Raw genomic sequence first — 57,671 nt, forward strand, 5'->3', positions numbered from 1 at the left:
GTTGGTTAGAATACCTGCCTGTCACGCAGGGGGTCGCGGGTTCGAGTCCCGTCCATTCCGCCATTACTTACAAGTTAAGTTTGGCAAAGAGTTAGAGTTGTTGATAGCTTAAATAGTTATCTCAGTATGGGTGTGTAGCTCAGTTGGGAGAGCGTCGCCCTTACAAGGCGAATGTCGGGAGTTCGAACCTCTCCACACCCACCACTTACTAAGCAGTGGTACTTATGAGTAATAAGTAAAGAGCTAGATTATGTTGGAGTGGTAGTTCAGTTGGTTAGAATACCTGCCTGTCACGCAGGGGGTCGCGGGTTCGAGTCCCGTCCATTCCGCCATTACTTACGAGTTAAGTTTGGTAAAGAGTTAAATTTACGAGCGGGTGTGTAGCTCAGTTGGGAGAGCGTCGCCCTTACAAGGCGAATGTCGGGAGTTCGAACCTCTCCACACCCACCAATTACCTATGTAAAAGGTACGTCTGATGAGACGTTAAAAGCAATTGTGTTGGAGTGGTAGTTCAGTTGGTTAGAATACCTGCCTGTCACGCAGGGGGTCGCGGGTTCGAGTCCCGTCCATTCCGCCATTACTTACAAGTTAAGTTTGGCAAAGAGTTAAATTTACGAGCGGGTGTGTAGCTCAGTTGGGAGAGCGTCGCCCTTACAAGGCGAATGTCGGGAGTTCGAACCTCTCCACACCCACCACTTACTAAGCAGTGGTACTTATGAGTAATAAGTAAAGAGCTAGATTGTGTTGGAGTGGTAGTTCAGTTGGTTAGAATACCTGCCTGTCACGCAGGGGGTCGCGGGTTCGAGTCCCGTCCATTCCGCCATTTTCCTCAGTTCTAATATTTAGTTATATTAACTCAGGAAAAGGTAATCACCTCACATTGTGAGGCTGTAGTGTATATTATTAGTCTTTATGCTAATAAAGCTCTTATACCTCGAAGTTGAACAACTTCCACATTATATTGATAAAATCATGATTGGGTGTGTAGCTCAGTTGGGAGAGCGTCGCCCTTACAAGGCGAATGTCGGGAGTTCGAACCTCTCCACACCCACCATATCGTTAATTATTCCCTATTTATTTTCCTACCTAATCAAAAATCTTATTCAGCTCAAAAATTTACCTTCCTTCGTATTTTTTATGGTAAATCCCTCAAAATTATTTTTTATATTGTAAGTTTATCTATTACTTATCATTATTTTTCCTTTTTAGCCTAATATTGTGTAAATATTGTATTGCGTAAGAAATACTTGCTGGTAATATCAGGCTATGTGCTTCTATACTTGAAGCGTATAAGTGACACAATGATAAAAAATAAAATTTCCAATAAAAATAACAATGGAGCTTATTTATGACTACTTCCTCAAAATTCATGTTTAGAGCAAGTCTTGTTGCGGTCTCTGTGGCAGCAGCGTCATCAGCTTATTCTGCAGGTTTTGCTTTAAATGATCACAGTGCTACAGCTTCAGGTAAGGCCTTAGGTGGTGTAGCGGCTTCTAATGAAGATATTTCTGCCAGCTTCTGGAACCCTGCGCTCTTTGTAAATGCTAAAGAGACAACAGTTTATGCATCGGGTGCTTATGTCATGCCAAGTATGGATGTGACGGATATTACAGCTAATAACGCTACTGTTGCCGGTGGGGGCGCTATAGCTGGCTCTTCAACAAACAGCGATTCTGTTAATAATACATTAGTACCTTCTTTCTATTTTGCTAAACCTTTGTCAGATAAAACTGTGGCAGGTATTTCATTAAATGTTCCGTTTGGCCTATCGGGCGATTATGGGAAAGACTGGGCCGGACGCTTTCATGCAACTGAAACGGCTGTACAGGATATTGCTTTGAGTTTTGCTCTAGCTCATCGTATGAATGATTGGATATCAGTTGGCGCAAGCGTTCAGGTCCACAGGGCAGATATTGTTTTAGAGTCTGGGGTTGGAACTACGGTCGCAGTTGCTGGTGGAGAAGGGATTGGCCGAATTGAAGCGGATGATACCAGTTATGGCTATAGTTTGGGTGTGGCATTAGAGCCGAGAAAAGGTACTCGACTTGGTTTAGGTTACCGTAGCGAAATCGATTTTGATTTTAAAGGCGATGTTAAATATACGGGAGTCTCTTCCGGTTTATCAGGTGCTAAAGGTTTAGTCGATGCAGGTGTAAGTGACTCCATTACTTTTCCCTCAGTACTGACATTGAGTGTTGAGCAAGATTTGTCACCAAAATTAGTATTAGGCCTTACTGCTATTAGAACGGGTTGGGGTTCAATGGATGGCATTAATATTGACTTCGATAGTACACAAGACAACTCGGTTCTTACTTTCGGTTTTGAAGATCAATGGATGTATTCTGCAGGTTTGACCTATGCCTATTCTGATAAGTTGACTTTACGGACTGGTGTAGCCATGGATTATACACCCGTAACCGATAAATATCGTTCCGCTCGTACGCCGGATGGTGATCGTAAATGGATCTCTGTTGGGGCTACTTATGACTTCAATGATATGACATCAGCTACCTTTGCCTTTACTCATGTAATGATTGAGGATGTGACAGTCAACCGTGATGGATCACAAAGTGAAGATGATGGTCGTGGCAAATTAAATGCCGATTATGAATCTTCTGCTAATGTTATCTCTTTAGCGATGAACATGGCGTTCTAAGTCATCCCTTCATAGTTATTGCACTTTTAAAAAGCCAGAATTCAATTTGAACTCTGGTTTTTTTGTGTCTGGCATTTGATGATATTTTGAGGAGGGCGTTGTTTTTATTACTTTTGATAAAGTGTCTTAATACACCATGCGCAGTTCTTTTGCTTTGGCGTTATCTCTTTCTGTCCAGTCTGACATAGGGGAAGGTTTGGCAAAGTAATAGCCTTGTAGTGTCTGGCAGCCTAGTGCAGCCAGTAGATTAGATTGTTCTTTGGTCTCGATACCTTCTGCAATCACTTTCATGCCAAGTGATTCTGCTAGTTGTATGGTGGATTTCACTATATCAACATGACGTTGATCGCCAGGCAAGGGAGAAACAAAACGACGGTCTATTTTGAGAATGTTAGCGGGAATGTCTACAAGCTGTCCCAGTGACGCCTGACCTGTGCCAAAGTCATCAATGGCAATTGAGTAGCCATATTGAGATAAGCTTCTTAAACGCTTGTGTATAAGCGGGTGAGTCATTACTGGGCTGGTTTCTGTAATCTCAAGTTCTAACATATCACTCAACCATGGGTTATCAGCAATCAATGCCATCAACAGAGCAAAAAATGAATCATTCATAAGTTCTTGCCCAGCCAGATTAAAGGCTATTGGAGTATGAATATGCTCTTTATGCCATTCTGTGAGAGTGCTTACGAGTTCGCGTACTAGGTTTTCGGCAAGTAGCGGAAGTAAGCCTAATTTTTCTGCGATTTTAATGAAAGTGGTAGGTGGAACAAATTGTCCATCACATTGCCATCTAGCGAGAGCCTCAAAGGAGCGGATTTGTCCATTTGGCGATACTTGTGGTTGTAGCCATAATACTATTTTTTTATTTTTAATGGCTGTACTCAACTTTAGGCCAAGCTTGTGTTCTTCAATGAGTTTTTGTTCGAGGCTGTGGTTGTAGTATGAGAATCTATCTGTACTTGTCGAATACTCTAATGCCATTTCACAGTGTTCTAATAGTTCTTCTGCCGTTTTACCGTCGGTATGGTAATAGGCTATACCAACTTGATAGTCCATATTTAATCTATTGCCATCAACTGTTATCTGGCTAGGTAGTACAGAATGTATGAGGGCAGATAGGTTTTTTTGAATTAAATAAGCTTGTCCTAATGGTACAAAACAGGAAAATTTTACGCCTCGTAAGCGACCAATAATGGCTTGTTCGGATAGCTTTTTTTGCAGTGTTTTTGAGAAATTGAGAATAACTTTGTTGGCGTTATCTTTACCGTATTGTTTATTTAGTAATTTAAACTGGCTGATACGGATAATGAACATAGCACCAGTTAAGTGATTGTCTTGCTCATCAATGCGTTGATTTACTTGTCTACAGAAGTGTCTATGGTTAGGTAAAAGTGTGAGTAAATCAAAGTGTGCTAAACGACTGTTAGTTTGTTGTGTGTTTTCAAGTTCTTGCTGTATTGCTTTTAATTGAGTCGTGTTTTGCAAATGAAGAACATAATAACCATGTTGGGTTAACGATGCTCTACGTATCTCAATGTGTATGTTTGTTTTTTGCTTTAGTGTGCATTCCGCTATGTTTGATTGCCAAAAAAAACGACCAGTTTCGCCAAGAGGAGATAGCCAATCAGTAATGGTTGAATCTGATATGTTTTTTTGTGGGGAATCTGTAAGTAACTCACGAACTAATTGATTGGCTTTGAGGATTTTGCCTCGTTGATCGCAAAGTAAAGTAGGCGTCCCTGTGTTCTCAAAAAATTCCTCATACATGGCGTAATTATCATTAAGTTTTTGATAAAGCAATCGCATGTGAGAGGTGTTGTTTTCGAGTGTTTGAATAATTCTTGAGACTGCGAAAGGTAAGCCAATGTTCAGTGTAACAAACGTGAGTAACTGAAAATAGAAAGAAGATGCGATGTCTATTTGGGCGTTATCACTAGTCACCAAGTAAAAAGGATAGATATTAATAATCATCGCTACTAAGGAGGCTTTAAAGCTGAAAAGCAAGCGAGTAATGAGTGGCAAAGAATATAGAGATACTAAAGCGTATTTTTCAGCATGAAATTCATCGCTGAACGCCAGTAGCAGAAAGCTTGTTGTGATTAGAGTGATAAGAAATAAAACTGCTGTAATCTTTGTGTGTTTTTTACTGAAGTAAAGTAGCCCTCCGAGAAGGCATAAATACACGCTATTGATTCCTAAAAAGGAGAGGTCTCTTGGGATAAATAACGAATGTATTTCTGACACTATAAAGATGCAGGTCGTCAGCGCGAGTAAAATTCGTAAAGCGTTTTGCTGGAGTGCTTTTTCATCGCCTCCTGCAGATTGCGCTGAATCAACCAAAAAATAATTTTTAAGAAAATTGATAAACATTAATAAACTTCATAATGCGAAAAAATAAGCCGCAGTTATTTGCGGCTTTCAATAGACAGTACCTAAAAATCAAGAATTTGACTATGCCAGTTTATAATTTAAATTAAAAAATCATGTGTTTATTTGTCGTAAATGATTGTCCCAATGTAAGGTTGTGTGTTTTTTGAGCTCTTTGCTGACGTTTTGTACAGGATTGCTTTTTAGTTGAGAGCCAATACCGCTTGTTAGTAAAAATTCATGGGCGTTGTCTGTAGCAACCAGACCGCAAACATCTCGGCAGTTTTCCACTCCTAAGAAGGTTTTTGAGCTCACATGCCAGTAGGCAACTAATCCACCTCTAGGTGTACTTATAGCAAGTATTTCACCTGAGCTATCGAAGCAAACGCTGCCACAGTACTGTTTAAATCGAACTCTCACTTCTTCTGGAATAGGCAGATATTCTAGTTCTAACTGATCAAGACGAGATAGGGCAACTAATGGTACTTGGTCCCACATTTCGCCTTGATATTGAAAACCTAATGCAACGATTCCTTGTTGGTTTACATCAAGGTGTCGGATGCTCAATTGGTGTAAATCATCGCTATTGGCAGACTGATTTAAAATGCTACCATCTTTTAGATTTAGATAAGTAACGTTTGGCTTCATGGTATCCAGATTTAAGATTTTTCGGTCTTCGTCTGGATGAGTCATCAATCCACCATTGGCAATCACTAATACTTGGTCATTTAAAAGAACGGACTCATGAGGGCCAATACCATTACTGTTAAAAGATTGAATCACCTGGCCACTTGGCCAATCGCGCACAAATATTTTACCTTGTCCGGATGGGTAGTGGTTTTCTTGAGTGATTAGGTGTTTGCCATCAGTGGTAAAAAGAGCGTGACCATAAAAATGATGTTCTTTAATAGGCTCGATTCTCGTTATTCTTTGATGAGTCGATACATTAAAGAAATCTATAAAAAAACCAGGCCTTCGGGCAACAATACCAACAATGCTTTGGCTAGGGTGGACAACCGGAGCGTGTGCTCTATCTAAAAGTTGAACATTCCATGCTATGTCGCCTTTTTCATCGAATAGACCAAAAAAATGTTCTTGTTTATTCAAAGAATATGCGGAGGCGTAAAGTTTCTTACCTGCATCCTGTTGGGTTAATGTTGCCCATGATGGTGCAGTAATGACTGCGCCACTCATCGCAAGGAAAGACCGTCTTGAAAGCATCTATGGTTAGTCTCCGTCTCTGCTATTAAAGCCTATCTGGAAGCCTAGTTGAGTAACCATACTGGCGAGATAAGACTGGCTATTAGATATCGATTTCACTAAAGGTTTCGCTAGAGCAATACGTTCTTCTTGTGTATGGTTTGCATGGAAAAAATCACTCGGTAATTGAAGTGCTAATTTAATATTCTGCGTTAGTTGTACTTCAAACTGTTCAGCTAGCTCAGGATTTTTCTGTTTGGCGATTTCATACAAAGACGGTGAGCCTGCATGATAAATCTCACGATATGACTGCAAATTCTTTTGGATGGCTCTTAAGGAAAGATCGCTTCGGTAAAATTCGGCAAGTTTTAGGTTTTCACGGCTGTTATAGCCTATCGGGGTTTCAAGCTTGGCGTCTTTAACCGCCGACATATGCTCGATCCATTGCTGTAAAAACAATTCTAGTGCGACTTTTTCTGGATCAAAGCCAGTGCCTTCTTCGTCAAATACCCAATCTTGCGCTGTTCCATTTTGCCATTGCTTTGCGACAGCGTCAGCACTTTCTAAGTGATGAGCTGTGACTTTTTCAAGCAAACGACAATGCTCGGCGGATTGTATTGGCTCGAAATCAGGGTGGTAAAGCAAACTTTCGATTGCCGTTAAGCCGCGTACCGCAATACTCGCTGATGTCCAGAATTTTGGTGCATCCATAACGGCAGGATCGCCTTGTGCTAGAGCTCTTAGTTGACGTTGAGTTACGCCTTTTTTGTCGGGCCAATACTCAAAAGCGTAGTAACGCATAAAGTAAGTGACGGGGCCAAAGTTTAGCCACTGAACCTGCTGCCAATCCAACGCATTGGTCTGAAAAGCGTCTTGCGCGTCATGAAGTGTTTCTTTAGAAGGAGAGGCGCAGAGCGCTTTTGTGTTCTGTTGTAATGTTTTTGATGATTTGGAATAGGATTCATAGCCTTGCTTGACCACGTTGGTAACAATGCCATTTAGTGGACCTTCCCATTGACCAGCAAACGTGAGCATGGGGGCGGAAGCGCTAATGGCTAGGGCGATTAGCTTAGGAAAATGTTTCATTAAAGCGACTCCAAAAAGTAAATGAGTTTTTTGCGTTGTTCTTTGTTTAGATTCTTATAAAATTCTTGGCTACGTTTAGCTTCTCCGCCATGCCAAAGAATGGCTTCTTCAATTGTTCGAGCACGACCATCATGTAAGAAGCCAACACGGCCTGAGATTTTTTCAGATAATCCAATGCCCCATAATGGCGCTGTTCGCCATTCGCTCGGGGATGCTGAAAAACTTGGAAATCCACTAGCGAGTTCTGGTCCCATATCGTGTAGCAGCATGTCTGTAAAGGGGTAAAAAGTGCGGTTATTTAATACTGCAAACTTTGAATTGTTGCCTGTCATCATTTTAGGAGTGTGGCAGCTGGCGCAGCTCCCATCTTCAAATAAACCTTTACCTTCCAAAAAAATGTTACTGGTTAGGTTACGCATTGCTGGAGGTGAAGACAATGATACAAAAAGATCGACCAATCTAGCTTGCTGTTTATCAACTTCTAAATTATCTAAATGTGGGCTGTTACCATTTGGGCTTTCCATGCAATCGCGTTGAAAAGCAGTGCAGTCACCTGACGGTGACGGATTAAGTGGCGTCGATAGTCCTAAATCGGTATTAAATGCAGACTGATTTTGCGCGCTAACACTTGCCACAGAGGCTTTATAGCCAAAACGACCAATGACCTTTTTTTCACCATTGAATATCCAGTTGACACGTCCACTAATGCCATCGTTATTTGTATCGTCAGGATCGGCGCCAGATATAATTATTTCGTCAGGAATGTTATCTAATAATCCCATTCCAACCAATGCTGGTGATACCAGCATGGTAAAGCCAGTGGTGTCTTCGAAGTTGCCATAATTAAGCTTGCTCCAATGAAGTTTGGGTTTTCTTAGTTGGACTTCTGTACCATCGTTTAGTGTTTCAGTGCGTGTACTGTAGGTGAGGTAATAATTGCCTTCAGGCGAAATACCTGGAGAACTTTGGCCTTGGAACTGATGCCCGTAGTGTTTGTCACCGATGAGAGGATAGATTTTATTGGTTTTGTTGTCGTAGGTGGGATAAGACCTTCCAAGTTTAATCAAAAAAGAAGGTACGGATGCGCCGTTGATGTTTGCTTCTGGAGCATGGCCGCGACCACCATTCAAATGGCAGTTGTTACATGAGCGAGTGTTGAATAGTGGGCCTAAGCCATCGCTAGCGGTAGTCGAAGAGGGGGCAGGCACCCATAATTTTTGAAAAACATTTTCGCCAATATGGAAGTCTAGTTTGTCTTCAACCTTAATGCCTTCAAGAGGTGTTGAATAATCACTGGCTACAGCTGTGTTCTGAAAACAAAAAAAGCTGGCGTAAACGCCAGCTACTAGAAAAATACCATTTCTTAAATTTGCTGTCATAAATAGACAAATACCATTAACTGACTAAATGACACATCTTCCTTGGTATCCCATTCATTAATTTTATAGGGTGACGGGATTGTTATGATCTCTATTGAAATACCGCACTTGGATTGTCTAAGCTGTCTGAACCTTCAAGTGCAATACCTTCAAGGTTTAGCTCATGAATGACTTCTTCAGTAGTACGAGTTTCATTAACTAATGAATCAACAAAGTTTTGTACTAGTTGATTGCCTTTAGTGTTATTCATGGCAATTAGAACGTCAAAGGTCTGGCCTTTTTTAGCGGCATCTACCATTGCCTGCGCAGCCGCTTCTGTTTCGTTTAGCTTCTGCTTCATTTCGATGTCTAACTGAGGGTTTTGTTTAGCGACAAGATCAGATAGCGATGCACCTTTAACCCAGCTGCCATCTACACGTTTATACTCACCTAGATAAGCATTTTTGATGCCTTTAGCATCGTAGTAATGTGACCAATGAGTATTGTCAGAGAAGCAGTCATGTTCTTCTTCTGGGTCGTGCAACATTAAGCCAAGTTTAGTTCTTTCACCACCTAATTCGCCGTATGCCAAACTTCCCATACCGGTAAGAATAGTAGAAAGGCCTTGTTCTGCTGATTGTTCTAATAATGCAACACGTGCAGCGCCACCTTGTTTCCAATTATTCGCCATTTCTTCTAAATCAGAAATAAGCAAATCAGTAGCCGCTACTAAATAGTCACGGCGACGATCGCAGTTACCATTTGTACAGTTATTTAAATCAAAATCTGTGGCAGGACGTTCGCCCGCACCTGGGTTTGTACCGTTTAGATCTTGACCCCATAGTAAAAACTCAATGGCGTGATAACCACTAGCGACATTTGCTTCTACGCCATCAGCTTCTTGAAGGCTGTCAGTAATAAGTTCTGGAGTAATATTGGTTGTATCTATTTTCACGCCGCCAATCATCAAACTTGTAGAAGCGATAACATTTGCAGCATAAAGAGGATTTAAATCGGATTCTGTGCCGTAGCTGTCTGCTGCAACGTAATCGATCAGGCCTTCGTCTAATGGCCAAGCGTTAACTTTACCTTCCCATTCATCCACAATTGGATTGCCAAAGCGATAGACTTCGCTTTGTTGATAAGGAACACGGGCTGCAATCCATGCAGCACGAGCGGCTTTCAAGTTTACTTCTGTAGGATTAGCTAAGAATGTCTCAATAGAGGAACGAAGTGTTTTTGCAGTTGTTAAAGAGTCACCATAAACAGCTTCGGCTATATCAGCATAATGAACGACAACTGAATCTGCTGTGATAGCGCTAGATTCTTTTTTTACGGTAGCTGGACCGCAGGCTGTAAGCATCGCACCTGTAACACAAATTGCGATGGGGGTTAACAATCGTTTCATGTCTGAAGCTCCAATATTATTTTGTTAAAGCATAATATTAGAAATGAAAACGATTATCAATGACTGTCTTTGCACATTTTTTACAGTAACTGCACGGAAGGTTTAATTTCCGCACTGATATTGAAAGGTATTACCTGCCGTTTTATGAAGATCATATTCGCAAGCTTTTTCTCTTAAAAGGCTTTGGCTCTCCCAAGAAACACTCATACTGATAGGTGATTTGTTCTTATAGCTAGGAATGAATCGATATGCTGCAACTACATCAATACTGCTATTAGCCCCTAACTGAATTGACTGCCCAATAAGTCGCTGACGAGTTTCAGTGTTGTATAAGGTGTAATCCGTAGTGTATTCCTGATCACCGTTAGCGTGAGAGAAATTTAACCAAATCTTGCGGTAGGTTTGTGGTTCAGAAGTTGGATTAGTAAAGCGTAATTTTGTATAGATAATTTGAGAACTAGATAGGCTCGTTTGTGCATTTTGGCTGACTTTAAGGTAAGAGGAGCTTGCTTCCTGCCAAGGCATATTAGTACCAAATGATGCATCAACAATCTGAATGCTTTCTTTTGCAAAATGTGTTTTTGCAAATTGAACTAGATCCTTTGCTGGCGCATACAGAGCTAAGGTGATGATGCCCAAAAGTGCAACTTTATGAATAGTATGAGTAGGGCTTAATAGCTTGATCATATCCACATCCTTAAAACATCTTTACTGTTTATTTATACAGTACTGTATATCCAGACAGTTATTTTGTACATAGTCTTTTTTAAAAATAGTTTGCATTTCTCAAAAAAATTCTTGGTTTTGATCTGTTTCATGTTTTTAAAAAATTTAATAAATAATGTTTGATTTTATTTAGTGCATTGAATTTTAAGGAAAAATTAATGATTCCCACAGCCTTCTTAACGGTTTCTGTGGACAAGATTTTTTTGCTTTTATTTGGCGAAAAACACACTCGATTCGATGGTAATAAATGACCCAGACACTATAATGCAGCCACAAATAAGTGATGAGGTTGGTTGTGGATAAGGTTGATGTGATCGTAATTGGTGCCGGAGCGTCTGGTTTAATGTGTGCGGCAACAGCAGGCTATCGAGGTAAAAAAGTGGTGGTGTTGGATCACGCGAATAAAGCTGGCAAAAAGATTCTTATGTCTGGTGGAGGTCGTTGCAACTTTACTAACATGGATGCTGCTCCTAAGCATTTTTTATCTGACAACCCGCACTTCTGTATTTCTGCGTTACGTCGTTTTTCGTCGCAAGACTTTGTTGATCTAGTAGATCGTCATGGTTTGGATTATGTAGAGAAAACCCCAGGGCAATTATTTTGTGAGCATTCCGCAAAAGACCTGCTAGATATATTGCTGACAGAGCTTGAATGGTCTGGGGCTGAGTTAAAGTTAAATACAAAAATTCATAATATTGATTTTCAACACGAACGGACCGTTGTTAAAACTAATCAAGGGGACTTTACTTGCGAATCCCTCGTGGTTGCTACTGGTGGTTTGTCGATTCCAACTATGGGTGCAACAGGCTTTGGTTACGACATCGCTAAACAGGTCGGACACAATATTCTACCAACTCGTGCTAGCTTAGTGCCTATTACGGTACAACCAGATCGTAAAGCACAGCTAGCTGAATTGTCAGGTATTGCGTGCGAGATCTCAGCAACAGCAAGTGGTGTGACTTTCCAAGAGCCAATGTTGTTTACCCATCGTGGCGTCAGTGGCCCATCTATTTTGCAAATAACCAATTTTTGGCAACCGGGCGAAGCACTTAATATTAATATCGCACCGACCTTATCGTTAGACGATTTACTTGATGTGCGCCAAAGCAGTCCGAAAAAAAGTTATGAAGGCTTTTTATCAAATTTATTACCAAAGCGATTAGTAGAGCTGGTCAAAATAGAATTCCCTTGGTTAACCGAGCGAAGTGCACAAACGTCTAACGAACAGATCGACAATCTGTTTCATTATCTTGCCAACTTTGACATCGCACCAAATGGAACCGAAGGCTATCGCACCGCAGAGGTAACCTTAGGCGGGGTAAATACCAACGAAGTCTCCTCGAAAACCTTCGAATCACAAAAGCAAAAAGGGCTTTATTTTATTGGTGAAGTGCTCGACGTAACAGGTTGGCTTGGTGGTTATAACTTCCAGTGGGCATGGGCGAGTGGTTACTGCGCTGGCCAATATGTTTGATTGGATCGTTGGAATTAAACCGTTAACTTTTCAGCCCGAATTTCCCTTTAATCGCCTCAATGCTTGATGCACTGAGGCTTTCAGTGTTGTCTTCGCAAAATCTCGTTAAAAATGGAATTGGAGAGTTAATTTTCCTCTGTGTACTTTTGTTGTGTGATTTGTGATGACAAAAGGTTTGATGATTTGCTCCATTCAGTGACGTTCACGCTGATCTGTCAGATAGTTTCAAGCTAGATCTTGAATTCGATCATTCCATCACAACCTATAAGGATACCTTGTTTTCGGAGCCTACAACATGGCAATTCAGACCCACTTCAATAATTTTGATAAAGCTATTTACTTAACTGGACAGTCACCAGGTTATAAGAATGCAAAAGAGAAAGACGATAGTATTCTTAATGATTTGAAAACGCGCTTTAAAGAGGAAGGTTATCCAGTAGTTGATACCTTCTTACAGGGGTCATTTTCAGTTAACACTGCAATTAATAACCTCGACGGAGACTATGACATTGATCGTGCATTGGTCATTGATGAAGGCTCCGCGCCTGAGGATCCTGTCAAGTTGAAAGGCGTTGCGCTTGAGGTTCTGACGAAGAGGAGTTTTAAAAATCCAAAAGTTAAGAAGCCATGTGTTACAGCGGACTACTTGAGTATCAATCTTCACATTGACTATACAATTTACACTCGTGACTCCAGTGGAAATTATAAATTAGCAGTAGGCAAACTTGGCTCGTCAGTTGAAAATAAGGAGTGGTCACCAACAGATCCTAAAGGTTTGATGGATTGGATCAATGATACCTCTAACTATGGCCAAAGTGCTCTCAATAAGAGAAAGCAGTACAAGCGACTGGTTCGATACATGAAACGCTGGAGGGATGTCAATTTCAACGAACAATCTCGGAAAAAGCTTTTCTCAATCGGTTTGACAATCATGATTAAAGAACAGTATCAGCCTGATTACTTCTCAGATGTTGAAGATGACTTAGTAGTGCTTGAAAAGGTTGTACGTAAAATGCTGAATGCGGGATATATAAAATTAGCAGGTTCAATTGATCAGCCATTATATAGAGTATCAGTAAACTTGCCTAAATCACCGTACAGAAATGTCTTTCAGCATAAAGTAGGAAATCAGTCATGGTCGGGTAGTGATACCAACATCGGTACATTGTTTAGAAACAAACTTACAAATCTGTTGAGGAAGCTTGAAGAAGCTAACAATGAAACAGATGAGATCAAACAATGCGAAATTCTGAATAAGGTCTTCGGTGATGACTTTAAAATCCCTAACTCTTCTGGCAACAAAGGAACTGGGTCTGTAGCAGGTTTAGCCGCCGCATATTTCCCTACAGCTGGCGCTTCAGGGACTTCTCAAGGTGCATAAGTTCGATTATTCAAAAATTTATGAGTACTTTCTGGACTCCGAATATGATGTTGAGCCATGTGAGTTTAAGGGGCTTGATTTCCTTCGTGTATCTTTCGAAGTCAACGGGATTGTAGTCAGCCTTTTGCATCGCTGTATAGCAGAGATTACATCTCTGCCACATTTCTTTTTGGAGAATTATGAAAAATCTGGGCGACTAGCCCACGTGTTACTCTCTAGAGATCCCGATTTGAAAGGCTTAGGATCCATATGTGTCAATAATTTGGATTCGGTTTCCATTAACTACGAGTGCCCTGAGTTGGCTTTTGGGGAATCAATCCGACGACATCAGGATCTTTTAACGAAGCTTTTGACAGACTCTGAATTCAACGAAAGCGAGCTTTTGAGAGAGTTTTCAACGAACTGGCAAAATACATGGCTCAGTGAGCAGTCAACAAAAGTCGAATCCTTAATATGTGCTTGTTATTTGAAGGATTTCGACATTTTGGAAATCTTTCGACCACTGGCTGGTGCTAATGTCAATCCTCTGGGGCAGTCATATGTGGCGGTATCGAGGCAATACTTAAATTTGAATATTTCAAATTATTTATCTTTGCCGGTCCGTTCTAAAGCTTCTGAATATATTTCTGCATTTTATATGTCAGTTAAGCAAGTTAGTTTAGTTTTTCCAAGCAGTGAAATTGAATTAAAGCACTGGATTTGTGAGGTTTTCGAACTGCTTGATAGTGATGCACGATCAGAGATCGAAAGTATCCTAAAGTCTCGTCGTTCTAAGGAATTCTGGGGCGTATTTGGTATTGAAACACCTTCAGGAGTTTCTTCTTTTGGGATTCGGTTTTGTTGTAATTCCAAAAAATCATTTCCTGATAACTTTGAAAAGCTGGCTAACTGGAGTGTTGAGCCGATTTCTCTAACAATGTTGAATAAAGAAGAGCTTTTATTTCGAGGAGGAGCAGATAATACACTTTCGAGAAAGAAAGTTTTACTTGTTGGTGGTGGCTCCGTTGGCAGTGAAGTCGCAGATAAACTGGGTGCTGCTGGGGTTGGCTTTTTATCTATAGTTGACCCTGATTACTATTCCCCATCTAACATATATAGGCATTTCTTGGATTCTCGGTGGCTGTTTGAGCATAAGTCCTTAGCCGTTTCTTATCAGCTAATGTCCAAGTACCCATGGCTAGAGGCTAGAGGTTATGGACAGTCTCTTCTGAACCTTAGAGATCAAGAAATTTTGAGAGAGTTTGATCTTGTTATCGCAGCAATTGGTTCCCCTACACAAGAACGAATTTTTCAAGATTATGTCGTTCAAAATAATATTAATACCTCTGTTATTTATACGTGGCTGGAGGGATATGGTATTGGTGGTCATGCAGTGCTTGATGTTCCGGGAAGTAAAGGTTGTCTGAAGTGTGCTTATGTTGACCCAGAGAGCGGTCGTAGGGGATTAGCATCTAATCTGAATTTTCTCGTATCTGATCAAGACGTAGTTAAAAACTTTGCAGGTTGTGGAGAGATGTTTATTCCATATGGGCACCTTAGTTCAAGTCAGACGGCATTGGTTGCTACAGATCTTGCCCTAAAGTACTTGAGAGGAAAGCAAACTGAATCAGCGAAGGTGAGTTGGAAAGGAGATGACGATGATGCGATAGATCAAGACTTGAAACTGAGCCGTCGTTACTCCTCATTTGATAAAAACCTGAAGATTCAATCACTATGTCACCCAATGTGTGATGTCTGTTCGGATCAAAGGTATGTTGTATATGGAAACCATGATCTTAAGCTTCGAATTCCTGCTTCAGTAGTTGAGGAATTAACATCATATCGGCAGGATAGTTCTGATGATGTTGAATCGGCAGGACTGTTGGTTGGCTATGGAAATGACAGCATTTACACTCTGTATGAAATTACCTATCCACAAGAATCGGATATTCGGGATCGGGCATATTTTAAGCTTGATCCTACTTCCCACCAAAAAATTATTGATGAATGTTTTTCTTGCTCTGATGGTTTATTGGGATATATAGGGACTTGGCATACACATCCTCAAGCTGTTCCATCGCCATCCAATTTGGATTTAAAAGACTGGCTAGCGCATGAGTCTGAAAATCAAGATAGGCAATTGTTTTTTATTATAGTTGGAAAAGATGAAGTAAAAGTTTTTGGGCTCATTGATAGAGAGCCTATTGAGTTCGCTGTTCTAGGGGAAGACTGCTAATGTGGGAGAGGTTTAAATGGCTTTGGGTTACGGCTTGGCGACTCAAGAAGTCTCCGTACCCTAAAATTTCTATTGGGGCAAAGCTTTGTTTATGGCCTTTTTCGTTATCAATAATCTATTCTGCAATTGATGTAACGGTTAGCTTTAGATCTGAATCCCCCGTTGACTCTATTAGTGCTAGCCTTGTAGATACATCTCAGCCACTTTGGTTTTCTATATTTTTGATGGTTGTTGGGGCTTATATAATTCATTCAGACTTGAAGTCTAAGGTTCGACATACTTCTAGAATTCTAATTTCTTCTATGCCTGGAATGTCGAGAGAGTTTCCGGATGCGATTCTCGATCGGGCTGAGAAAGAGTTTTGCCGTGAGGCTGCTATTTTGGGTCAAGCTGTTGTAGGGAATGATGAGAATATTGAACGGCAGGTTCAGTTTTACAACTCTGAGCTATTGGTGGATATATTAAACCGTTTCATTGTTCATGATGACTGTAAACGGTTGTACTTTGGTGGTTTGGCTAGGGTTCCATTTTTAGTCGCATATGGGTATATGCTGAAAAATTTGAGATGTTCGGTTGTTTATTTCGACAAGTTTCATCGAGATGGATCATGGAAGTTGTTGGGTGACGAGGACATGGAAATTGGTTTGTCTTCGCATCGAACAGAGGATATTAGCCCAAGCCAATCTGGAGATGTGGGGCTGGCTATAGGTTTTACTACTCCGATAAGCCAAGATCAGTTGCCAGAAGAATTAAGTGTAAATACTTTAATAATATCCTCAAATCAAAACGCTGAAAGAAATTTGGTTAAGAATCAAGAAAACCTTAATAGAATTTCAGCTGAAATTTGTAAGGTCATTGATGAGCTTTCAGGAAAGATAGGGTGTAAGAAAATTCATCTGTTTTTATCAGTGCAATCAACATTAGCTATTGATATTGGTAGGAGATACCAAGAAGGTATTCACAAGAACTGGGTTATCTATAATTTCTCTCCTGAGACTAACTCGTACATATGGAGTTTGGAGCTTTCAAAATCAGGCGCAAAGTATGCTGCATATTAGCCGATTTTTCAGTTTTTTGGGGCAGATGTAAATTTAGCCTACTTTTCACCTGCCCCGAGTTTTTTCGAGTACTGACCTTACTAGTACTTCCTAGACACCAATCACTAACCTTCAATTTTCTTACTCTGATCTCGTACTTGGTGGAGATTCAGAAACAACTGAAGATTTAAGAGGTAGGGCAGAGCTAATGATTAAGGCTAGAAATTTGATTGAAGAAGCTGATGGTGGACTTGTGAGTAACGAAGTGGGGAAGCCTCCTGCTACATTTAAGGTACCATCAACTATTTACTAATGGAGCAACTTGATGATTTAGTGCTTGAGAATATTGTTAAATTTCGCAAAGATTCAGAAGAGGCAGAGATTCATATCGATGATCTCTGAAATTTTTTAAGGCTTCAGCAGTTATTGTCATTAAAAGGTGTCTACTGAACTAGTGGCTATTCACCCTACTTTTTACCTTAGGTCTGTTTGTAGTTACATAGTGAATTTAGGCAAAGCGTTATGAGGTTGCAATGGATTTATCTTATGAATTAGTGGAATGCCCAAAGTGTAAGGATCTTATTAGACCATTCAGGCTAAAAATGCATTTAAAGAAGGTTCATACTCCTGAAGCTGAGGCTAAGAGAATAAAAGCCGCAGCGGAACTGCGGAAAGCAGAAATAGAGTTTAACGCTATTGTATCTTGCTCAATTTGCAAGTGCTCAGTAAAAAGAAAAAACCTTACTAGACATCTCAAAAATGTTCATGGCTGTGACATGAGTATAGTTGTTTCAGTTAAAGAGCCTGCAAAAAATAAATTTAATAGCGTAAGAGAGCGGAAGGCCTTCTGGAAAAAGATGCTAGGGCCTGATACTGATGATGAGCCACAAGGTTTGTTTGAAAAAAAGCTAGTTTTGAATGGAGGGGCATATGGTCTTGGGCGAAGCAGAAAGCATTAGAAACAGAATTTATATATAACAAGGTGCAGAACAAATCTGTTTAGTAGCTCGTAGAACCTTCATTAAGGTGCTAAAAGGGAATTGCTATAGGTGTTAAGAATACCCTATTTTGGTGTGTTTCAGAGCCAAAAAGTTAAGGGGTTGATTACATTTTATGGTATTTAGTATGTTTTTCGATCAATAAGGGCTTTTTGAGCAAAAGTTAATGAATCAATTCTATTTTTTGCCAAAATTATGAACACAACTATGCTGCCTGCATCGTCAAAAAATTAACACTACAATTTCATGGAGCCATAAAAAAAGGGCCGACATTTCATTGTCGGCCCTTTGATGCTTATTTAATTATATCTATTAAGCTGTTTTGATTTGTGACTTGCTTTGGCTTTTCACAAACAAGATACAGCCAGCTAATACGAGTAACGGTAGTACAGGATCGTAGATGCTTCCTAGACTGCCGAATATTAGGTTCAAGATCATGATAAGTGATCCGCCAATAGCCCAAGCTATCGTTGTTGGAACAGTCCAGATTACCAATTGCTTTTTCACTTCAGTAACGCCCATCAAACGGTTAACAATGTGGAATAGGCTGTCATTAAAGTAACCAGCGAACAAACTCCCCATAGTTGCGGCAGACGCAGCAAACAGCATGTTAACGCCTTGCATTTCTGCTAGTACTGGCGCTGAGATAGAGGCTGCAGTGATCATTGAAACTGTGCCGCTTCCTTGGATGATTCTAACTAAGGTCGCAATAATGAACGGGATCATGATTGGCGATATAGAAAGAGCAACAATTTGGTTAGCAATTTCTGCACCTGCGCCAGATTCACGTAATACGCTGCCTAATGCACCACCTGCGCCTGTTACCAAAAGAATGATGCCACAAGTAGATATGCCTTCTTCTAGTTTCCGGGTTGTTGTCTCTTTATCCAAATAAGGCGTTAGCGTATACACAGCAAGTAATGTACTGATTGAAAGCGCAATAATAGGATTACCAAGGAAGTTAAAAGCAACACCAACGATGCTAGTAGATAAGCCTTCCATACCAAATTGTTTCTCGGCAAGACTCATAAGCGACTTAATCAAAATTAGGACGATTGGAACCACAATCGGCATGATTGATTTAATCAGCGAAGGAAGTTCTTTAGACTCCTTAGAAGCCATGTAATCATCATGGATTTTCTTAAGATCGTCATCAGCGGCTAAAGTTGGTGAAACTGAAAATTCAGGGAAGTGCTTTTCCAACCAGCGAGCATACAAAACAATACCGTATACACAAGGAATGGCGATTAACAGACCAAAACCAAGCATAGAGGCCAAGTCAACATTAAAGATACTTGCTACACCCAATGGACCAGGTGTTGGTGGAATACAGTGATGGGCTACAACCAAACCACCAGCAAGCGCTACTGTTAAGGTTAAGATAGAGCGATTGGATTTTTTTGCTAAAGACTTAGCAATCGGATACAAAATTATCAGTGCGCTGTCCACAAAAACAGGAATACTGACGATGTAGCCTGTAATAGCTAAAGCCATTTCCTCTTTTTTCTTCCCTAGCCACTTGATGAAGTGATAAGCAATTGATTCGCCAGCACCAGAGGTTTCTAAAATTGCCCCCATCATGACGCCTAAACCGATAACAATACCGATACCGCCTAATGTTCCACCAAATCCTTTGCTAATGGCTGACATGGTTTCATCAACACTCAACCCACCGATTAAACCGGCAATGCATGCTGCAATTAGCATGGCAATTAACACGTGAACTCTTGTTCTTAATACTAAAAATATTAAAACGAATACAGCTATTATTAAGCCGATTACAGATATAGGTAGCATGTTTTTATTTCCTTTATTTTTATTAGAGATTATTTTTTATTTTACTGATTCTACATATTCACTAAATATCGAATTGAAGTTGCTATCTTTTATAAAGCCTAGTGATAGCTCTTTTTCGTTATTAATGGATTTTGGCCAGCTTGAAACGATTTTTTCGATCTTTGAGTCTTTTTCATAGGAAATAAAATCAAGATAAGACTCATCATATTCGCTGGAAAGGCATTCAATCATTTCTTTTGGAGATGTTTGTAAGCCCGGTAGGTTAATGGTTCTAAATCCCTCTAAACTATCTGTATTGATCTGACTGGCGTGAACAATATTTTTAATGACAGTGTTTGGGCTGGATACCCACAGGGGTAGATTTAGATCGACTGGGCAGTTGGTTTTCTCATGCTTTAAGGGTTCGCGAATGATGCCACTAACAAAAGAAGATGCCGCTTTATTCGGTGTTCCTGGGCGTATGCAAATGGTAGGTAAGCGCACAGATACAGCATCAACAAAGCCTTTTCGCGTATAGTCATTCACTAATAATTCACAGATGGCTTTTTGAGTGCCATAAGATGAACTAGGTTGCATTGCTGTCATGTAATCGATTTTTTCTGGTAGTTGTCCGCCGAATACAGCAAGAGAACTTGAAAAAACAAAGCGAATATTGGTGTTGGCTTCGCGGCAACGATCCAATAAAAGTTGGGTCGCTTTTAAATTAACCAACATACCAAGTTCAAAATCTTCTTCCGCATGACTTGATACGATTGCCGCAAGATGAAAAACATGAGTTGTTTCTTTATCAATGATATTTTTAACTTCTTCTGCAACGGTAATGTCAGCAATAATAGATTGGATTTTGTTACTTGTTATCAAATCTGGATTTAATGAAACTCTATCAACAATTTTAATACTGTTTATTGTAGGGAAGTTTTCCAATAAATTTTTTAATAGTTCAGTGCCTAAAAAACCAGCTCCGCCAGTAATGACAATATTCATGTTTTTATCCTTATACTTTTTATTTTGACTTTTTTATAAATAAGGTTGGACCCAAGCTAAGCCACTTTCTGTGGTGTTTTTTGGATTATATTCACAGCCAATCCAGCCTTTATATCCAGACTCGTCCAATATGTTGAATAAATGCGGATAGTTGATTTCACCTTCAGATGGTTCATGTCTTTTAGGGACAGAAGCAATTTGAATATGACCGGTGACATCGGCAAGATCTTGAATTAGACGGGTTAGATCACCATCCATAATTTGAGCATGATAGATGTCGAGCTGTAGTTTGACGTTTGGTCGATCTACTTGTCTTATTAGCTCGGCAGCTTCTCTTTGATGGGCAATAAAATAGTTAGGAACATCGCGGCTATTCAGTGGCTCAATCATGAGCTCGATACCGTGCTTAGCAAATTCGTCTGCGGCAAAGCGAATGTTATTTACGAATGTATTGATATGCTCTTCACGGGTGAAGTTTTGATCAACAATGCCAGACATCGCATGTACTTTCTTGCAGTTAAGCGCTTTTGCATAGATTAAAGCGGTTTCTACACTTTGCTGGAATTCTTTTTCACGACCTGGAATAGCCGCAAAGCCACGTTCACCTGCATCCCAGTTGCCAGGAGGCATGTTAAACAAAGCCTGTTCAAATCCATATTGCTCCAATTTAGACGCTAAAACATTGACGTCAAAAGCATAAGGAAATAGATATTCAACGGCTTTAAAGCCCGCATTGTGTGCTCGATCAAAGCGTTCTAAGAACGGCACATCGGTAAATAACATGGTTAGATTTGCTGCAAATTTAGCCATTATTTGCCTCTCCCTTTTAGATCAGTTACTTCGTCATCGGTTAAATAACGAGTAGGTTTGTTTGCTAATAAAAAGAACAATTTAGCGGTTTCTTCTAGCTCTTCTGCATTATCAACAGCGTCTAAAAAATCGCTGCCAGTGATGATTGGCCCATGATTAGCTAACAAAAACGCTCGATATTTGCCCGCCAGTTTTGCAAGGTCTTCAGCAATATGTGGGGAGCCTGGGCGATAGTAAGGGACGACCGGAAGCTCACCGACTCGCATCACGTAGTAGGGCGTAAATGCTTTGATGGCGTTACTAGGATCTAAATTCTCTAGACAAGAAAGTGCCGTTAAATAAGTAGAGTGCAAATGCACGATAGCGTTGCAGTTTGGATCTTTCTCATAAATGGCTAAATGAAAAGCCACTTCTTTTGAAGGTCGTTTACCAGATAGGTGGTTACCGTTTTTATCAACGACAGACAGGTCTTCTGCAACTAAGCGACCAAAAGACGAACCTGTCGGTGTTGCTAAGAAATGACCATTAGGTAGTTTCAACGATAAATTACCGGCACCACCTGTTGCGTAGCCACGATCGAACATTGAGCGAGCTAAGTCGACCATCTGTTGTCTCAATTCAGCTTCATTCATTAAAAGTACCCCTGAGCCGTGGTGAAAAAATTCTCATCGCCAAAATTGCCAGATTTAAGCGCAAGCGATAAATCTTGATTGATGGCTTTTACCCATGGCACCCCTGGGGCAATTTGAGGGCCGATGTGAAAGCTATCGACCTTTAGGCTTTGAGTTACAACGCCTGATGTCTCGCCACCTGCAACGATAAAATTACGTATGCCGGAATCTTGCAGCTTGATAGCCAACATACTAAAGAGAGTTTCAACTGCTTGGCTGGACGCCTCTGCGCCGTATTGCTGTTGAATCGTTTTGAGTTTTTCAGCATCTGCCGTGGCATAAACGATAGGAGCCAATGATTCGTTAGCATGGCTGATAACCCAGTCAAACACTTCGTTGACATAGTTTTCATTGCTCATACATTGCTCAATATCAAGGGCAAAGAAAGACGCTTTGGCTTTATAAAGCTCAACTTGCTTGTTTGTCATAACAGAGCATGAGCCTGAAAATATGACAGTTGGTGCTTTGGCTGGGTGACCTGCTTGTTTTGCTTGGGTTTGGTCTTGTAAATGTTCACCCCAGTTTTTTGCAATACCTGCAGCTAACCCTGAACCGCCAGTTACTAATTTCAATGAGCTAACTGCTTTGCCTATCTCATTAAGGTGTTCCGCTGTAAATGCATCAACGACGGCGTAACGTTTTCCTTGTGCTTTTAGCTCAGCGAATTCACCAATAATGGCGTCTGCGCCTTGCTCAATACTTTGATAATTAATCAGTCCTGTTTTGCCTTTAGATTGCGCGTCCATCAAATCCATAAGATTAGAATTAGTCATTGGAGTGACTGGGTGGTTACGCATACCAGATTCACTGAGCAATTGACCAAGTACAAAAAGGTGGCCGTTAAAAACAGTGCGTCCGTTAACTGGCAGGGCAGGGCAGACAATAGTAAAGTCTTCGCCTAATACATCCAGAAGCGCATCCGTTACTGGACCGATGTTACCTTTAGCTGTGCTATCAAAGGTTGAGCAGTATTTAAAATAGAATTGCTGACAGCCTTGTGCTTGAAGCCATTTCAGAGCCGCAACAGACTGTTCAATCGCTTGTTCGGTCGGGCATGAGCGCGACTTTAGACTCACAACAACTGCGTCTGCATTTATCTCCATATTTGCCGAAGGGATACCGTTCACTTGAATAGTTCGCATGCCATTTTCAACAAGAAAACCTGCAATATCGGTAGCACCAGTAAAGTCGTCAGCAATAACACCTAATAACATATTACTTCTCCACGCCTGGTAAATTGATGCCATCAAAGATCTTGATAACCGCGCTGTCATCTTCTTGGCCGAAACCTGCGTTACTAGCAGAAAGGAACATATTTAAAGCGGTGCTAGATAAAGGAAGAGGGAACTTCAATTCTTTGGCTGTATCTGCAACAAGGTTTAAGTCTTTAACAAAAATATCCACCATAGATTTAGGTGAATAGTCGCCATCGACAACATGTTTCATGCGGTTTTCAAACATCCAAGAGTTGCCCGCTGCATTTGTGACAACGTCATACATAAGATCAAGCGGGATGTTTGCACGAGCAGCAAGCGCCATCGCTTCTGCACCAGCAGCAATATGTACACCAGCGAGCAGTTGATGGATGATTTTAACCGTCGCACCAAGGCCAATCTCTTCGCCAATGTTGTAGACTTTAGCCGCTGTCGCATCTAGGACAGGCTGAAGTTTCTCGAAGGCTTCTACTGATCCGGATGCCATGACAGTCATGTCGCCTGTTGCCGCTTTCGCTGCACCACCAGACACGGGCGCATCAAGCATCAATAATTGGTATTGAGAGAGTTTTTGGTGGATGGCTTTAGCATCTTCAGCGGAAATAGTTGCGGATACCATGACAGCAGTTTGTGGTTTTAGTGCAGCCGCTAAACCGCTATCAAATAATACGGAGTTAACTTGTTTCGCGTTTACGACAAGTACCAAGACGGCGTCTAGTTGATCGGCAAAATCTAAAGCACTGCTGGCAACTGCTTTAGCGCCGGCAAGGTTTAGCTCTTCTAGTGCCTTAGGGTTTAAGTCAAAACCATAGACGTCTAATCCTGCGTTAATACAAGACTTGGCCGCGCCCATGCCCATTGAGCCTAGTCCGATCACGCCAACGGATTTCGCTTTATTTGTCATACAATACCTACTGAATTATTGTTAGTTTATGTTCAGATTTGTGATTTTATAATCGATAGGAATGATTAAAACGCTTTATTTCACATATTTCAACAATAATTAACATATAGCCTGAAAGGTTTTTGTGTTTTTTGTCTATGCGCTGTGTTGCTATAGTGATGGATAGCGTGAAAACTAGTGCTTTCATGGATTGTAACGATACTTTTTCACATAAATTCACATGGCGGTTTTTTTTTGTTAAGCTGCAGTGGAAGTAACTTTGTGAATTGAACGGCGGAAAGATGATTCCAGTAGAGCGGCAAAGAAAGATCCTGACATTATTAAAGAATCAAGAAGTAGTGAGTATTTCAGAGTTGGTTGATTTATTTAATGTGTCTCATATGACTATTCGCCGAGACATTGAAAAACTTGAGGCTATTGGCAAAGTTAGTTCAGTTTCTGGAGGTGTGCAGCTAGCAAGAAACATTCATATTGAGCTCTCGCATGATATTAAAATAACCCAGTTTGCCACTGAGAAAGAGCAAATTGGCAAGTTGGCATCGAGTATCATTGCTCCAAATATGACGATATACCTTGATGCAGGTACCACAACGTTAGAAATTGCTCACCAAATAACCCAAAGAAATGACCTACTCATTATTACTAATGATTTTGCTATATCGGCTTACTTAATGGCGAATTCGGCTAACGATATTTACCATACAGGCGGAAAAATCGACCGACAGAACCAGTCTACCGTTGGATCAAAAGTAGCTGATTTTTTATTAAGCATGAACATTGATATCGCCTTTATCTCGACCTCGTCTTGGAATTTAAAAGGGCTATCTACGCCGAATGAAGATAAAGTCATTGTTAAGCATGCTATTGCCAAATCATCGAAAACTGTCTGTCTAGTTTCCGACACCTCTAAATATGGGAAAATTGCCGCCTTTCATGCATTGGATATGGAGCGAATTGATACCATTATCACCGACTCAGGTCTGCCAGAAAGTGCGTTCAATGAATTGAGAGATAAAGGTATTGATATTTTAACTGCTTGATTTTTCGGTTACCGCTCTCTAATCAGGAAAAGAAAAATTGGAGAGGGAAGAAAGACTGGCATTTGAATGCCTATCTTTTTCTCTCCCTCTTATCCTTAAACAGTCATTACTTTATCACTTTATAAACCGCGGCAATGTCTTCATCCGCAAAGCCCGCTTTTATTGCTTGTTTAAAGGCTTCATTGGCAATTGCGGCGCTTGGCAAAGGTTGCTCAAGTTGATCGCCTAGGGCAACGGCAAGGCGCAGGTCTTTTTGCATATGTTTTAGCGGAAAGCTGGTGCTGTAGTTCTCATTCAGCAGCATGGCGCCTTTGCCTTTAAACATCGGATTCGACATGGCGCCAGCATCGACTATGTCTAAAATTTGCTGACCATCTAAACCAGCTTTTTGTCCCAAAGACATACCTTCACTGAAAATGCTCAGCATGCCGCCCATCATCATATTAACGACTAGCTTCATGTTAGCGCCTTGGCCGACATCGCCAAGATACGGTGACATTTTACCCATCACCTCAAACGCAGGTTTAACATCGTCATAAAGGGATTGATTGCCAGCGGCTAGAATGATTAAAGTACCGTCTTCAGCGGGCTTTTTCGTACCAGAAACCGGTGCTTCTAAAAAACGTCCGCCAGCTTGGCTGATTAAACCAGCAATGGTTTTAGAGGTTGTGTCGTCTACAGTCGACATATCAACATAACCTCGACCGGCGCCAATTCCTGCAGCAACGCCGTCAGAGCCTTGGCAAAGCGCTAACGCCGCATCAGGATCAGAAACCATCGCAAAGGTAATATCGCAATTAGCAGCAATGTCTTTCGGCGTCGAGCCTTGGCGAGCTCCCAATGCCACTAACTCAGCGCATTTGTCGGTATTGCGGTTCCACACTGTGACATCAAATCCCGCTTTTATTAAATTGGCTGCCATGGCTTTGCCCATGATGCCTAAACCCAAAAAACCAATACTAGCCATAAAACTCTCTCTTATTTGGTGTTATTTCCGACAGTGTAACAAATTGAAAAAGTCATCGTCTTTAAATAATAGAGAGGCTTAAGGTTGAGTGTAGTTGGTGGGGGACGGTTAAGAGTAGCAGAATTTAAATCGTTATGTTTGAGACGCTTGTCTTTGGTTTGCAACCAACTCCATAACCCAATCAATAAAACATTCTGAACTGTATTGATTGGCGTTTTCTGTACGAGTGAGAAAAAATGCGTTGTTGTTACATTCTATTATAGGGGTGAGGGCGATTAGACTCCCTTCTGCTATTAAGTCTTCGACATGCCAATCCCAAGCGAGCGCAATTCCCAGGCCATTTTGTGCGGCATGAACGACAGCAATTTGATCTTCCATTTGTATCTCATTCAATGGTTCTTGATAGTCTATTCCTGAGTGCGCGGCCCATGTGCGCCAGTTTTCCCAGAAGTCGGGGGCATCTTTAAGACCAAGAAGAGGTTGTTGCCAGATGTTTTTTAGGTCGACACTATCAGGACGTTTTGCCAAAAAGCCTGGGCTACACACTAATAGCATTCGCTCGTTGAAGAGTAAGAAATTGTTCTTATAGGAAGTCTTTAACGATGCATAATAAAACGCCACATCGTATTCGTTGCTGTTAACTGAACTCATATTACGCTCATTATTGATGCTTATATTGAGCATGATGTCTGGGTATTTATCGCGAAAATGATCTAAATGAGGAATGAGCCAGAAGTGGCTGAAGCACGCGCCAATTTCTAAATTAAGGGGTAGAGGAGACACTTTATCATCCATTTTTTGTGACTCTTCAGCCAAGACAGTCAGAGTTTGTCTAACTGTTTCTAAATAATTTTGTCCTTTTTTTGTCAATTCGAGGCCAGTTTTTTTACGAATAAATAACTTGATATTAAGGAACGCTTCTAGCTGCTTTATTTGTTTGCTTACCGCGGTGGGTGATACACAAAGTTCATTAGCGGCGCTGGTTAGCGTGCCAAGGCGAGCCGATGCCTCAAACAAAATAAGACTGCTTAAAGAGGGAATGGTTCGGTTATTGATCGGCATGTAAACATCTATCCTGAACTTTTAGTTCAAGTGAGCCTAACAAAATAGCGTTTTACTTACAATTCAAGCTTCCTAATATGGATATAAAACACAAATATAACGAAAGGATATTATGCAAAACGTCAAACACATACATCATGCTATGTTGCCATTACCCGATGGCACTAAGCTTGCCTATCGTGCTTGGTTGCCAAGCGATGCCGATGACAAGCCTGTTCCCGCTATTTTGGAGTTTTTGCCGTATCGCAAAAATGACGGCACGATAGTTCGAGACGAAATAACCATGGCGCAAACCGCTGTGCAAGGTTACGCCTGTATTCGAGTCGATCTTCGTGGCTGTGGTGAGTCAGAAGGGCACACCACCGACGAATACACCGAGCAAGAGTTACAAGACGGTTTCGATATTATTGCTTGGCTGGCGAAACAGCCTTGGTGTAGTGGCAGCGTAGGCATGGTAGGTATTTCTTGGGGCGGGTTTAATTCACTGCAAGTTGCCGCACTGAATCCCCCTGCATTAAAGGCTATCATCACACAGTGTTCTACCGACGATCGTTATACCACAGATGTTCACTACATGGGCGGCTGTCTGCTGAATGATAACCTCGATTGGGCATCATTCTTCTGGGCGTATGCTCAAGGCCGAGCGCCAGATGCTAAGTTAGTGGGCGAAGATTGGAAAGAGCAATGGTTGGACCGTTTGCACCAAATGCCATTCTTAGCGAAACCTTGGCTAACTGAGCAAGTGCGTAATGACTATTGGAAGCACGGTTCAGTATGCGAAAACTACAGTGATATTAAGATCCCTGTTTATGCGATGAGCGGATGGGCAGACAATTATCGCAATACTGTATTCAGCCTACTGGAAAATCTTGATGTTCCTCGCAAGGGGCTAGTTGGGCCTTGGGCGCACAAATACCCTAACATAGCTTATCCAAATCCTAAGATGGATTATGTCAAAGAGTCTGTGCGTTGGTGGGATCGCTGGCTAAAAGGCATTGAAAACGGCATTGACGATGAGCCTGAACTCACTTATTACATGCAAGACAGTGTGCGTCCTCAGTCAGATTATGACCATCGTCCTGGACAATGGATTTCAGAGCCAGTTTGGCCTTCGCCACAAACGCAATGGAAAACCTTCTTCCCTTCGAATGGACAACTGCTTGAAACACAACAAGACAATGCTATTACACAGAAAATCCGTTCACCTCAAACTGTTGGCTTAAATGGCGGGCGTTTGTGTGTCGGGATTCGTCTGGAGATGGAACAGCCTGCGGATCAGCGTGCTGATGATGCTGGTTCACTTTGTTTCGATACCTTGCCTTTGGAAGAAGATTTAGCCATTGCAGGCCAAGTGATGGCGAATTTGGCGATTCGTAGCGACAAGCCAACGGCAAATCTTGCTGTGCGAGTGTGTGATGTGCATCCAGATGGCGCTGTAACACGCATCAGTGTGGGTGTGTTGAACCTAACCCATCGCGACAGCCACGAATTTGTTGAGCCATTGGCCATCGGTCAGTTGTACCAAGTGCAAGTGCCCATTACCCATGTCGCTTATAAAGTTCCAGCAGGGCATCGCATACGTATTTCTGTATCTACGGCTTGTTGGCCGTTGATTTGGCCATCGGCTGATCATGCCACGATCACCTTAGAGTCCGCATTGAGCAGTATCGAGGTGCCTCATAGAGCTGACTTGGTAACAGAAGTTGAACCGCCAGCATTGGATAAGCCAGTTGCTATCGATGGTGAGACCTTACGTCCTAGCAATAGTGAGCGCGTGGTACATCATGATTACAAAACAGGTCTGGTTACGTTAGAAACCCATGATGACTTCGGCCGCCAATATTACAATTCTTGTGAAAGCATGATTGATATGGCGATGAGTCAGTGGCAGACCATTCATCCAGACGATCCACTCACGGCAGAATCCAAGCTGATATTTGACCTGACAATGGGGCGCGAAGGCTGGTGGACAGGGTTAAAAGGCCTATATCACATGCGTTGTGATCATGGGCATTTTTACATCACCAGTACTTGGGAAGCGTTTCATGATGGGGAGCTAATTTTCAGCAAAGAGTTTGAGGAAACCATCAAACGAATAGGTGTTTAACCGATTATTTCTGTGAGGATATTACATGTTTAAATCATTACGACCTTTGGTCTTTTTTCCAACCTTTATCATTTTGGTCGGTGCGTTAATATTCAGTTTGGTGGACTTGGCACTTTTCACGCAATACACCAAAGTAGCCAATAACTTCGTGTTGTCACACTTTTCTTGGCTGTTTAGCTTGGGTAGTTTCTATCTGCTGGTGTTGATCGCTATTACTTACTTTTCAAAATTGGGCAATATCAAAATAGGTGGTGAAAATGCCACCCCGAAGCTCAGTAAAGCTCGTTGGTTTATGATTGTGCTATGTACCACCTTGGCTGTGGGGGTGCTGTTTTGGACGACGGCCGAGCCGCTTTATCATTTGTATTCACCACCAGAAAGCTGGGGCATTGAAGCGAATAGCCCGAACGCTGTGTTGTTTGCTTTTTCGGCCATGTTCTTGCATTGGGGGCCAACGCCTTACGCCATTTATGCCGTGCCTGCGTTAATCTTTGCCTTGGTGTTTCATAACCTAAAACTTCCATACTCCATCAGTAGTTCCTTGCGCCCAGTATTTGGCAAATATGTGACCGGACGTATGGGTAGTGTGATCGATGCCTTGGCGTTGTATTCGTTAGTGGTGGGTATGGCATCATCATTAGGAACAGGCGCGTTAACTTTATTAGGTGGTGTCAGTCAGTATCTGCCAGTTGAGCGTAATGCGCTGACACTGGGTATTATTATCGCGGTGATTGTATTGACCTTTGTGCTGTCTGCAGCAAGCGGTTTGATCAAGGGCATTGCGCGTTTGTCCATGGTTAACTTTTGGTTGTTGATTGCTTTGTTTGTGTTCACTCTGATCTTCGGCCCAACCCTGTATATGCTGGGTATTGGAGTGGAAGGCTTTGGTGCTTTCTTGCAAAACTTCTTCCGCCTCAGTCTGTTCACGGGGCAAGCCGCTAGTGACCCATGGCCACAGTGGTGGAGTGTATTTTACTGGGCTGTTTGGTTTGCTTGGGCGCCTATTACCGCGATGTTTTTAGGGAAAATTGCCCGTGGTTATACTGTGCGTGAGTTTATCCAAGTAAACGTTATTTTCCCTAGCTTGTTTGTCTTGTTATGGATCTCTGTGTTCTCTGGTGCGGCGATCTTTATGGACCAAGCCAGTAATGGTGGTTTGTACGCCATATTGAACGATGGTGGCATTGAACAGTTGCTTTACCATATTTTTGGTGAGTTACCGCTTAGCTCTATTACTTCATTGGTGTTGGTGTTCATTGCGTTTATTTCCTATGTCACGGCGGCCGATTCCAGTACCGATGCGATTGGTGATTTGTGTGTGAAAAACTTCAATGCCGATTCACAAGAAGGAACAGGCTTGCCAATTAAAGTGCTATGGGGAGCCATCATCGGTTTGGTGGCTTGGATTATGGTCAGCACCGTCGGTGTGGCTGGTGTGAAATCACTGTCTAACCTAGGTGGTTTGCCAGCGACTTTGATCATCTTGTGTTGTAGCTTTACATTGGTTAAATGGATTAAGAATCCTTCGCTACTTAATTAAGTAAATGGGGTTTTAATCGAGTAGATTAATAAATAGAGCAGTAACAAAAATGGCTTAGTACCAAGGCACTAAGCCATTTTTTATTGAGAAGTAGAACGAATCAATTTAGGGCAACAGCTTTGCCACCACAAAGCCGGTAAATAAGGCAATGCTCACCGAAAACAGTGAGCCAAGCATGACGTATTCGGTGAACTTTCTATCGTGAGCTTCACGTAAATCCCCCATGCGAAAGATGGATTTCGCGGCGAGTACAAAACCAACTGCGGTGTATTGGCCGTTTAGTATAAAGGTCAGCACTAAGACGCGTTCAAGGTAGCCCAAATACTGGCCTGCATTCGGTAAGGATTGTGCTTTCTTGTTTTGCGAATCACACACATCGACTTCCAAGTCCGCTGACCATTTAGACAGAATCTCTCCGATGATGATAGACGTAGGTTTGAGCATCATTAAATAAGTGAGAGCGATGAGCAAAGCTGCGTTGTCGAATACTCCTCTTTCATCGTAAACCTAACCTAACGGCTTTTCACATAAGGTATCAAAGCATAATTTATTGACCAAAGCCATTTTGGTCAATAAATACTGACCAATACTTATTTGGTCAGTATTTAAGGTTTTGTTAAAGGTAAGTCTGCAAGTTAACTCTGATGCGCTTGGCTTTACAAATTAGGATGTTCCCAACTTCTTTTAAACCAAAAAAAAGCCAGTCATTTATCATGACTGGCTTTTCGGGGGTTCTATTTGCTAAGCGCTTAGTTTCTCTTGTTTAGCGCGGTGCTGCCATTTTTGTCTACGCTGTAGATTGTCCAGCGTTCGTTGGCAAACTGCTGTTTGGCGAAGACTTCCGCCACAACTCGGCGGTTTAGTTTTCTACCGTCTTCTGTGTCGTTGTCAGCGATAGGTCGGGTTGCGCCATAACCTATACCTTTTACACGGTCTGCTTGGATTCTAAAGCTGTCTACTAGCACATCAGCAATAGCGGAGGCGCGTTGTTGAGATAACTCTTGGTTTAGCTCTGCTGAACCTTGGCTGTCGGTGTGGCCTTCAATGACCACTGTGCTTGCTGGGTGTTCTTTTAAAAACTTAGCAAGATCTTTCAGCTCAGAATAAAAGCGCTGTTTAATATCAGCTTTACCTGTATCAAATAGAATGTTTAGTTCTACTGAGAGTAGTTTGGTCGTTTGGTTGGGGCAGCCATAGTTATCTACAGCTGCGCCTTCCGTGGTTCCTGGGCAAAGGTCTCGAGCATCAATAACGCCATCTCGATCTGCATCAGCCAATCGAGACTGTACATTGGAAGCATATAGGCTTTCGGCAGCAGATAGATGCCCGTAAACCAGTAATGTTCCTGTTAGTGCGATGGTTTTAATGAGAGTCTTCATGGCGCTATTGCTACCCTTTAAGTTCTACGATTCTGTTAGCTTAAGAAATACAAGGCAATAAGACTATCGTATTTTTGTAGCGTTGTTTAATAAATCGCTTTTTTTGTAAACTTATGTAATTACCAGCTACCGGTATTTTCCATGGATGCCCATGGTTCAGCGCTTTCAAGGGAGCCATCTTTTTGCAACAATTCGATCGAAATGCCATTGGGATCTTTAATAAAAGCCATATGCCCATCGCGAGGTGGTCGTAAAATGGTTACTCCCATAGATTGTAGCTTTTCACATACTTGGTAAACGTTGTCTACTTCAAAGGCTAGATGGCCGAATTGGTCGCCGCCAGTGTAAGTGCGATCACTCCAGTTATGAGTTAGTTCTACTTCTGGCGCACCTTGCTCAGTAGCGTAGTAGATAAGCGAAAATTGACCTTTCTCACTGTCCATACGTCTTGTTTGAATGAGGCCTAGGCCTTCAGTATAGAAGGTATGACTTTCTTCTGGTTTATCTGTTCTTATCATGGCATGTAGGTATCGAATAGACATGATCACTCCCTATTTTGGTGAAAATATTCGGGAGTATTATTGCAGTATCAGCTTGGCATTTCAAAACAATAGACAGAAGACTCCTTTTTAATTGGAGTGGTAAGTCTTGTTATTCTTCCCAGACCCAACGAAGAGGGTCGCCGAAGTCATCATAGATGATTTTTTTCTTAGGGCGCTTTTTGGTTGGTGCTGGTGGAGGGGATTTGCTGTGTTTTCGTTGTTGAATAGCGGCAACAACGTGATTTAATGGCGTGCGATCCTGTTTTGGCTCGTTAAAGCCTATGTGGCTCGTGTTATACTTGCCATCAACTAAACCGGATTCACCCATGTCGACTTGCTGGATCGTTCCGTTTTTCTTGATAAATTGATCTACCAGAGACTCAAGTTCTTTACGTGTGTCTCTTTTCGTGGTTTTTGGTTTTATCATAGCGTTTGGGTTTGAAAAGATCCTTTAGTAAGTCGATGGGTTAAAAAATGACCGTAATCATCCATATTAAACGTAAGAGGTAGCTGGTGTCTATTAGCAACTTAATTGTGCACGAGATTCAAAAGCATGAAGGCGAGCGTAAAGCGATACTTATTGCGCGTCCAAATGAAAACCCAGTTGATGGGCAAGCCGAAGCGCTGTCTGCACAGGTAACGAATCTATTTAATCGTTCTGGTATGAATACTGGACGTTTTGTTAACCCTCAGGGAAGTGAGGAGGGTGCCCAATTACCCGCTTTGCTGTTTAAGCATTTTAAAAACGATACCTTTGTGGATTTTGCGGGATTTACCAAAGAGTGTGCAGCGGAATATCTAAAGTATTTAGAGCCTGTTGAAGAAGCGGAAGGAGGTTTGTTGTGGTTTAACCATTACGAGCTTCACGATACGCATTTCTTGTACATAGTGATGTTGAAACGCAAAAAAGGCATCGGTCTTGGTGCTGATCTTAGTTTGTCTCAAATTGAGCAGATTGAGATGGAAAAACTTCATATGTCGTTGCGTATCAATTTGACAGCATGGCAAGCTGGCGATGAAGGTCGTTATATTTCGTTTCGTTTTGGTCGTGCGCCAAAATTCGAGAGTGAGTATTTTACTCAGTTTATTGGTTGTGATGAACCTAAAGTTGCGGCAAAAGAAACGCGTAAGCTGGTGGATTTGACGGCGGCGTTTTGTCAGTCGGAAGGTTTTCCTTCTAAACAGGCTAATGAATTTAAGAAAGTGGTGTCTGAGCATTGTCAGGCGAAAGCGCAAGACCGCGAACCTTTGGCGATTAAAGAGATTGCTTCTCAGGTTGAGTCTCGATTTTCTGTTGAACAGGCGAATAAGTTTTTAGAAATTGCTGATTCTGATAGCTTCAAGATGGAAAAAGAAATTTTCGTCGAGAAAGCCGCACTAAAAAAATTGACGCGTTTGTCCGGCAGTTCTCGTGCTTTGACGATTAGTTTTGATAGCGAACTGTTAGCGGAATCGATCGTATTTGATGCAGACTCTGGCACGCTTACTATTAAAGACTTGCCGAAGAGTCTGCTCAAACAATTGCAGGCAATGTCTAACTGATTTTTTGTTAGACAAGTTGAACTAACTTGAATGAACGTTAGAAGGTTTGTTAAAGACCTAACAAGCCTTCTAGTTCTTTCATGGTTTTAAAGCATTCAGTCGCACCTGCGGCAGATTGCATTTTCTCATCAAGGGTTTCGCTAAAAGCGAGCACTCTCATTCCAGCAGCTCGTCCTGCCGTAATTCCTGCAATGGAATCTTCAATTACTAAGCAATCTTTTGGATCGACATTTAGTGCTTGAGCTGCTTTTAGGTAAAGATCTGGCGCTGGTTTGCCATTTTCCACATCTTCGACACAGAAACGGGTAGCGAATCGCTCAGACAATTGAATTTTGTCTAATTTGAAGTTCATTTCTTGACGTCGTGCATTGGTCGCCATGGCAATGGGGGTTGTTATTTTACTGAGTAAATCTAACACACCAGAAATAGGTTCTAAATCCGCTTCGATAATGGCATGAAAGCGCTGTCTATAATCTTCATCAAAGTTCGTTGGTAATGGCTTGCCAAGTAATTTTTCGGCATTGATGAGGTTTTCTTTGTTGGTGAATCCGGTGAATTTTGCGTGCAAAGTCTCGTCGTCGAGTTCTAGGCCGCACTCGCTTAGCATGGATTTTAAAATAGTATTGGATATGTTTTCTGTGTCGACAATGACACCATCGCAATCAAAGATTATTGCTTTGTAAGAGTAAGTCATAAAGAAGATATTTTGTTGTGAATGAGTATTGATGATAACGAATTTGGGGGGTGTTAAGGAAGGGAGGGGGTTTTATTATTTTTCTCCCCTTAAAAAGATCTATTTACGATACACTAACACCCAATTATTATGGGCTTATTCTTGTGGAGCTTAGTTGCTTGCTTGACCAAGTTGCTGAGGGCGAGTGCTTACTTTTTTGATTGCTTTTACAGTAGCTTTAAAGAAAGTAACAACTGCTTTAACACGGCGAGCACGTCTTTGGCGGCGAGCGTGGTCTTCAACTGTAGTATCTGCGTAGCCCCATTTTGCTAAAAGTGCTTCGTATTGTTGTTGAGAGTCCATAGTATTCTCCTGATTTGTTAATTAAGAAATGTTGTTTTATTACAACAATGATAATACTAGTGAAGCTTGACCGATTGAACAAACGATCCTTTTTCACTTGTTAGGTTAGTTTTTTTCATCATTTTTTATGTCTATTAGATAAGAACACATTTAAGGAAACCTCCTTGTATCAATCGTTAGAACAGTTTTCAAAGAGTTGGATTTTTAAACGAAATGATCCAAAAGTTGAGCCAGAAGACTTGCAAGAAATTCGCTTTTTAAGTGAGCTGCGTGCAGGCCAGATTTGGCGTGATTACATTAGTAATGAGCAAATACATCCGGATCATTTTTCGGATCGAGATTGGTTAAAGAAAACCAGCGCCCAAGCCCCAGATGGCAAGCTACAGTGGGAGAAAGCATGGGATAGCGATCAAGCAACATTGCCAGAGGGGATTTTGGCGCATTTTTCTGCTTGGGGAGATGATACAACGGTGTTTTTTTGCTGTCATAACGAATTGGTTTTTGAACTTCCTTGGGGTGTTTTTAAACGCACTTGGAAAGCCTTTTTATTTTTAGATAATGGGCCTGTTTTGGTTGGTAAAAAGAAGAAACAAGCAATGCAGTTTCATTCTAATGGCTGGGTGAATTTACTATTTAGAGAATCTTAATTAGTAGATTTATATATTTCGTTGTTTTGGCAGGTTTTCTTTTTCTGTAATTATCTTTCACAAGTACTCGTTGTTGCCACGTTTTCGACTGATCAAGCAATGCTCGTTGAACGCTTGGTAGTAGCTAAGTAGCTGTTGACTGTGTTCTCTATGTCCTAGTGCGTCGAATAGCATGGCGGTAACTTCAGCCGTGGCAAATTGCATTTGATGGCTTGAGTGTCTAACAAGAAAAGAGCGCTGCGCTTCGCTGTTTATCTCAAAGTGAGGAATGTCTTTTAACCACTCACTTTGATGAAACATTTTACTAGCCTGCTTCCATGTCCCATCCAAGATAATAAAAGTGTGCTTTTCATCGCCTTTATTACTTGATGGGGTAGTGCTTCTTGTTTGTCTTTTCTGTGCCTGAGCAGTTTCTGTGTTTGGGAATAATATCGTGCAATTCCCTTGTTTGCTTTTTATGTGATCTAGCAACGCCTGTTGTGGCTCGGTTCTGCTCCATAAATAGGCTTGAGTGTCATTTGGATATAAATCTGCGATAAGTCTGCCACTGTTGGTGGGTTTGTGGATTTCATCACGATGGAAAAGCAGAATAAATTCTATAGGAGATGTTTGGTTTTCTCTTAAATGACAAAAGCAGGCAAATTCCGCCATTAGGCAATGAGGGCAACGAATGGCATTAGAGCCTCTCGCGGTGAAGGGTCTCATCGAGCCTGCTCTACACTGCTCACGCAATGTATCGACACAGTGTTTATTTGGCGTAGCCTTCATGTGATTTATGCTCTGTTTTTAACGGCGCCATTATCAGCTTTTTGTTTAAAAAGTCTAGAGTGAGGAGGGAGGCTTGTTAATTTTTCATAATTTAATGGAGCGCTCAAAGTAAGAGCTAATATGAGTTAAATGTTTCAAATTGTTAACAAAAACGTCTCTTCTTCAAGATGTCTTGCGGAAAACCTTACACAAAATATGCAAATACAAAGGAATGCGTTGAAACAGGCTTTTTGCTCCTGTTCGTTGTCTTCAAGTCGCGATAAGGTGTGAGATATTATTTTTTCGCTATGAGTTGTCTATGAGTCGTTATATCTCTCCGGTTTTATACGTTCTTCTCATGTTAGTAGGGTGTATAGCGTTTATATCTATTGCCGGTGTTCGAGTTGGGATTTTTGAGCCAATAACGGGCTTTTCAATGCTTCGCAAAAGCGTGTTTGCCTCTTTAGTTTTATCCCTGCTTGCTGCTATGTCACTAGGTATTTGTCGGAAAGAAAAAAATATAGTGTGTCAGAGATTTTTCTTTTTAGTGCTGATCGTGTCGTTAGTGTATAGCCTTATGTGGATTGGTTTTTATCTGCAGCGCTCTGGATTACCTGACATAAATGATATTACGACTGACACAGATGTCCCTCCCGCTTTCCTAAACGTTAACTTCATCCGAAAATCTCAAGAAAATGACCTACGTTATAACAGTGAATGGGCTCCTATTCAGCGTAAGTATTATCCTGATGTTCAGCCTCTATTTTCTACAAAAAACAAAACCGCAGTGTATTCAGCTATAACCGCGTTGGTTGAAGAACGTGGCTGGGATGTGGTGGCAACATATTCTGGTGCAGGGATCTTAGAGGCAACGGCAAGGACTCCCATTTTTGGTTTCCGTGACGATGTGGTGATTCGTGTCACGCAAGTTGATCCAGATAAAGTTCGTATTGATATGCGATCATGCTCAAGAGTGGGAACAGGTGACTTTGGAGTGAATGCCGAGCGAATTGTGTCCTTTATGGCAGATCTTTCTGAGTCTTTAAGTCGATCATCTATGCCTAATCTAAGTTCTATGCGTTAATGTTTCATGTATTAAATTACACTCGTCTTTGAAAATTAGACACGCTAAACTCTCTTAATATCTTACTTAGGGGAATGTTAAGGTGAGTCTTCGTCAGCAACAAAAAGCCAATACACGATCTAAAATCAAAACCATTGCTAAGCAAGCTTTTCTGGCTCAAGGTATTGAAGCAACCAGCACCCGTTTTTTAAGTGATAAGGCTGGCATTGCTGTTGGAACCTTATTTGTTCATTTTCCTGATAAACTCTCTCTAGTAAAAGATATCTTCTTTGATGAAATGGATGTGGCCCTTCGTGCTGCTGTCGCTTCTCAAAAAGCCAGCGCGTCCCCAATTGATTACCTTTTGCAAATGGCACAAGTGCTGTTTGAGTTTTATGATGCGTACGCAGAGTTTACTCGCCAAGTATTGTTGGATAGCTTGGCAAAAGGTGGCTTTCACACTAATCAAATGGCCGTAATTTCAGAAGGTATTATTAGGCGTTTTAAGCAAGTGGGCGTAGACGATAAAACGGCCAGTATTTTTGCGGAAAATATGATTTCTAACTATTGGTTCGTTTTGCTCACTGGGGTGCCAAAAGGTGTTCTTGGGCAAGTTGCGATCGATCATCTGAAGCGTATGAATCTTCCGTTTGAAGTTTCTTATCGTAATGCGTTAAAAAACAAAGGTTGATGAGATTAACCAAGTTCGTTGGCTTTTCTATACGGGCCTTGGTAGTCGAATAATCGCTCTGTGACTTGCCAGTGTTGTTTTTGCTTCTTAGCGATGACGAAATCGGGTGTTGGAAGGTAAGGTAAAAAACGTTCTATTTCTTCAATTTTATCGAACTGAATCGATTGGCTGCCATTAGCTATTCTGCGCGCAAACAAATCATTAAACGTCTGTCGTGATTTCTTGAAATTAAAGCGGAATGTCTCTGATAGTGTCAATCCGTCCTCATCGTGATAAATAATCTTGATACTTTTTTCTTTTATATTTAGTTCTGGTGTAATGCCTGAGCAGCGTAGCACTTTGTTGTTTTTTAGGTTGAGCGCACTTCTTAGTAAATCATCTGGATCGATAAGCTTCTCTGCACAATGCTGGCATTGTCGTGCGGCGATATCATTTTCTTCATTACAATAAGGGCAGCGTTTAAAGCGAAAGCGATAGCTGCATTGTTGCTCTTCACCTTGTTCGTTTTCCAGTAGGCCATGACAACGGCGCCCAAAATGCTCAAGAATGTTACCTTCGGCATCTTTTCTTCCCCAAAAAGTATTGGCGAAGTCACAGGCTGGGCAATGAATTTGTACGGCGACAGAATCTTGAGTTGGGCGTTTTTCACCAATTTCTGGCTGAAAGATATTGTAGCCGTTATTCGTATAATCCAAGACTAAGCAGTCTTTTTTGCCAGGACATAAACGCAAACCACGACCAACGATTTGCTGAAATAAACTGATCGATTGGGTTGGGCGTAATATAGCAATGACGTCCACATGCGGTGCGTCAAATCCTGTGGTTAGTACTGAAACATTAACGAGGTATTTAATCTCTTTGGCTTTAAACGCTGCGATCAATGAATCTCGTTGTTTGAGTTTGGTTTTGCCGGTTATTAGTGCGGTTTTATCGGCGGGCAAGTAACTGGCGATTTCTTTTGCATGATCGATAGTGGCGGCAAAAATCATCACGCCTTGGCGATCTTGGCTAAGCTGCAATATTTGCTCAGTAACGGCTTTGGTCACCCGAGGATGTTTATGGATGAGCTCGTTCAGTGCGATGTCGTCTGTATTTTGCTCGCCATCTAAACTTTCGGTTAGTAAGCTGAAATCATAATGAGCAATAGCTGCATCGTAATGAATTGGCGGGGTTAAATAGCCTTTTTTGACCATGTGTTGTAGCGGTAGCTCAAAAATGCATTTCTTGAATAACGAATTTGTACAGGCTCGCGTGTAGCCATGGTAATGATTTTGGTAGATCCAGCCGCTGCCTAAACGATAGGGCGTGGCGGTTAAGCCGAGAATTTTGACTTTTGGATTTAAGGCTCGAAAATGCTCGATGGTTTTGTTGTACTGGCCGCTTTCTTCCATACCAACGCGATGGCATTCATCGATGATGATTAAGCTGACTGGCTCGTTAAAATCAACAAAGCTTGCGGAAAGTGATTGAATACTGGCGAAGGTGGTCTTCTCTGTGCTGGTCTTTTGGCTTAAGCCAGCAGAAAAAATCCCTGCTGAGGACCCTGTTGCTAGAAACTTGGCGTGGTTTTGTTCAACTAATTCTTTCACGTGCGCCAGACAAACAACTCTACCTTTGGCAAGTCGACTAAGTTCAGCAATTACCAAGCTTTTGCCGGCGCCTGTGGGGAGCACAATAACGGCAGGGTCATTACTACTACGAAAGTGATCCAAGGATGCCTCTACAGCTTGAATTTGATAATCTCGTAATTGAAAAGTTTGGGTCATGGTGTTTTAAGTCTATGCGGCGAAATTTTGATGTCTTGTATGTTGGGCTACAGTATCATAGCTGCTGTAGTTATTTTGCCTTTTTGTAAGTGATCTTTTTTATAAGTGACGAATCTATCTATGTCTACCGAAGTCCAGCCAGCTAAACGCCTGTATGTTGAAAATTCTATTCCTGCTTTCAGCCGAGAGGAACCATTCTCTAATCTGTTAACGGATCTACAGACAAAAGGCTGGAGTGTTCAGGATAACTTTTTTTCAACAGATTTCACTCAAGCCTTGATGGATGAAGCTGAAAGCATACAGAACGCTTTGATGTTGCAGGCTGGCGTGGGGCGCAAACAAGATCATCAAATTATATTAGATGCTCGCCGTGATTATATTCAGTGGATAGATCCGGATAACCCCGTCCGTAGGGATTTCTTAAAAATGATGGCTGATTTACGTGTTGCCCTGAATCGCCGTTTATTTCTTGGTTTGTTTGATTACGAGGCGCACTTTGCTCGCTACGAGGAGGGTGCATTTTATGAAAAACACATCGATGCTTTCAAAGGCGAGAGTAATCGTATTTTATCTACTGTTTTGTATTTAAACGAAGATTGGCAGGATGGTGATGGCGGCGAACTGGTTATTTATGATGAAAATGATCCTTCTGTCGAAGTAGGGCGTTTTTTTCCGAAAAAAGGTCGTTTGGCCGTGTTTCTGAGTGAATGTTTTTATCATGAGGTGATGGTGGCGAAACGAACTCGACATAGTATTGCGGGCTGGTTCCGTGTGAATAACACCACAGGCTCTACGCTTGATCCAGATCAATAATTCTCTATAATACTCGCCTTGTTTAATTGCTCTGGTTTTACGTTCCAGATCGCATAGGAGAATGTTATGTCTAAAGTCGTCGTGTGTGCCCTTTATAAATTTGTCGAACTGCCTCATTTTGAATCCCTTCGTGAACCGCTTCAGAAAACACTAGAAGATAACGGTATTCGCGGCACTTTGTTGCTTGCCAGTGAAGGTATTAACGGCACAGTTGCTGGTTCTCGTGAAGGTATTGATGCTATGTTGGCTTGGTTAGACCAGCAACCAGGTTTGGATAAAATTGTATCCAAAGAGTCTTATGACGAAGACATGCCGTTCTATCGCACTAAAGTGAAGCTTAAAAAAGAAATCGTTACGATGGGTGTTGAAGGTATCGATCCTAAGCGTGTGGTTGGTACTTATGTTAAACCAAGCGAATGGAATGCGCTGATCTCTGACCCTGATGTGGTTTTGGTTGATACCCGTAACGATTACGAAGTACAAATTGGTACGTTCAAAAACGCAGTAAACCCAAAAACGGATACCTTCCGTGAGTTTCCTGCTTACGTAAAAGAAAACATGGATCCTGCGAAACACAAAAAAGTTGCCATGTTCTGTACGGGTGGGATTCGCTGTGAAAAATCTACTGCCTACATGCTAGAACAAGGTTTCGAAGAGGTTTATCACCTTGAAGGTGGTATCTTGAAGTACTTGGAAGAAGTGCCAAAAGAAGAAACCCTGTGGGAAGGTGAGTGTTTTGTTTTTGATAATCGTGTTTCTGTAAATCACGATCTACAAAAAGGCGAATACGACCAATGCCATGCGTGTCGTATGCCCATCACTGAAGAAGAAAAGAAAAGTGAGCATTACATTCAAGGCGTGAGTTGCGTGCATTGCGTTGATAAATTCACTGATGAGCAGCGTCAGCGTTTTATCGAGCGTGAGCGCCAAGTTCAGCTGGCTCGTTCTCGTGGTGAAGAACACATCGGCGCGGAAGTGTTAAGTGCGGTTGAAAAACATCGCCTTGAAAAAGCGTTAGAAAAAGAGCGCCAACGTAAAGTTCGCGAAGCGAAAGCGAACTAATCACTGGATCTTTTTTTTGACCTATCACTTGGCTTTTCAGGTGATGGGTTGGGCAAAAAAGTGTTGTAAATTTAAGCCATTGATCTTTATAGTGAAGTTTTTTGTTATTTCTTCTAATTACCTGCTGCCCGTGCGCTAAGAGTGGTTTCGAAATTGCTCGTACTGCCGTACAATAAAAAATCGCTTTTTATCAGCCAGAATCCATCATGAGTTATCAAGTTTTAGCACGTAAATGGCGCCCGCAGACTTTCCTTGAAATGGCTGGGCAAGACCATGTACTTCAAGCGTTGGTGAATGCTTTACGCCAACAGCGTTTACATCACGCCTATTTATTTACCGGAACACGCGGTGTCGGTAAAACCACGATCGCGCGTATTTTTGCTAAATGCTTGAACTGTGAAACCAATGGCATTTCGCCTGAGCCTTGTGGAACTTGTGATAGTTGCCGAGAAATTGCTGAAGGTCGTTTTGTTGACCTGATCGAAGTGGATGCGGCATCTCGTACCAAAGTAGAAGATACCCGCGAATTATTAGAAAATGTGCAGTACGCACCAACTCGTGGTCGTTTTAAAGTCTATCTAATAGACGAAGTGCACATGCTGTCAACTCACTCCTTCAATGCGTTACTAAAAACCCTTGAAGAGCCGCCAGCGCACGTCAAATTTTTGCTAGCAACGACCGATCCACAGAAACTTCCTGTGACGATTTTGTCTCGTTGTCTGCAGTTTAATCTCAAAAATATGTCACCGCAGCGAGTGGTGGATTATTTACAAACCGTGCTTACCACCGAAGAAGTCAACTTTGATCAGCCTGCGCTATGGCAAATTGGCCAAGCAGCAAATGGCAGTATGCGTGATGCGTTGAGCTTGACGGATCAAGCAATTGCCTTTGGTAATGGTACGATTTCGGAATCTGGTGTGACCGCGATGCTGGGCTTGGTGAACCAAGCACAAGTATTAGATTTATTAGAAAGTGTGGCATCTAAAAACGCAGCGCAAGTCTTGACTCGTATAGAGCAACTTGCTGACTATCAGCCAGATTTTACAGCTATATGTGGCAGCTTATTAGATGTATTGCATCGTGTGGCGATAGAACAACAAGTGCCCGGTGCATTAATGGATCAGTTGGGGGATTTGGCTCGTATTCAAGCCATCGCCGCCAGTGTGAGTTCTGAAGAAATACAAATCATGTATCAGAGCTTATTAATTGGTCGCCGGGATTTGCATTTGGCACATTCTGCTCGTGCGGGTTTTGAAATGTTGATGCTAAGGTTGATTGCCTTCCGTCCATCTCCGCCAATGGTGGTTAGCCATAATGCGCCGCCTGTGATGAATGTACAAACAGAAGCGGTGCCAATAACGTCACCTGATGAATCAATGCATCAAACGGCAGAGTCAGAGTATCCGTTGCAGCCGATGACGGAAAAAAAAACACCAGTCGTTAAGCAAGAAGAGCCAGTAGTCATTAAGCCAGCTGAGCAAATGGTTGAACCAGAACCTGTGCAAGAGTCTGCTCAGCCAACGGCACCTGCTGAACATCCACCTTGGGAAGATGCTCCGGAACCAGCTGCTGCTGAAGAATATGTTGTTGAACAGGTCGCTGTTGAAAGCGAAAGCGCTCAGAGTGAGGTTATTCAGCACGATATTGAAGAAGATGTTGAAATCACAGCAGTAGAAAACAGTGAGCTAGAAGAGTCTCTTGATGTAGAGCAGCAGACCGTCAGCATTGCGTTAGAGCCAACTGCTCGGCAAGAGTCAGACATACAGGTAGAGACTGCTAGAAAGCCTGAACATGAGCCTAAATCTTTTGTTGTTGCTGATGATAGATTCACAGAAGAATTGTTAGATGAAAGTGATGAGGATGAGGACGAAGAAGAAGCTGAAGAACGTGCCATTGCTGATATTGTCGACCCATTTAATCCTGCGGCAGACTTGGTCGATGCCTTAGGTGCGGAACCTATAGAATCCTCTGTCGTCGAAGAAAGCACAGAACCAGACACGCGACTTTCAAAAGTACCGGATACGATAGCTCAACCTGCATTAGGTATGCCATTGCCGGAGATGAGTCATTTTAATGAACTCACCATGAAGCTTTGGTGGCTGGTGGCGCCGCGTTTACCTTTGACAGGTTTAGTGCAAAATATTTTAATGAATTCTAGCTTGGTGGATGCAAGTGACCAAGGTGTTCGCCTTGAAGTGCCATTAGAATATGGGCATATGTTGAACCAAGTACGTTACGAACAAATACAAGGTGCACTGAGTGATTTCTTTGCGATGACGGTGCCTTTGATTATAGATACAGTGGAAGACACCACAGGTGTGACCGCAGAAGAATTTGCCGCTAGTAAGCGAGCAGAAGCCTTACAAGTGGCAATTACACATTTGAATTCACATCCAGTTGTGCAAGCTTTGTCGGCAACGATGGGCGCACAATTGGTTTACGATACGGTTAAAGTTAAAGCTTAAATTGGAGAGCAAAAGTTATGTTTAAAGGTGGTATGGGTAACATGATGCGCCAGGCGCAGCAGATGCAAGAAAACATGCAGAAAGCGCAGGAAGAAATTGCCAATATGGAAGTAGAAGGCCAAGCGGGTGCTGGTCTAGTTAAAATCCTAATGACAGGTCGTCATGATGTGAAACGAGTTTCTATTGATGACTCTTTGTTTGGTGATGACAAAGAAATGCTAGAAGACTTGATCGCTGCAGCAGTGAATGATGCTGTTCGTAATATCGAAGTGACTCAAAAAGAGAAAATGGCTGCTGCTACAGCGGGTATGTCTTTGCCACCTGGCTTCAAGATGCCTTTCTAGGAGCGAGCCTTGTTTAGTCCCTTAATTAAAGAACTGATTGAATCATTACGCTGTTTACCGGGCGTTGGACCAAGGTCGGCGCAAAAGATGGCATTGTATTTATTGGAACGTGATCATCAAGGGGCAGATAGACTAGCAAATGCATTGCGCGAGGCGCTCGACAAAGTCGGACGTTGTTCAAGTTGCCGTACTTTGACGGAAGAGTCAGAGTGCGGGATTTGCAAAGATCCTGAGCGTGATGCAAAGCATTTATGTATTGTAGAAACACCTGCAGACGTCGTTGCAATCGAATCTGCAGGTAGCTTTTCTGGGCGTTATTTTGTTTTGCTAGGGCATTTGTCACCTATTGATGGCATTGGTCCTGAAGAATTAGGCTTAGATCGTTTAGAAGCTTTGGTTCAGCATAATGAAGTGGAAGAAGCGATTATTGCCACTAACTCAACAGTAGAAGGCGAGGCAACTTGTCACTATATTGCTGAAAAATTAAAAACATTGAACATCAATGTCAGTCGTATTGCTCATGGCGTTCCTATGGGTGGCGAACTGGAATACGTTGATGGAAACACTCTGGCTTTAGCGCTAGAGGGACGGAAGAAGCTCTAGTATGAATGATCAAGATGGTGCTCTGAATGATGACGCTCTCAATATTGTGTGGGTTGCGGATAATGAATCGCTGGCGAGCTGGTGTGATTATTGGGCCGATTTGCCGGTAATTGCGGTCGACACAGAATTCATTCGTCGCACAACCTATTTTCCAATAACGGGGCTCATTCAAATCAGTGAAGGCGATAAAGCCGTACTGATTGATCCATTGAGCATCGACGAATGGGAACCTCTACGTAACCTGATGGTAGACCCTTCGGTGATGAAGGTGTTTCATGCTTGTTCCGAAGATTTGGATGTTTTTGATCGATTACTAGGTGTTTTACCTACGCCTTTTTACGATACTCAAATTGGTGAAGCCTATGCTAGCGCGCAATGGTCGCTAAGCTATGTGAAGTTGATTCATGAGTATTTGCAAATTGAAGTAGCAAAAGATGAGACCCGTTCAGACTGGGTTCAGCGTCCTTTAACGGATGCGCAAAAGCGTTATGCAGCGCTTGATGTGGTGTATTTGGCAAAAGTCTATCCAATGCAGATTGCCCGTTTAGAAGCGAAAAATATGCTTGGATGGGTAATGGAAGATTGTGATTCATTAAAATGGCAGTACCAGATGAATTCTGATCCAGAACAGAATTGGGATGGAATTAAAACCGCGTGGCGTTTGACGCCTGCTGGTTTAACTTTATTGCGTTTGCTGTTTATTTGGCGTGATGGGCAAGCTCGTAAAGAAGACGTGCCTAAAGGGCAGATATTAAAAGATCGAACTCTTTGGTCATTGGCGAAAACCTTGCCGACACATCATAAAGCGGTTTCTGAGGCTGAAGAGTTAACCGGTCGTCAGCACCGTTTGTATGGTGAAGTTATTTTGCAAAATGTCGCTTTGGTGAATGAATTGTCACCGGATGAATATCAATTGCCGTTGGAAATCCCTTTACCATCTCAGGCTGGTGATTTAACGAAAGCAATTAAAGCGTTTATTCGTGATAAAGCTGAGATGTTGAATATTGCACCGGAAGCTATGATGAAGCGTAAGCTGTTGGATCCATTAGTGCGTCATTTGTACGATGGTACTGAGATTGATTTGCAGAATCCTGCAATGACTGGCTGGCGTCGTGATGTGATTGTTGATCCTATATTGAATAGGTTTAAAAAATAGAAAAATTTAAAAGTCCTAAAATGGCCTTATAGCGCCAAGGGTAAACTATGAAACAGCATTTAATCGTAGAAGTATTTCGTTCTAGCAAGCATGATGGAATGTACTTGTATGTGGAAAAAAGCAAGGGATTGAAAGAAATCCCTGAAGAGTTAATGACTCGATTTGGTAAAGGCATCAGTGCGATGACTATGCTATTGACCAATGAAAGTAAGTTGGCTCGAGCTACGCCAGAGAATGTGACCAAAGGCATTCGTGAAAAAGGCTTTTATTTGCAATTACCACCAGCGAAAGACGAGTATTTGTTGGATTTGTATAAAACACCGACAGAAGCTGTTTACTAACTGCGTGGATTTAGAGAATGATTGCAAAGCGTTATGAGCCTTTTTGGAAAACCACTCCGCTGGAGAAAATGTCTCCAGTCGAATGGGAGTCAATTTGTGATGGCTGTGGCAAATGTTGCCTACAGAAATTACAAGACGATGAAACTGAAGAGGTGTTTTATACCAATTTATCTTGTCATCAACTGAATATTGGTTCTTGTCAGTGTAAGGTCTATGAAACTCGACAAGATAAAGTATCGACATGTATCACGCTAACACCAGATCAGGTTGACGAATTTCATTGGTTGCCAGATACCTGTAGTTATCGTGTATTACATGAAACCAAAGATTTGCCTAACTGGCATCCTTTGGTGGTTGGCAGTGATAAAGAAATGCTTCGCCAAGGGTTAACTGTTCGCCATTATGCGGTGAATGAAAATACTGTTGACGAAGAAGAATGGGAAACTCATGTTATTAAATGGGTGCATGGCATGCCGGAGCCATATGAGGTAACTTGATATTTTGGCTTGATTACAGCGAATGGTCGCTAAATTCAGCAAAGTAAAGTAGTTCAAGGAGTTCGCAAACGTGAAGTGGTTGAAAATAAATACTGTGTTGTTAGCGGCGGTTTTATCCTTCTGGGTGCCGTTTAGTAAAGCGGATACTCAATTCCGTGTTATTGTTGATGCCTCTGGCAGTATGTTGATCAGTGATCCTGATAAGCTTACATCTGAGGCGTTGCGTCTTATTTCCAATCTTGCGCCAGAAGAAAAAGCCACACTAGGGATTTGGTTGTTTGGTGAGGAGCCTAGAGTGCTCTTACCAGAAGCTATCGTTAATAAAGCCAACAAAACTAAACTGGCAAGCTATGTAGATAGTTATGTGACGCAAGGCGTCAAAACCGATCTAGAAGCTATTATTAAGCTTTTGTTGGAAACCCCTGACTCGGGAAGTCTAAAGCCAGGATTTAATCGTCATTGGATTTTAGTCACCGATGGCATGGTGGACATCAGTTTGGACGAGGCGGTAAACAAAGCTTCTCGTGATCGTATTCTTAATCAATTAACGTCTAAGTTAGAAGAGCGTGGTATTCATCTTCATACTATTTCTATGACGGGTTACACCGACAAAGCGTTACTTGAATCCTTGTCATTGCGCACTGACGCAACACACACTGAAGTCGCTATTCCTGAAGACTTATTGGACACATTTGACCGTATTTTCTCCCAAGCTTCACCCTCGGATGAATTACCATTTGATGGTAATCGTTTTACAGTGGACGATGCGATCCAAGAGCTTACTCTTGTTGTTTTCCACGAAAACGGTATACAGCCTCATATTGTCAAACCTGATGGTAAGTTATTGTCACTGGCTAGCAATGCCGAAGTATCTGTCTCTAGTTCGGATCATTACACCCTAATAACAGTTCGCGGTCCTGCGTCAGGTACATGGCAAGTCAATAATGTTGATCTTGATCGAAGCAGCATTCGCGTGATTACAGATTTAAGCGCGCAAGCAACACCTGTCGCACCTGTGATATTTCAGAATGAACCTATTTATTCAACTGTCGGCTTGTTTCAAAAGAATGAGCTAATCAAAGACGACAAAGTACTAAATCTGCTGGACGTAAAACAAACCTTAGTACGTTTAAGTGGCGAACAAAAAGAGACGGTTTTTTCTCAGGATACGGTGAGAACGAATGAGCAATTTAAGCAGCGTCTAGGAGGCATTACTGAGCCGGGCAATTATGAGCTTGTTAGTTTAGTGGATGGCAAAACCTTCTCTCGCCAGCTCAGTCAGTTTTTTACCGTTCATCCTGCTATTGAGTTCGTAGGGGTAAGTCCTGGAGGTAATTTAGTCGCGTTTTCTGCGAAGCCTGTGAACTTAAAGCTGAATATGCTGCGTTCTAATATGAAGCTTGAGTTTACCTACAATAATGGCATTACTGAGACGGAAGAAATGCCTCTTGTTGGGCAAGGTTATTGGGAAAAAATCATTCCTGTTTCTCCGGGTGATAATGTTAACGTCCGAGCTAAGTTGATTGGCATGACTCAAACAGGGCAGCGTTTTGATTATTGGACTCCCACTTGGCACTTTGAACGACAAGGAAATAATGCGCCGACCGTTACTTTAGTCGATGGCGATGTGGATAATTCGTCCAATATGTCGGAACCTTCGTCTAACAATGATGTAGCTCCGATGTTTGTTCCGCCATCAGTGTCTGTGGTCGATGGGGTTGAAGATAGTGCCGATTCACTGCCAGAAAAAAACACATTGCCAGAAGAATCTGTTGCCGATCAGATGCTGGATAAAGCAAACGATTTATCTACATCGGAATGGATTTGGTATGCTGCGTTGAATCTAGGCGGTATTATCGTAATAGCGGGCGGTATATTTTTGTATCGTCGTATAAAGAAAAATCAATCCCTTAGAAGAGAAGATCTAGACGATGTGTGAGTTATTGGGCATGAGCGCCAATGTGCCAACCGATATATGTTTTAGTTTTTCTGGTTTACGTGCTCGTGGCGGGCGTACTGGTCCTCATAAAGATGGTTGGGGAATGGCTATGTATCGTGATGGTTATGTTTGGGCGATCCATGATCCAAGACCGAGTGCTGATTCGGACATGGCGGAAATCATCAGCAACACATCACTAAAATGCGATATCGTGATCAGTCATATTCGACAAGCAAACGTAGGAGCGGTAAGTTTATTAAATACTCACCCGTTTAACCGCCTTCTTTGGGAAAAGACTTGGACTTACGCTCATAACGGTCAATTGGAGTCATCAGAATCTTTACCAATAGAGAATTACCACCCATTGGGTAGCACGGATTCAGAGCGAGCATTTTGCTGGATTGTAGAGCAACTACAAACCCGCTTTGGTGATCAGGAACCAAGCTTAACAGAAGTGTCTGAAGCACTATCGGCATTAGCTTTACAGCTAAAAAAACGTGGTGTATTCAACATGATGTTGTCTGATGGTGTGCGCTTATATTGCTTTTGTACCACCAAATTGCATTGGATTACCCGTCGAGCGCCATTTAAGAAAGCCACCTTGTCAGATGAAGATGTCATTATTGATTTCAAAGAAGTCACCACAGATAAAGACGTCGTCACCGTTATCGCCACACAACCATTAACCCACGACGAAACGTGGCAACAAATGGAAGAAGGAGAGTTATGTGTGTTTGAAGGTGGCGAAGTGGTTTGTCAGATCAAAGCGAACTAAAGTCTATTACCCTTGAAGAAAGGGGACGGAAGATGCGGTTGTTTTCTCATCCGCAAAAGCCAAAGCAATCCCCGTCGCTCGAGACTATCGTTTGACCTCGCTTATCGGGGGTGCATCGGCTTTTATGGTTTTATTAGTGAAAGCAGGTTGTGGTAATTTTGGATTTTCAAGCCTGTGCTGACAACCTCTCTGGAAATCTACTTTAACTCGCGCTACATTTGCTACATAAAAGAATCAAAAGCAAAGAAATTAATGGATGATTGACCCTTCAAATAGCTTCTTTTTATTCTTTTTAAACGAACACAATACGCACGCTCATTTTTCCGGTTTTATGTCTTGTTGATGTTCCCTGTTGTCATTTCACCTAGGTTATCTGGCTTTTATCGGCACCTAGGTTGGCGTTCCACTGGTTTATTTAATTGTGCTGCTGATGATGAGATACTTGAATACTTCCCTGATAAATTGTGAAGTTATAGTGAGCAACGTCTAATAATTGGATCAAACTATTTGTTGCGCTTATTGGGACAGGCTGAAGCCTGCCTTTTAACTATTATGTTATGTAAATGGAGGAAACTATGTCCTCAGTTCCACAATCAAAAGATGAGCTGCTCTCTGCCATAAACTCGATATTTCCTAAACTTATGGACGATTACCGGATTGTCCCAGAGTCACTTTCACGTAAGTGCGAGCTTGAGGGTAATATTAAAGGAACACAAATTAGTGTTTGTGACACTGTTGCCTACCTTGTTGGTTGGGGGAAGTTGGTCTTGAAGTGGCATAGTTTGAAGTCTCAAGGTCTTCCGGTGGATTTTCCAGATACTGGCTATAAATGGAATCAGCTTGGTTTATTGGCTGTCAGTTTTCACGCAGAATACAGTGACTGGAAATACGAAGACTTACTCAAGGAGTTGGACTCAACTATTAACGAGCTTATCTCTTTAATTTCAAGTTTAAGCAATGAAGAATTGTATGAAACGACATGGTATGAAAAATGGACGTTAGGTCGAATGATTCAGTTCAATACATCATCACCAATGAAAAATATGCGTACTAAAGTTAGGCGATTTAACAAAAGTAACGGCTTAAGCTGATAGTCAGTACATGGTATTTCTAACTTCAGTTAAACTTCAGTGTAATCAGTGTACTGCTCACTGCTTAACGGTGCGTTAATGATTGTCATATTTTCTAAATGATCTAAGAAACCTATTAGTGACGTATGAGGAGACGACGTTGAAAGAGCTTGAAGCCGAGTTTCGTCGTTCGGTAGATGAATACCTTTTATCTTGTGAAGAGTATGGGCGTGACGTTCAACAGCCATGTATAATATTAGAACTGGTGAGATGTTGCATCGAGAAGCTTATGTGCATGCCCAGAAAACTACCAACATTGTATAACCAATATTGAGGCATAGAATAGGCATATGAAAACAGGATTTGTGATGTACGCTTCTTCAGTTAGCCGATTGTCTGATTTTTACTCTCACGTCTTTGCGCTTAATAAAGTTGAAGGGGACAATTCATATGCTTTATTGGCTGATGGCGATTTTGAGTTGGTGTTGCTTGAGACAGAGGCTTCTAAAAAGGTTTCCGACTTGCACTCCCCAAGAGCGAGTACCCCGATCAAACCAACATTTTTTATTAATACTCCGTTAGAGATAATTAGTGAGGTGATTAAAAACAAAGGTGGTTCTGTCTTTCCTCCAAAAAATTGGGAATTTGGTGGCCGAAAAGTATGTGATGCTCATGACTGTGAGGGCAATATATTTCAGTTGAGAATAGATCGAGATGCATAACAAAGACAAGTTGCTTGGGGGCCTCGTGCGCTAGAGTGTTCTGAGTTTGGTCGCAGTTAGCAATGTTAGGCTTTATAAGGGAAATAAAGGATGAAGCCAGAAGATATCGGGAAAGCATATAATCAAATCACGCATATTTGGGATAGTGAAGAATTTGATATAAATAATGGGATTTCTCAGCACAAGAAAGCAATTAGTTTTGTTAAGAGTCGAGGCAACGCTTTGGACGTTGGCTGCGGTTGCACAGGACGCTTTATAGATTTACTCCAAGGTGAAGGCTTTACTCCATCAGGTTTAGATATTTCCGATAAGATGCTAAATATTGCGCGTAAAAAGCATCCGGATATTCGCTTTGTGCAAGGTGACATTTGTGAATGCGAACTATCTGAGAAGTACGATTTCATAACAGCATGGGATAGTATTTGGCATATTCCTTTGTCAGAGCAAAGAAATGTTCTTACTAAACTAGTAGAAAGTCTGAATGTCGGTGGTGTGTTGATTTTTTCATTTGGTGGCACTGATGAAGAGGGTTTTCATACTAACAATTTTATGGGGCCAGAAGTTTATTATTCGTCACTTGGTTTAAATGGTTTCCTAAAGTTATTCATTGAGCTTGGTTGTATTATCAGGCACTTAGAGTTTGACCAATATCCTGAACTTCATACTTATCTAGTGGTAGAAAAAGCCTAAAAAAGAGTTATGAGAGACTACTAACGCTCAGCACTTTTGTTAGTCTTCCCATTTTTCTCTCGCTGCGATAGCTGTTATTCTAGCGCCATTATTGGTGTAACAGAGTAGAACAAATGATTAATGATAATGATGTAATTGAAACCTTAGACGAGCTTGAGGTGTTTCTACGTTTGGTTGAGGTGGGTGGTTTGGGTCTGAACAGTGTATCTGGCGTGGCGTTGGCGACGAATAATGCCAATGGTCGTCCATTTGTGGCAGTGCTGGATGATAATCAGCAGTTGGTGTTAGGGCGTTATGTGACCACCGAAGTGTTTGAAAATGGCAAAGACATGGTGCGTTACGGTACGAAAAAAACACATTAATTAGATACTTTTCTGAGATTATTTAATACAAAAAATCCCCGCTCAGATGTAAATTTGAGCGGGGATTTTTGTTTTTAGAGGGTTTGTTTAGCTCTTACTGAACCAATTCGTTGTCGGTAAATTCACCTTCAAACAAAGCGGTAGACAAGTAACGTTCGCCCGAATCAGGTAATACAACGACGATTTTCTTGTCTTTAAACTCGTCCAGTTGGCTTAAGCGTTCCGCAGCAACGACAGCAGCACCACAAGAGATGCCACACAAAATCCCTTCTTCACGCATTAAGCGTTTTGCCATAGCGATAGCGTCTTCATTAGAGACTTGTTCAACCCGGTCAATGATAGAAAGGTCGAGGTTTTTCGGCACGAAGCCTGCGCCAATGCCCTGGATTTTGTGAGGTGACGGTGTTGGTGTTTCACCGTTGATTGTTTGCGTAATAACAGGCGAGCTGGTTGGTTCTACCGCGACGCTGATAATGGCTTTGCCTTGAGTGTTTTTAATATAACGGCTAACACCTGTGATGGTGCCGCCTGTACCTACGCCTGCGACGAAAACATCGATTTCACCATTGGTGTCTTGCCAAATCTCTGGTCCGGTAGTTTTTTCATGGATTTCAGGGTTAGCTGGGTTTTCGAATTGTTGCAGCAAAACGAAGTTTTCGTCTTGGGCAATTTCTTCTGCTTTCGCAATGGCGCCTTTCATGCCTTTGGCTGGCTCAGTTAACACAATATTAGCGCCCAAGGCTTTCATGACTTGGCGACGCTCAATACTCATACTAGCAGGCATAGTGATGGTAATCGGATAACCACGAGAGGCCGCAACAAAACATAAGGCGATACCTGTGTTACCGCTTGAGGCTTCAACGATGGATTTACCTTTGCTCAGAATGCCTTTCTTTTCTGCATCCCACACCATGTTGGCGCCGATGCGGCATTTTACTGAGAAAGCAGGATTACGAGCTTCGAGCTTTGCCCAAATATTTCCATTCCCGATACGGTTTAAACGTACAAGTGGCGTGTTGCCAATGGTAAGAGAGTTATCTTCAAATACTTGATGAGACATACCATTTCCTTTTTGTTGTTGATCTGTAGTTAGTTGGTGTTTAGATAGTAATGGCAACATCGTATTAGATGTGCCCCGAATGTTGTTCACTATAACCCTTACCTTGGGATTGATGTTAGAATTTACAACTATATCGTTAGAGGTTTTCGTACATCCAATTAGCTTCACTTGACGTACGGTATTAAAACTTCTTATGCAAACGGCGCGTTACTTATAAATTCTACTTTTTCTGCGCCAAGTAAAAAGGATACAAGTTTACTTATCATGCCCACTAATGCCGTAATGACGCGCGATCGTCATCTTATTGATCAAAAACAAGTGCAATTAAGCAAACGTCAAAAAGACGGTTTGCCTTTTGATCGTATGCAAGCTGAGCTGAATGCTCTCATTGAAAAATCAGAAACCCTATATCAAGCTCGTCAGTCTCGCATGCCAAAGGTGACATACGATGAGAGTTTGCCTGTTGCGGCACGTGCCGATGAAATTATCAAGGCAATCCAAGACAACCAAGTAGTGATAATTGCTGGTGAAACCGGTTCAGGTAAAACCACGCAATTGCCTAAGATGTGTTTGCAAGCGGGTCGAGGTATCGCTGGATTAATTGGTCATACGCAACCAAGACGTATTGCCGCCCGCAGTGTGGCTGAACGTATCAGTGATGAGCTGCAAGTAAATCTTGGTGAGCAAGTAGGTTTTCAGGTTCGTTTTAGCGACGAAAGTAATGAAGAAACCCTGATTAAGTTGATGACAGACGGTATTTTGTTGGCTGAAATTCAACAAGATAAACGCCTGTACAAATACGACACCATCATCATAGATGAAGCCCACGAGCGTAGTTTGAACATCGATTTCTTGCTTGGCTATTTGAAGCAAGTCTTGGTAGCTCGACCTGATCTAAAAGTCATTGTTACCTCGGCGACCATAGACGTTGAGCGTTTTTCTGAGCATTTTGACAACGCGCCTATTATCGAAGTGTCTGGTCGAACCTACCCAGTTGAAATCCGTTATCAGCCCTTGCTAAGCAAATCTGACTCTGAAGAATTAGACGAAGACCAGAGTATGGAACAAGGCATCTTAGATGCCGTTGAGCTGCTTATAGCAGAGGAGCGCCAGTCAGGATACCGAGGCGCGGGTGATATATTAGTGTTTTTACCGGGTGAGCGAGAGATTCGAGATACCGCTGAAATTCTTCGTCGTGCCGAATTACGCAGCACGGAAGTCCTGCCTTTGTACGCGCGATTGAGTGCCAGTGAGCAGCAGCGTATTTTTAAATCTCATACTGGCCGTCGTATTGTGTTGTCGACCAACGTTGCTGAAACCTCGTTGACGGTACCGGGCATTCGTTATGTTATTGATCCGGGTTTAGCGCGAATCAGCCGCTACAGTGTTCGTTCTAAAGTTCAGCAATTGCCCATCGAGAAGATCAGCCAAGCCAGTGCGAACCAAAGAGCAGGGCGCTGTGGTCGTGTGGCGGATGGTATTTGTATCCGCTTATATGACGAGGAAGGTTTTAACAATCGGCCTGAGTTCACCGATCCAGAAATTTTCCGTACCAATTTAGCGTCGGTTATTTTGCAAATGGCCAACCTAAAATTGGGCGCGGTTGAAAAATTCCCATTTGTTGAAATGCCAGAGAAACGCATGATCAACGATGGCTATCGTGCCTTAACGGAATTAGGGGCCTTGCACAAAGAGCGCCTAACGCCCATTGGTCGCCAGCTGGCTAAATTACCGATTGATCCCAAGTTAGGACGTATTCTGATTGCCGCCGAACAACATAGTGTGTTGAAAGAGGTCGCTATCATTGTTAGTGCCTTGTCGATTGCGGACCCACGGGAGCGTCCACAAGATAAGAAAACGCAATCCGATCAAGCCCATGCGGTGGACAAAGACGAAGACTCGGATTTCCTTGTCTTTTTGAACTTATGGGAGCGCTTTGAAGAGCAACGCCAAGCCTTGTCACAGAATCAATTGCGCCAATATTGCCGTAAGCAATTTTTGAACTTCATGCGCATGCGTGAATGGCGTGATATTCATCGTCAAATCATGATTGCTTGCAAACAGCTTGGCTTTAAAGAAGTCCAGCATGAAGAACGTCATTACGAAGCGATTCATCGTGCTTTGTTGGCGGGTATGTTCACGCAAGTTGCGAACAAAATGGAAGACAGCAAAGACATGCTTGGCTGTCGTTCCCGTAAGTTGTCGATCTTTCCTGGGTCCATGTTATTCAAAAAACCGCCACAATGGATTATGGCGGCAGAGTTAATTGAAACCAGCAAATTATATGCTCGAGTGACCGCGCGTATTGATCCTGCTTGGATCGAAGAATATGCCGCGCCGTTTGTGAAGCGACAGTACTTTGATCCGCATTTTGAGCGTAATCAAGGCCGCGTTATGGCTAACGAGCAAGTATCACTTTATGGTTTGATAATCGTTGCTAAGCGCCGAATTGATTATGGTCATGTGCATCCAGAAGATGCGCGAGAAATCTTTATTCGCTCAGGGCTGGTGGAAGGTGAACTTCGTACTAAACAGGCGTTTTTCCGTAAAAATAAAGCTCTGATGGAATCGTTAGAGGCCCAAGAAGCTAAGCTGCGCAAACGTGACATTCTGGTTGACGATGAAACTGTGTTTGCCTTCTACAATTCTCGATTACCTGATCATGTTCGCAATCTAAAAAGCTTAGAGCATTTCGTTAAAACTTCGCCTGATGCTTTGTTAATGACTCGTGAGGACTTGATTAATCAAGATGTCAGTGTCGACGATCTTGCCTTTCCTGATTCCTTTGGTTTGAACGGTGTCGCTTTACCGATTGATTATAAATTCGATCCAGGACAAGCTGCCGATGGTGCGACCTTAAAAGTGCCAGTTGGTTTGTTACGTCAACTGAGCTTAGAGGATTTAGGTTGGGCGGTTCCCGGCTTTATCAAAGAGCGCTGCGAAGCGTTATTGCGGGCTTTGCCTAAGGCTTTGCGTCGTCGCTTTGTGCCGATTCCGCAGTTTGTTGATCGTATTTATCCTAACTTGTCGAAAGACAAAGGTGATTTGCTTGAGCAGCTTAGTTTGCAGATTAAGCGCGAAACGCTGATTGATATTCCGCTTAATGAATGGAATGCCGATAAGCTAGATTCTCACTTAACCTTGAACCTAGAAGTGGTGGACGAGCGCGGTAAGGTGCTTGGTGTAGGTAAAAATCTTGCTCAGCTTCAAACTCAGTTTAGCGACCTAGTTGAAGAAAGTTTTGCAAAATTTGGTACCAAACAACATGAGCAAGAAGGTTTAACATCTTGGCCGGAGCAGGGCATTCCTGAGCGTCAGGAGATTAAACAAGCTGGAATTAAGGTCACGGCGTTCCCC

The 57,671-nt window shown here is 42.0% G+C and carries 51 protein-coding genes and 8 tRNA genes (2 of these 59 cut by a window edge); 36 read left to right on the forward strand and 23 right to left on the reverse strand.

Going from position 1 to position 57,671, the window contains the following annotated elements; translation table 11 throughout:
• From B6N13_RS12350 to B6N13_RS12390, 9 genes are all read left to right on the forward strand, one after another.
• A tRNA-Asp gene (locus B6N13_RS12350) sits at positions 1-63 on the forward strand (it extends 14 nt beyond the left edge of the window).
• 65 nt (positions 64-128) lie between these two features.
• A tRNA-Val gene (locus B6N13_RS12355) sits at positions 129-204 on the forward strand.
• A gap of 51 nt (positions 205-255) precedes the next feature.
• Positions 256-332 (forward strand) — tRNA-Asp (locus B6N13_RS12360).
• Between the two features lie 42 nt (positions 333-374).
• Positions 375-450: transfer RNA gene (locus tag B6N13_RS12365), tRNA-Val, on the forward strand.
• Positions 451-500: 50 nt separating this feature from the next.
• Positions 501-577 (forward strand) — tRNA-Asp (locus B6N13_RS12370).
• Positions 578-619: 42 nt separating this feature from the next.
• Positions 620-695: transfer RNA gene (locus B6N13_RS12375), tRNA-Val, on the forward strand.
• Between the two features lie 51 nt (positions 696-746).
• Positions 747-823 (forward strand) — tRNA-Asp (locus tag B6N13_RS12380).
• A 155-nt stretch (positions 824-978) separates the two neighbouring features.
• Positions 979-1,054, forward strand: a tRNA-Val gene (locus tag B6N13_RS12385).
• 294 nt (positions 1,055-1,348) lie between these two features.
• Complete coding sequence (locus B6N13_RS12390) at positions 1,349-2,656, forward strand: outer membrane protein transport protein (RefSeq protein ID WP_169459495.1); 1,308 nt, start codon at positions 1,349-1,351, stop codon at positions 2,654-2,656.
• Positions 2,657-2,782: 126 nt separating this feature from the next.
• On the opposite strand, the gene B6N13_RS12395 is transcribed toward B6N13_RS12390, so the two are convergent.
• The 6 genes from B6N13_RS12395 to B6N13_RS12420 all read right to left on the reverse strand — a co-directional run bounded on the left by B6N13_RS12395 (position 2,783) and on the right by B6N13_RS12420 (position 10,762).
• Positions 2,783-4,840 (reverse strand): GGDEF domain-containing phosphodiesterase, encoded by a 2,058-nt coding sequence (locus B6N13_RS12395; protein WP_348981544.1) that lies wholly within the window; start codon positions 4,838-4,840, stop codon positions 2,783-2,785.
• A gap of 297 nt (positions 4,841-5,137) precedes the next feature.
• Complete coding sequence (locus B6N13_RS12400; protein ID WP_169459497.1) at positions 5,138-6,244, reverse strand: DUF1513 domain-containing protein; 1,107 nt, start codon at positions 6,242-6,244, stop codon at positions 5,138-5,140.
• Positions 6,245-6,250: 6 nt separating this feature from the next.
• Entirely contained in the window at positions 6,251-7,309 is a 1,059-nt protein-coding gene (locus B6N13_RS12405) for an imelysin family protein (protein ID WP_169459498.1), read from the reverse strand.
• The gene (locus B6N13_RS12410; protein ID WP_169459499.1) at positions 7,309-8,688 is read right to left on the reverse strand and encodes a di-heme oxidoredictase family protein; all 1,380 of its coding nucleotides are present in this window, start codon (positions 8,686-8,688) and stop codon (positions 7,309-7,311) included. Before B6N13_RS12410 ends, B6N13_RS12405 begins: the two co-directional genes overlap by 1 nt.
• Before the next feature lie 91 nt (positions 8,689-8,779).
• Positions 8,780-10,075 (reverse strand): imelysin family protein, encoded by a 1,296-nt coding sequence (locus tag B6N13_RS12415; protein WP_169459500.1) that lies wholly within the window; start codon positions 10,073-10,075, stop codon positions 8,780-8,782.
• Positions 10,076-10,177: 102 nt separating this feature from the next.
• The gene (locus B6N13_RS12420) at positions 10,178-10,762 is read right to left on the reverse strand and encodes a hypothetical protein (RefSeq protein WP_169459501.1); all 585 of its coding nucleotides are present in this window, start codon (positions 10,760-10,762) and stop codon (positions 10,178-10,180) included.
• A 322-nt stretch (positions 10,763-11,084) separates the two neighbouring features.
• Here B6N13_RS12420 and B6N13_RS12425 point away from each other — a divergent pair, with 322 nt between their 5' ends.
• From B6N13_RS12425 to B6N13_RS12445, 5 genes are all read left to right on the forward strand, one after another.
• Complete coding sequence (locus tag B6N13_RS12425) at positions 11,085-12,275, forward strand: NAD(P)/FAD-dependent oxidoreductase (RefSeq protein WP_169459629.1); 1,191 nt, start codon at positions 11,085-11,087, stop codon at positions 12,273-12,275.
• Between the two features lie 295 nt (positions 12,276-12,570).
• Positions 12,571-13,656, forward strand: coding sequence for a nucleotidyltransferase (locus tag B6N13_RS12430; RefSeq protein WP_169459502.1), 1,086 nt, complete (start codon positions 12,571-12,573; stop codon positions 13,654-13,656).
• On the forward strand, positions 13,649-15,871 hold the full coding sequence (locus B6N13_RS23690) for a ThiF family adenylyltransferase (protein ID WP_169459503.1): 2,223 nt from the start codon (positions 13,649-13,651) through the stop codon (positions 15,869-15,871). The genes B6N13_RS12430 and B6N13_RS23690 overlap by 8 nt, the downstream gene beginning before the upstream one ends.
• Positions 15,871-16,929, forward strand: coding sequence for an SAVED domain-containing protein (locus B6N13_RS12440; RefSeq protein WP_169459504.1), 1,059 nt, complete (start codon positions 15,871-15,873; stop codon positions 16,927-16,929). Before B6N13_RS23690 ends, B6N13_RS12440 begins: the two co-directional genes overlap by 1 nt.
• Positions 16,930-17,441: 512 nt before the next feature.
• Positions 17,442-17,867 (forward strand): hypothetical protein, encoded by a 426-nt coding sequence (locus tag B6N13_RS12445; protein WP_169459505.1) that lies wholly within the window; start codon positions 17,442-17,444, stop codon positions 17,865-17,867.
• Between the two features lie 351 nt (positions 17,868-18,218).
• Here B6N13_RS12445 and B6N13_RS12450 read toward each other — a convergent pair whose 3' ends face one another.
• The 6 genes from B6N13_RS12450 to ltnD are packed head-to-tail and all read right to left on the reverse strand — an operon-like array spanning position 18,219 to position 24,286.
• Positions 18,219-19,703 (reverse strand): SLC13 family permease, encoded by a 1,485-nt coding sequence (locus B6N13_RS12450; protein ID WP_169459506.1) that lies wholly within the window; start codon positions 19,701-19,703, stop codon positions 18,219-18,221.
• 36 nt (positions 19,704-19,739) lie between these two features.
• A complete protein-coding gene (gene denD, locus B6N13_RS12455) occupies positions 19,740-20,687 on the reverse strand; it encodes a D-erythronate dehydrogenase (RefSeq protein WP_169459507.1) in 948 nt (315 codons plus the stop codon).
• A 33-nt stretch (positions 20,688-20,720) separates the two neighbouring features.
• Complete coding sequence (gene otnI, locus B6N13_RS12460) at positions 20,721-21,497, reverse strand: 2-oxo-tetronate isomerase (protein ID WP_169459508.1); 777 nt, start codon at positions 21,495-21,497, stop codon at positions 20,721-20,723.
• Positions 21,497-22,129 (reverse strand): aldolase, encoded by a 633-nt coding sequence (locus B6N13_RS12465; protein WP_012070249.1) that lies wholly within the window; start codon positions 22,127-22,129, stop codon positions 21,497-21,499. The genes otnI and B6N13_RS12465 overlap by 1 nt, the downstream gene beginning before the upstream one ends.
• Positions 22,129-23,382 carry a 3-oxo-tetronate kinase gene (gene otnK, locus B6N13_RS12470; protein WP_169459509.1) on the reverse strand — a complete coding sequence of 418 codons (1,254 nt, stop codon included), beginning with the start codon at positions 23,380-23,382 and terminating at the stop codon, positions 22,129-22,131. Before otnK ends, B6N13_RS12465 begins: the two co-directional genes overlap by 1 nt.
• Position 23,383: 1 nt before the next feature.
• Positions 23,384-24,286 (reverse strand): L-threonate dehydrogenase, encoded by a 903-nt coding sequence (gene ltnD / locus B6N13_RS12475; RefSeq protein ID WP_012070247.1) that lies wholly within the window; start codon positions 24,284-24,286, stop codon positions 23,384-23,386.
• A 281-nt stretch (positions 24,287-24,567) separates the two neighbouring features.
• Here ltnD and B6N13_RS12480 point away from each other — a divergent pair, with 281 nt between their 5' ends.
• Positions 24,568-25,326, forward strand: coding sequence for a DeoR/GlpR family DNA-binding transcription regulator (locus B6N13_RS12480; RefSeq protein WP_012070246.1), 759 nt, complete (start codon positions 24,568-24,570; stop codon positions 25,324-25,326).
• A 106-nt stretch (positions 25,327-25,432) separates the two neighbouring features.
• Here B6N13_RS12480 and B6N13_RS12485 read toward each other — a convergent pair whose 3' ends face one another.
• Positions 25,433-26,293 (reverse strand): NAD(P)-dependent oxidoreductase, encoded by an 861-nt coding sequence (locus B6N13_RS12485; protein WP_169459510.1) that lies wholly within the window; start codon positions 26,291-26,293, stop codon positions 25,433-25,435.
• Between the two features lie 132 nt (positions 26,294-26,425).
• On the reverse strand, positions 26,426-27,355 hold the full coding sequence (locus tag B6N13_RS12490; protein ID WP_169459511.1) for a LysR substrate-binding domain-containing protein: 930 nt from the start codon (positions 27,353-27,355) through the stop codon (positions 26,426-26,428).
• A 112-nt stretch (positions 27,356-27,467) separates the two neighbouring features.
• Here B6N13_RS12490 and B6N13_RS12495 point away from each other — a divergent pair, with 112 nt between their 5' ends.
• Together B6N13_RS12495 and B6N13_RS12500 are read left to right on the forward strand one after the other, a co-directional pair.
• Entirely contained in the window at positions 27,468-29,462 is a 1,995-nt protein-coding gene (locus B6N13_RS12495; RefSeq protein WP_169459512.1) for a CocE/NonD family hydrolase, read from the forward strand.
• A 25-nt stretch (positions 29,463-29,487) separates the two neighbouring features.
• On the forward strand, positions 29,488-31,002 hold the full coding sequence (locus B6N13_RS12500) for a BCCT family transporter (RefSeq protein ID WP_169459513.1): 1,515 nt from the start codon (positions 29,488-29,490) through the stop codon (positions 31,000-31,002).
• A gap of 105 nt (positions 31,003-31,107) precedes the next feature.
• Here B6N13_RS12500 and B6N13_RS12505 read toward each other — a convergent pair whose 3' ends face one another.
• The 4 genes from B6N13_RS12505 to B6N13_RS12520 form a co-directional block, all read right to left on the reverse strand.
• Entirely contained in the window at positions 31,108-31,473 is a 366-nt protein-coding gene (locus B6N13_RS12505) for a hypothetical protein (protein WP_211172856.1), read from the reverse strand.
• A 278-nt stretch (positions 31,474-31,751) separates the two neighbouring features.
• Positions 31,752-32,381, reverse strand: a complete 630-nt coding sequence (locus B6N13_RS12510; protein WP_012070244.1) for an OmpA family protein — start codon at positions 32,379-32,381, stop codon at positions 31,752-31,754.
• Between the two features lie 119 nt (positions 32,382-32,500).
• A complete protein-coding gene (locus B6N13_RS12515) occupies positions 32,501-32,923 on the reverse strand; it encodes a VOC family protein (protein ID WP_169459515.1) in 423 nt (140 codons plus the stop codon).
• Positions 32,924-33,032: 109 nt separating this feature from the next.
• Positions 33,033-33,350 carry a hypothetical protein gene (locus B6N13_RS12520; protein ID WP_169459516.1) on the reverse strand — a complete coding sequence of 106 codons (318 nt, stop codon included), beginning with the start codon at positions 33,348-33,350 and terminating at the stop codon, positions 33,033-33,035.
• Between the two features lie 86 nt (positions 33,351-33,436).
• Here B6N13_RS12520 and B6N13_RS12525 point away from each other — a divergent pair, with 86 nt between their 5' ends.
• The gene (locus tag B6N13_RS12525) at positions 33,437-34,465 is read left to right on the forward strand and encodes a nucleoid-associated protein (protein ID WP_012070241.1); all 1,029 of its coding nucleotides are present in this window, start codon (positions 33,437-33,439) and stop codon (positions 34,463-34,465) included.
• Positions 34,466-34,514: 49 nt separating this feature from the next.
• Here the strand turns inward: B6N13_RS12525 and B6N13_RS12530 are convergent, their stop codons facing one another.
• Together B6N13_RS12530 and B6N13_RS12535 are read right to left on the reverse strand one after the other, a co-directional pair.
• Complete coding sequence (locus B6N13_RS12530) at positions 34,515-35,159, reverse strand: HAD family phosphatase (protein ID WP_169459517.1); 645 nt, start codon at positions 35,157-35,159, stop codon at positions 34,515-34,517.
• A 150-nt stretch (positions 35,160-35,309) separates the two neighbouring features.
• The gene (locus tag B6N13_RS12535; protein ID WP_048814032.1) at positions 35,310-35,501 is read right to left on the reverse strand and encodes a hypothetical protein; all 192 of its coding nucleotides are present in this window, start codon (positions 35,499-35,501) and stop codon (positions 35,310-35,312) included.
• A 164-nt stretch (positions 35,502-35,665) separates the two neighbouring features.
• Here B6N13_RS12535 and B6N13_RS12540 point away from each other — a divergent pair, with 164 nt between their 5' ends.
• Positions 35,666-36,148 carry a DUF2947 family protein gene (locus B6N13_RS12540; RefSeq protein ID WP_169459518.1) on the forward strand — a complete coding sequence of 161 codons (483 nt, stop codon included), beginning with the start codon at positions 35,666-35,668 and terminating at the stop codon, positions 36,146-36,148.
• A 57-nt stretch (positions 36,149-36,205) separates the two neighbouring features.
• Here B6N13_RS12540 and B6N13_RS12545 read toward each other — a convergent pair whose 3' ends face one another.
• The gene (locus B6N13_RS12545) at positions 36,206-36,853 is read right to left on the reverse strand and encodes a tRNA-uridine aminocarboxypropyltransferase (RefSeq protein WP_248280321.1); all 648 of its coding nucleotides are present in this window, start codon (positions 36,851-36,853) and stop codon (positions 36,206-36,208) included.
• A 361-nt stretch (positions 36,854-37,214) separates the two neighbouring features.
• Between B6N13_RS12545 and B6N13_RS12550 the strand changes: the two genes are divergently transcribed.
• On the forward strand, positions 37,215-37,979 hold the full coding sequence (locus tag B6N13_RS12550) for a DUF1499 domain-containing protein (RefSeq protein ID WP_169459520.1): 765 nt from the start codon (positions 37,215-37,217) through the stop codon (positions 37,977-37,979).
• 82 nt (positions 37,980-38,061) lie between these two features.
• Positions 38,062-38,649 (forward strand): TetR/AcrR family transcriptional regulator, encoded by a 588-nt coding sequence (locus tag B6N13_RS12555; protein ID WP_012070236.1) that lies wholly within the window; start codon positions 38,062-38,064, stop codon positions 38,647-38,649.
• Between the two features lie 5 nt (positions 38,650-38,654).
• Here B6N13_RS12555 and B6N13_RS12560 read toward each other — a convergent pair whose 3' ends face one another.
• A complete protein-coding gene (locus B6N13_RS12560; protein WP_169459521.1) occupies positions 38,655-40,415 on the reverse strand; it encodes a DEAD/DEAH box helicase in 1,761 nt (586 codons plus the stop codon).
• 120 nt (positions 40,416-40,535) lie between these two features.
• Here B6N13_RS12560 and B6N13_RS12565 point away from each other — a divergent pair, with 120 nt between their 5' ends.
• The 14 genes from B6N13_RS12565 (at position 40,536) to B6N13_RS12630 (ending at position 53,254) form a co-directional block, all read left to right on the forward strand.
• Positions 40,536-41,228, forward strand: coding sequence for a 2OG-Fe(II) oxygenase (locus B6N13_RS12565; protein ID WP_169459522.1), 693 nt, complete (start codon positions 40,536-40,538; stop codon positions 41,226-41,228).
• A 66-nt stretch (positions 41,229-41,294) separates the two neighbouring features.
• Positions 41,295-42,290 (forward strand): rhodanese-related sulfurtransferase, encoded by a 996-nt coding sequence (locus B6N13_RS12570; RefSeq protein WP_169459523.1) that lies wholly within the window; start codon positions 41,295-41,297, stop codon positions 42,288-42,290.
• A gap of 206 nt (positions 42,291-42,496) precedes the next feature.
• Positions 42,497-44,755: a DNA polymerase III subunit gamma/tau gene (gene dnaX / locus B6N13_RS12575; RefSeq protein ID WP_169459524.1), complete on the forward strand. Its 2,259-nt coding sequence runs from the start codon at positions 42,497-42,499 to the stop codon at positions 44,753-44,755.
• A gap of 17 nt (positions 44,756-44,772) precedes the next feature.
• Positions 44,773-45,099 (forward strand): YbaB/EbfC family nucleoid-associated protein, encoded by a 327-nt coding sequence (locus B6N13_RS12580; protein ID WP_012070231.1) that lies wholly within the window; start codon positions 44,773-44,775, stop codon positions 45,097-45,099.
• 9 nt (positions 45,100-45,108) lie between these two features.
• A complete protein-coding gene (recR, locus tag B6N13_RS12585; RefSeq protein WP_169459525.1) occupies positions 45,109-45,702 on the forward strand; it encodes a recombination mediator RecR in 594 nt (197 codons plus the stop codon).
• A 1-nt stretch (position 45,703) separates the two neighbouring features.
• Positions 45,704-46,858: a ribonuclease D gene (gene rnd, locus B6N13_RS12590; protein WP_012070229.1), complete on the forward strand. Its 1,155-nt coding sequence runs from the start codon at positions 45,704-45,706 to the stop codon at positions 46,856-46,858.
• 47 nt (positions 46,859-46,905) lie between these two features.
• A complete protein-coding gene (locus tag B6N13_RS12595) occupies positions 46,906-47,199 on the forward strand; it encodes a YcgL domain-containing protein (RefSeq protein WP_012070228.1) in 294 nt (97 codons plus the stop codon).
• Between the two features lie 17 nt (positions 47,200-47,216).
• Entirely contained in the window at positions 47,217-47,696 is a 480-nt protein-coding gene (locus B6N13_RS12600) for a YcgN family cysteine cluster protein (protein WP_012070227.1), read from the forward strand.
• A gap of 70 nt (positions 47,697-47,766) precedes the next feature.
• Entirely contained in the window at positions 47,767-49,635 is a 1,869-nt protein-coding gene (locus B6N13_RS12605) for a VWA domain-containing protein (protein WP_169459526.1), read from the forward strand.
• A complete protein-coding gene (locus B6N13_RS12610) occupies positions 49,628-50,410 on the forward strand; it encodes a class II glutamine amidotransferase (RefSeq protein ID WP_169459527.1) in 783 nt (260 codons plus the stop codon). The genes B6N13_RS12605 and B6N13_RS12610 overlap by 8 nt, the downstream gene beginning before the upstream one ends.
• Positions 50,411-50,985: 575 nt before the next feature.
• Entirely contained in the window at positions 50,986-51,501 is a 516-nt protein-coding gene (locus B6N13_RS12615; RefSeq protein WP_169459528.1) for a ClbS/DfsB family four-helix bundle protein, read from the forward strand.
• A gap of 329 nt (positions 51,502-51,830) precedes the next feature.
• Positions 51,831-52,202: a hypothetical protein gene (locus B6N13_RS12620; RefSeq protein ID WP_169459529.1), complete on the forward strand. Its 372-nt coding sequence runs from the start codon at positions 51,831-51,833 to the stop codon at positions 52,200-52,202.
• 90 nt (positions 52,203-52,292) lie between these two features.
• Positions 52,293-52,892 carry a class I SAM-dependent methyltransferase gene (locus B6N13_RS12625; protein WP_169459530.1) on the forward strand — a complete coding sequence of 200 codons (600 nt, stop codon included), beginning with the start codon at positions 52,293-52,295 and terminating at the stop codon, positions 52,890-52,892.
• 113 nt (positions 52,893-53,005) lie between these two features.
• Entirely contained in the window at positions 53,006-53,254 is a 249-nt protein-coding gene (locus B6N13_RS12630; RefSeq protein WP_169459531.1) for a hypothetical protein, read from the forward strand.
• 94 nt (positions 53,255-53,348) lie between these two features.
• Here the strand turns inward: B6N13_RS12630 and cysK are convergent, their stop codons facing one another.
• Positions 53,349-54,314 (reverse strand): cysteine synthase A, encoded by a 966-nt coding sequence (gene cysK / locus B6N13_RS12635; protein ID WP_169459630.1) that lies wholly within the window; start codon positions 54,312-54,314, stop codon positions 53,349-53,351.
• Positions 54,315-54,578: 264 nt separating this feature from the next.
• Here cysK and hrpA point away from each other — a divergent pair, with 264 nt between their 5' ends.
• A protein-coding gene (gene hrpA, locus B6N13_RS12640; RefSeq protein WP_211172857.1) for an ATP-dependent RNA helicase HrpA crosses the window boundary here: on the forward strand, positions 54,579-57,671 show its 5' portion. 783 nt of this gene lie beyond the right edge of the window; the window shows 3,093 of its 3,876 coding nt (coding positions 1-3,093); it begins with the start codon at positions 54,579-54,581; its stop codon lies off the right edge, out of view.

The organism is Marinomonas sp. UCMA 3892, assembly GCF_012726345.1.
GTDB lineage: Bacteria > Pseudomonadota > Gammaproteobacteria > Pseudomonadales > Marinomonadaceae > Marinomonas.

Excerpts from the sequence above, each read along its gene's own strand:
- B6N13_RS12390 (WP_169459495.1), top strand. The coding sequence starts at position 1,349 with ATGACTACTTCCTCAAAATTCATGTTTAGAGCAAGTCTTGTTGCGGTC.
- B6N13_RS12400 (WP_169459497.1), bottom strand. The coding sequence starts at position 6,244 with ATGCTTTCAAGACGGTCTTTCCTTGCGATGAGTGGCGCAGTCATTACT.
- B6N13_RS12405 (WP_169459498.1), bottom strand. The coding sequence starts at position 7,309 with ATGAAACATTTTCCTAAGCTAATCGCCCTAGCCATTAGCGCTTCCGCC.
- B6N13_RS12410 (WP_169459499.1), bottom strand. The coding sequence starts at position 8,688 with ATGACAGCAAATTTAAGAAATGGTATTTTTCTAGTAGCTGGCGTTTAC.
- B6N13_RS12415 (WP_169459500.1), bottom strand. The coding sequence starts at position 10,075 with ATGAAACGATTGTTAACCCCCATCGCAATTTGTGTTACAGGTGCGATG.
- B6N13_RS12420 (WP_169459501.1), bottom strand. The coding sequence starts at position 10,762 with ATGATCAAGCTATTAAGCCCTACTCATACTATTCATAAAGTTGCACTT.
- B6N13_RS12425 (WP_169459629.1), top strand. The coding sequence starts at position 11,085 with ATGAGGTTGGTTGTGGATAAGGTTGATGTGATCGTAATTGGTGCCGGA.
- B6N13_RS12430 (WP_169459502.1), top strand. The coding sequence starts at position 12,571 with ATGGCAATTCAGACCCACTTCAATAATTTTGATAAAGCTATTTACTTA.
- B6N13_RS12440 (WP_169459504.1), top strand. The coding sequence starts at position 15,871 with ATGTGGGAGAGGTTTAAATGGCTTTGGGTTACGGCTTGGCGACTCAAG.
- B6N13_RS12445 (WP_169459505.1), top strand. The coding sequence starts at position 17,442 with ATGGATTTATCTTATGAATTAGTGGAATGCCCAAAGTGTAAGGATCTT.
- B6N13_RS12450 (WP_169459506.1), bottom strand. The coding sequence starts at position 19,703 with ATGCTACCTATATCTGTAATCGGCTTAATAATAGCTGTATTCGTTTTA.
- denD (WP_169459507.1), bottom strand. The coding sequence starts at position 20,687 with ATGAATATTGTCATTACTGGCGGAGCTGGTTTTTTAGGCACTGAACTA.
- otnI (WP_169459508.1), bottom strand. The coding sequence starts at position 21,497 with ATGGCTAAATTTGCAGCAAATCTAACCATGTTATTTACCGATGTGCCG.
- B6N13_RS12465 (WP_012070249.1), bottom strand. The coding sequence starts at position 22,129 with ATGAATGAAGCTGAATTGAGACAACAGATGGTCGACTTAGCTCGCTCA.
- otnK (WP_169459509.1), bottom strand. The coding sequence starts at position 23,382 with ATGTTATTAGGTGTTATTGCTGACGACTTTACTGGTGCTACCGATATT.
- ltnD (WP_012070247.1), bottom strand. The coding sequence starts at position 24,286 with ATGACAAATAAAGCGAAATCCGTTGGCGTGATCGGACTAGGCTCAATG.
- B6N13_RS12480 (WP_012070246.1), top strand. The coding sequence starts at position 24,568 with ATGATTCCAGTAGAGCGGCAAAGAAAGATCCTGACATTATTAAAGAAT.
- B6N13_RS12485 (WP_169459510.1), bottom strand. The coding sequence starts at position 26,293 with ATGGCTAGTATTGGTTTTTTGGGTTTAGGCATCATGGGCAAAGCCATG.
- B6N13_RS12490 (WP_169459511.1), bottom strand. The coding sequence starts at position 27,355 with ATGCCGATCAATAACCGAACCATTCCCTCTTTAAGCAGTCTTATTTTG.
- B6N13_RS12495 (WP_169459512.1), top strand. The coding sequence starts at position 27,468 with ATGCAAAACGTCAAACACATACATCATGCTATGTTGCCATTACCCGAT.
- B6N13_RS12500 (WP_169459513.1), top strand. The coding sequence starts at position 29,488 with ATGTTTAAATCATTACGACCTTTGGTCTTTTTTCCAACCTTTATCATT.
- B6N13_RS12510 (WP_012070244.1), bottom strand. The coding sequence starts at position 32,381 with ATGAAGACTCTCATTAAAACCATCGCACTAACAGGAACATTACTGGTT.
- B6N13_RS12515 (WP_169459515.1), bottom strand. The coding sequence starts at position 32,923 with ATGTCTATTCGATACCTACATGCCATGATAAGAACAGATAAACCAGAA.
- B6N13_RS12520 (WP_169459516.1), bottom strand. The coding sequence starts at position 33,350 with ATGATAAAACCAAAAACCACGAAAAGAGACACACGTAAAGAACTTGAG.
- B6N13_RS12530 (WP_169459517.1), bottom strand. The coding sequence starts at position 35,159 with ATGACTTACTCTTACAAAGCAATAATCTTTGATTGCGATGGTGTCATT.
- B6N13_RS12535 (WP_048814032.1), bottom strand. The coding sequence starts at position 35,501 with ATGGACTCTCAACAACAATACGAAGCACTTTTAGCAAAATGGGGCTAC.
- B6N13_RS12545 (WP_248280321.1), bottom strand. The coding sequence starts at position 36,853 with ATGAGACCCTTCACCGCGAGAGGCTCTAATGCCATTCGTTGCCCTCAT.
- B6N13_RS12550 (WP_169459520.1), top strand. The coding sequence starts at position 37,215 with ATGAGTCGTTATATCTCTCCGGTTTTATACGTTCTTCTCATGTTAGTA.
- B6N13_RS12560 (WP_169459521.1), bottom strand. The coding sequence starts at position 40,415 with ATGACCCAAACTTTTCAATTACGAGATTATCAAATTCAAGCTGTAGAG.
- B6N13_RS12565 (WP_169459522.1), top strand. The coding sequence starts at position 40,536 with ATGTCTACCGAAGTCCAGCCAGCTAAACGCCTGTATGTTGAAAATTCT.
- B6N13_RS12570 (WP_169459523.1), top strand. The coding sequence starts at position 41,295 with ATGTCTAAAGTCGTCGTGTGTGCCCTTTATAAATTTGTCGAACTGCCT.
- dnaX (WP_169459524.1), top strand. The coding sequence starts at position 42,497 with ATGAGTTATCAAGTTTTAGCACGTAAATGGCGCCCGCAGACTTTCCTT.
- B6N13_RS12580 (WP_012070231.1), top strand. The coding sequence starts at position 44,773 with ATGTTTAAAGGTGGTATGGGTAACATGATGCGCCAGGCGCAGCAGATG.
- rnd (WP_012070229.1), top strand. The coding sequence starts at position 45,704 with ATGAATGATCAAGATGGTGCTCTGAATGATGACGCTCTCAATATTGTG.
- B6N13_RS12595 (WP_012070228.1), top strand. The coding sequence starts at position 46,906 with ATGAAACAGCATTTAATCGTAGAAGTATTTCGTTCTAGCAAGCATGAT.
- B6N13_RS12600 (WP_012070227.1), top strand. The coding sequence starts at position 47,217 with ATGATTGCAAAGCGTTATGAGCCTTTTTGGAAAACCACTCCGCTGGAG.
- B6N13_RS12610 (WP_169459527.1), top strand. The coding sequence starts at position 49,628 with ATGTGTGAGTTATTGGGCATGAGCGCCAATGTGCCAACCGATATATGT.
- B6N13_RS12615 (WP_169459528.1), top strand. The coding sequence starts at position 50,986 with ATGTCCTCAGTTCCACAATCAAAAGATGAGCTGCTCTCTGCCATAAAC.
- B6N13_RS12620 (WP_169459529.1), top strand. The coding sequence starts at position 51,831 with ATGAAAACAGGATTTGTGATGTACGCTTCTTCAGTTAGCCGATTGTCT.
- B6N13_RS12625 (WP_169459530.1), top strand. The coding sequence starts at position 52,293 with ATGAAGCCAGAAGATATCGGGAAAGCATATAATCAAATCACGCATATT.
- B6N13_RS12630 (WP_169459531.1), top strand. The coding sequence starts at position 53,006 with ATGATTAATGATAATGATGTAATTGAAACCTTAGACGAGCTTGAGGTG.
- cysK (WP_169459630.1), bottom strand. The coding sequence starts at position 54,314 with ATGTCTCATCAAGTATTTGAAGATAACTCTCTTACCATTGGCAACACG.